53 protein-coding genes and 2 tRNA genes (2 of these 55 cut by a window edge) are annotated in these 56,946 nt (G+C 70.3%); 35 read left to right on the top strand and 20 right to left on the bottom strand.

Translation table 11 applies throughout. The annotated features are described in order from the left end of the window. Positions 1-1,222, bottom strand: the 5' portion of a protein-coding gene (locus KY5_RS15270) for an SGNH/GDSL hydrolase family protein (RefSeq protein ID WP_098242769.1). 101 nt of this gene lie to the left of the window's left edge; the window shows 1,222 of its 1,323 coding nt (coding positions 1-1,222); it begins with the start codon at positions 1,220-1,222; its stop codon lies beyond the left edge, outside the window. Between the two features lie 216 nt (positions 1,223-1,438). Here KY5_RS15270 and KY5_RS15265 point away from each other — a divergent pair, with 216 nt between their 5' ends. The 4 genes from KY5_RS15265 (at position 1,439) to KY5_RS15250 (ending at position 6,118) form a co-directional block, all read left to right on the top strand. Then, complete coding sequence (locus KY5_RS15265; RefSeq protein ID WP_324962278.1) at positions 1,439-2,884, top strand: DUF445 domain-containing protein; 1,446 nt, start codon at positions 1,439-1,441, stop codon at positions 2,882-2,884. 123 nt (positions 2,885-3,007) lie between these two features. After that, a complete protein-coding gene (locus KY5_RS15260) occupies positions 3,008-4,489 on the top strand; it encodes an MFS transporter (protein ID WP_098242768.1) in 1,482 nt (493 codons plus the stop codon). 22 nt (positions 4,490-4,511) lie between these two features. Further along, the gene (locus KY5_RS15255; RefSeq protein ID WP_098242767.1) at positions 4,512-5,534 is read left to right on the top strand and encodes a GlxA family transcriptional regulator; all 1,023 of its coding nucleotides are present in this window, start codon (positions 4,512-4,514) and stop codon (positions 5,532-5,534) included. Between the two features lie 161 nt (positions 5,535-5,695). After that, a complete protein-coding gene (locus KY5_RS15250) occupies positions 5,696-6,118 on the top strand; it encodes a hypothetical protein (RefSeq protein WP_098247269.1) in 423 nt (140 codons plus the stop codon). A gap of 36 nt (positions 6,119-6,154) precedes the next feature. On the opposite strand, the gene KY5_RS15245 is transcribed toward KY5_RS15250, so the two are convergent. Then, a complete protein-coding gene (locus KY5_RS15245) occupies positions 6,155-6,457 on the bottom strand; it encodes a hypothetical protein (RefSeq protein WP_098242766.1) in 303 nt (100 codons plus the stop codon). A gap of 102 nt (positions 6,458-6,559) precedes the next feature. Then, positions 6,560-9,703, bottom strand: a complete 3,144-nt coding sequence (locus tag KY5_RS15240) for a DUF3427 domain-containing protein (RefSeq protein ID WP_199843089.1) — start codon at positions 9,701-9,703, stop codon at positions 6,560-6,562. 102 nt (positions 9,704-9,805) lie between these two features. On the opposite strand from KY5_RS15240, the gene KY5_RS15235 reads away from it, so the two are divergent. Then, positions 9,806-10,768, top strand: a complete 963-nt coding sequence (locus tag KY5_RS15235) for a hypothetical protein (protein ID WP_159072529.1) — start codon at positions 9,806-9,808, stop codon at positions 10,766-10,768. 33 nt (positions 10,769-10,801) lie between these two features. Here KY5_RS15235 and KY5_RS15230 read toward each other — a convergent pair whose 3' ends face one another. After that, positions 10,802-11,854, bottom strand: a complete 1,053-nt coding sequence (locus KY5_RS15230; protein WP_098242764.1) for an SEC-C domain-containing protein — start codon at positions 11,852-11,854, stop codon at positions 10,802-10,804. A gap of 158 nt (positions 11,855-12,012) precedes the next feature. Here KY5_RS15230 and KY5_RS15225 point away from each other — a divergent pair, with 158 nt between their 5' ends. The 9 genes from KY5_RS15225 to KY5_RS15185 all read left to right on the top strand — a co-directional run bounded on the left by KY5_RS15225 (position 12,013) and on the right by KY5_RS15185 (position 20,407). Continuing rightward, positions 12,013-12,846, top strand: coding sequence for a class E sortase (locus tag KY5_RS15225; protein WP_234362736.1), 834 nt, complete (start codon positions 12,013-12,015; stop codon positions 12,844-12,846). Between the two features lie 23 nt (positions 12,847-12,869). Next, positions 12,870-13,103, top strand: coding sequence for a DUF3311 domain-containing protein (locus tag KY5_RS15220; protein ID WP_234362735.1), 234 nt, complete (start codon positions 12,870-12,872; stop codon positions 13,101-13,103). Continuing rightward, positions 13,100-14,626 carry a sodium:solute symporter family protein gene (locus tag KY5_RS15215; protein WP_098242762.1) on the top strand — a complete coding sequence of 509 codons (1,527 nt, stop codon included), beginning with the start codon at positions 13,100-13,102 and terminating at the stop codon, positions 14,624-14,626. Before KY5_RS15220 ends, KY5_RS15215 begins: the two co-directional genes overlap by 4 nt. Positions 14,627-14,745: 119 nt before the next feature. Continuing rightward, entirely contained in the window at positions 14,746-15,066 is a 321-nt protein-coding gene (locus KY5_RS15210) for a DUF6412 domain-containing protein (protein ID WP_098242761.1), read from the top strand. 152 nt (positions 15,067-15,218) lie between these two features. Further along, positions 15,219-15,986 carry a YidC/Oxa1 family membrane protein insertase gene (locus tag KY5_RS15205; RefSeq protein WP_098242760.1) on the top strand — a complete coding sequence of 256 codons (768 nt, stop codon included), beginning with the start codon at positions 15,219-15,221 and terminating at the stop codon, positions 15,984-15,986. 113 nt (positions 15,987-16,099) lie between these two features. Further along, the gene (locus tag KY5_RS15200; protein WP_098242759.1) at positions 16,100-16,957 is read left to right on the top strand and encodes a fumarylacetoacetate hydrolase family protein; all 858 of its coding nucleotides are present in this window, start codon (positions 16,100-16,102) and stop codon (positions 16,955-16,957) included. A gap of 84 nt (positions 16,958-17,041) precedes the next feature. Continuing rightward, positions 17,042-17,608 (top strand): hypothetical protein, encoded by a 567-nt coding sequence (locus KY5_RS15195; protein ID WP_098242758.1) that lies wholly within the window; start codon positions 17,042-17,044, stop codon positions 17,606-17,608. A 242-nt stretch (positions 17,609-17,850) separates the two neighbouring features. Further along, positions 17,851-18,606 carry a trypsin-like peptidase domain-containing protein gene (locus KY5_RS15190; RefSeq protein ID WP_098242757.1) on the top strand — a complete coding sequence of 252 codons (756 nt, stop codon included), beginning with the start codon at positions 17,851-17,853 and terminating at the stop codon, positions 18,604-18,606. Positions 18,607-18,655: 49 nt separating this feature from the next. Next, positions 18,656-20,407, top strand: coding sequence for a hypothetical protein (locus KY5_RS15185; RefSeq protein WP_098242756.1), 1,752 nt, complete (start codon positions 18,656-18,658; stop codon positions 20,405-20,407). Here the strand turns inward: KY5_RS15185 and KY5_RS15180 are convergent. The 4 genes from KY5_RS15180 to KY5_RS15165 all read right to left on the bottom strand — a co-directional run bounded on the left by KY5_RS15180 (position 20,379) and on the right by KY5_RS15165 (position 23,427). Continuing rightward, complete coding sequence (locus KY5_RS15180; protein WP_159072528.1) at positions 20,379-20,789, bottom strand: nucleotide triphosphate diphosphatase NUDT15; 411 nt, start codon at positions 20,787-20,789, stop codon at positions 20,379-20,381. The two genes, KY5_RS15185 and KY5_RS15180, sit on opposite strands and share 29 nt — an antisense overlap. 10 nt (positions 20,790-20,799) lie before the next feature. Beyond that, complete coding sequence (locus KY5_RS15175; protein ID WP_098242754.1) at positions 20,800-21,702, bottom strand: radical SAM protein; 903 nt, start codon at positions 21,700-21,702, stop codon at positions 20,800-20,802. Between the two features lie 136 nt (positions 21,703-21,838). After that, positions 21,839-22,324 carry a heme-degrading domain-containing protein gene (locus KY5_RS15170; RefSeq protein WP_098242753.1) on the bottom strand — a complete coding sequence of 162 codons (486 nt, stop codon included), beginning with the start codon at positions 22,322-22,324 and terminating at the stop codon, positions 21,839-21,841. Further along, positions 22,321-23,427 (bottom strand): Gfo/Idh/MocA family oxidoreductase, encoded by a 1,107-nt coding sequence (locus KY5_RS15165; RefSeq protein WP_098242752.1) that lies wholly within the window; start codon positions 23,425-23,427, stop codon positions 22,321-22,323. The genes KY5_RS15170 and KY5_RS15165 overlap by 4 nt, the downstream gene beginning before the upstream one ends. A 56-nt stretch (positions 23,428-23,483) precedes the next feature. Between KY5_RS15165 and KY5_RS15160 the strand changes: the two genes are divergently transcribed. From KY5_RS15160 to KY5_RS15100, 13 genes are all read left to right on the top strand, one after another. Next, on the top strand, positions 23,484-24,602 hold the full coding sequence (locus tag KY5_RS15160) for an ROK family transcriptional regulator (protein WP_098242751.1): 1,119 nt from the start codon (positions 23,484-23,486) through the stop codon (positions 24,600-24,602). Positions 24,603-24,768: 166 nt separating this feature from the next. Further along, the gene (locus KY5_RS15155; protein ID WP_098242750.1) at positions 24,769-25,554 is read left to right on the top strand and encodes a hypothetical protein; all 786 of its coding nucleotides are present in this window, start codon (positions 24,769-24,771) and stop codon (positions 25,552-25,554) included. Between the two features lie 125 nt (positions 25,555-25,679). Continuing rightward, positions 25,680-26,504 carry a GntR family transcriptional regulator gene (locus KY5_RS15150; RefSeq protein ID WP_098247266.1) on the top strand — a complete coding sequence of 275 codons (825 nt, stop codon included), beginning with the start codon at positions 25,680-25,682 and terminating at the stop codon, positions 26,502-26,504. A gap of 158 nt (positions 26,505-26,662) precedes the next feature. Continuing rightward, on the top strand, positions 26,663-27,787 hold the full coding sequence (locus KY5_RS15145; RefSeq protein WP_098242749.1) for a TIGR03364 family FAD-dependent oxidoreductase: 1,125 nt from the start codon (positions 26,663-26,665) through the stop codon (positions 27,785-27,787). Between the two features lie 5 nt (positions 27,788-27,792). Beyond that, entirely contained in the window at positions 27,793-28,485 is a 693-nt protein-coding gene (locus KY5_RS15140) for a phosphonatase-like hydrolase (RefSeq protein ID WP_418952781.1), read from the top strand. Then, positions 28,485-29,537: an ABC transporter ATP-binding protein gene (locus tag KY5_RS15135; protein WP_098242747.1), complete on the top strand. Its 1,053-nt coding sequence runs from the start codon at positions 28,485-28,487 to the stop codon at positions 29,535-29,537. The genes KY5_RS15140 and KY5_RS15135 overlap by 1 nt, the downstream gene beginning before the upstream one ends. Positions 29,538-29,601: 64 nt before the next feature. Further along, a complete protein-coding gene (locus tag KY5_RS15130; protein WP_418952780.1) occupies positions 29,602-30,459 on the top strand; it encodes a 2-aminoethylphosphonate ABC transporter permease subunit in 858 nt (285 codons plus the stop codon). Further along, positions 30,446-31,243: an ABC transporter permease gene (locus KY5_RS15125; protein WP_098242745.1), complete on the top strand. Its 798-nt coding sequence runs from the start codon at positions 30,446-30,448 to the stop codon at positions 31,241-31,243. The genes KY5_RS15130 and KY5_RS15125 overlap by 14 nt, the downstream gene beginning before the upstream one ends. A gap of 41 nt (positions 31,244-31,284) precedes the next feature. Continuing rightward, positions 31,285-32,364, top strand: a complete 1,080-nt coding sequence (locus tag KY5_RS15120) for a 2-aminoethylphosphonate ABC transporter substrate-binding protein (protein WP_098242744.1) — start codon at positions 31,285-31,287, stop codon at positions 32,362-32,364. A 158-nt stretch (positions 32,365-32,522) separates the two neighbouring features. Further along, positions 32,523-34,016, top strand: coding sequence for an alkaline phosphatase family protein (locus tag KY5_RS15115; RefSeq protein ID WP_234362734.1), 1,494 nt, complete (start codon positions 32,523-32,525; stop codon positions 34,014-34,016). A gap of 71 nt (positions 34,017-34,087) precedes the next feature. Next, a complete protein-coding gene (locus KY5_RS15110; RefSeq protein ID WP_098242743.1) occupies positions 34,088-34,867 on the top strand; it encodes an HAD-IIA family hydrolase in 780 nt (259 codons plus the stop codon). 145 nt (positions 34,868-35,012) lie between these two features. After that, the gene (locus KY5_RS15105; protein ID WP_098242742.1) at positions 35,013-35,561 is read left to right on the top strand and encodes a hypothetical protein; all 549 of its coding nucleotides are present in this window, start codon (positions 35,013-35,015) and stop codon (positions 35,559-35,561) included. Between the two features lie 16 nt (positions 35,562-35,577). Beyond that, positions 35,578-36,246 (top strand): class F sortase, encoded by a 669-nt coding sequence (locus tag KY5_RS15100; protein ID WP_098242741.1) that lies wholly within the window; start codon positions 35,578-35,580, stop codon positions 36,244-36,246. A gap of 264 nt (positions 36,247-36,510) precedes the next feature. On the opposite strand, the gene KY5_RS15095 is transcribed toward KY5_RS15100, so the two are convergent. Beyond that, entirely contained in the window at positions 36,511-37,269 is a 759-nt protein-coding gene (locus KY5_RS15095; protein WP_098242740.1) for a GAF and ANTAR domain-containing protein, read from the bottom strand. Positions 37,270-37,426: 157 nt separating this feature from the next. On the opposite strand from KY5_RS15095, the gene KY5_RS15090 reads away from it, so the two are divergent. Continuing rightward, positions 37,427-38,458, top strand: a complete 1,032-nt coding sequence (locus tag KY5_RS15090; RefSeq protein ID WP_098242739.1) for a glycoside hydrolase family 6 protein — start codon at positions 37,427-37,429, stop codon at positions 38,456-38,458. Positions 38,459-38,600: 142 nt separating this feature from the next. On the opposite strand, the gene KY5_RS15085 is transcribed toward KY5_RS15090, so the two are convergent. From KY5_RS15085 to KY5_RS15070, 4 genes are all read right to left on the bottom strand, one after another. Further along, a complete protein-coding gene (locus KY5_RS15085; RefSeq protein ID WP_098242738.1) occupies positions 38,601-40,538 on the bottom strand; it encodes a kelch motif-containing protein in 1,938 nt (645 codons plus the stop codon). After that, positions 40,535-42,535 carry a glycosyltransferase family 2 protein gene (locus KY5_RS15080; protein WP_098242737.1) on the bottom strand — a complete coding sequence of 667 codons (2,001 nt, stop codon included), beginning with the start codon at positions 42,533-42,535 and terminating at the stop codon, positions 40,535-40,537. Before KY5_RS15080 ends, KY5_RS15085 begins: the two co-directional genes overlap by 4 nt. Positions 42,536-42,834: 299 nt before the next feature. Then, on the bottom strand, positions 42,835-43,548 hold the full coding sequence (locus KY5_RS15075; protein WP_098242736.1) for a FadR/GntR family transcriptional regulator: 714 nt from the start codon (positions 43,546-43,548) through the stop codon (positions 42,835-42,837). An 89-nt stretch (positions 43,549-43,637) separates the two neighbouring features. After that, positions 43,638-43,711: transfer RNA gene (locus KY5_RS15070), tRNA-Lys, on the bottom strand. Positions 43,712-43,908: 197 nt separating this feature from the next. Here KY5_RS15070 and KY5_RS15065 point away from each other — a divergent pair. From KY5_RS15065 to KY5_RS15035, 7 genes are all read left to right on the top strand, one after another. Further along, positions 43,909-45,255: a peptidoglycan-binding protein gene (locus KY5_RS15065; protein WP_199843087.1), complete on the top strand. Its 1,347-nt coding sequence runs from the start codon at positions 43,909-43,911 to the stop codon at positions 45,253-45,255. A 149-nt stretch (positions 45,256-45,404) separates the two neighbouring features. After that, positions 45,405-46,571: an SPFH domain-containing protein gene (locus tag KY5_RS15060; protein WP_098242735.1), complete on the top strand. Its 1,167-nt coding sequence runs from the start codon at positions 45,405-45,407 to the stop codon at positions 46,569-46,571. Positions 46,572-46,762: 191 nt separating this feature from the next. Continuing rightward, complete coding sequence (locus KY5_RS15055) at positions 46,763-47,365, top strand: lytic polysaccharide monooxygenase auxiliary activity family 9 protein (protein WP_098242734.1); 603 nt, start codon at positions 46,763-46,765, stop codon at positions 47,363-47,365. Between the two features lie 124 nt (positions 47,366-47,489). Then, on the top strand, positions 47,490-49,160 hold the full coding sequence (locus KY5_RS15050) for an AMP-binding protein (RefSeq protein ID WP_098242733.1): 1,671 nt from the start codon (positions 47,490-47,492) through the stop codon (positions 49,158-49,160). Between the two features lie 419 nt (positions 49,161-49,579). Next, the gene (locus KY5_RS15045; RefSeq protein ID WP_098242732.1) at positions 49,580-50,884 is read left to right on the top strand and encodes a sensor histidine kinase; all 1,305 of its coding nucleotides are present in this window, start codon (positions 49,580-49,582) and stop codon (positions 50,882-50,884) included. After that, entirely contained in the window at positions 50,863-51,522 is a 660-nt protein-coding gene (locus KY5_RS15040) for a LuxR C-terminal-related transcriptional regulator (protein WP_098242731.1), read from the top strand. Before KY5_RS15045 ends, KY5_RS15040 begins: the two co-directional genes overlap by 22 nt. Before the next feature lie 14 nt (positions 51,523-51,536). After that, positions 51,537-51,863: a hypothetical protein gene (locus tag KY5_RS15035; protein ID WP_234362733.1), complete on the top strand. Its 327-nt coding sequence runs from the start codon at positions 51,537-51,539 to the stop codon at positions 51,861-51,863. Positions 51,864-51,872: 9 nt separating this feature from the next. Here KY5_RS15035 and KY5_RS15030 read toward each other — a convergent pair whose 3' ends face one another. The 7 genes from KY5_RS15030 to ehuD form a co-directional block, all read right to left on the bottom strand. Further along, entirely contained in the window at positions 51,873-52,517 is a 645-nt protein-coding gene (locus KY5_RS15030) for a response regulator transcription factor (RefSeq protein WP_098242730.1), read from the bottom strand. Further along, the gene (locus KY5_RS15025; RefSeq protein WP_098242729.1) at positions 52,508-53,665 is read right to left on the bottom strand and encodes a sensor histidine kinase; all 1,158 of its coding nucleotides are present in this window, start codon (positions 53,663-53,665) and stop codon (positions 52,508-52,510) included. Before KY5_RS15025 ends, KY5_RS15030 begins: the two co-directional genes overlap by 10 nt. Positions 53,666-53,675: 10 nt before the next feature. Next, the gene (locus tag KY5_RS15020; RefSeq protein WP_098242728.1) at positions 53,676-54,356 is read right to left on the bottom strand and encodes a DedA family protein; all 681 of its coding nucleotides are present in this window, start codon (positions 54,354-54,356) and stop codon (positions 53,676-53,678) included. Positions 54,357-54,491: 135 nt separating this feature from the next. Beyond that, positions 54,492-54,565: transfer RNA gene (locus tag KY5_RS15015), tRNA-Lys, on the bottom strand. A 105-nt stretch (positions 54,566-54,670) separates the two neighbouring features. Further along, complete coding sequence (locus KY5_RS15010; protein ID WP_199843085.1) at positions 54,671-55,438, bottom strand: IclR family transcriptional regulator; 768 nt, start codon at positions 55,436-55,438, stop codon at positions 54,671-54,673. 146 nt (positions 55,439-55,584) lie between these two features. Then, positions 55,585-56,400 (bottom strand): ectoine/hydroxyectoine ABC transporter ATP-binding protein EhuA, encoded by an 816-nt coding sequence (gene ehuA, locus KY5_RS15005; RefSeq protein ID WP_098242726.1) that lies wholly within the window; start codon positions 56,398-56,400, stop codon positions 55,585-55,587. After that, positions 56,390-56,946: the 3' portion of an ectoine/hydroxyectoine ABC transporter permease subunit EhuD gene (ehuD, locus tag KY5_RS15000; protein ID WP_098242725.1), read on the bottom strand. 91 nt of this gene lie beyond the right edge of the window; the window shows 557 of its 648 coding nt (coding positions 92-648); its start codon lies off the right edge, out of view — the gene reads right to left on this strand; it ends in the stop codon at positions 56,390-56,392. The genes ehuA and ehuD overlap by 11 nt, the downstream gene beginning before the upstream one ends.

Genomic DNA, 56,946 nt, shown 5'->3' with positions numbered 1-56,946 from the left:
CGTACCGCGACTGAAGCTTGCGCGGGTCGTACCCGTCCCGCAACGCCTTGTCGAAGTCCACGTACTCGTCGAAGACCTGACCGTCCCGGATCTGCTGGTTCACCGCCTGCCGCACCGCTTCGAGCCGGGGCTCGTAGCCTCGGTGCCCGCCGAACGGCATGAGCGTCGCGCCGACGACCCGCAGCCCGCGCGTATGCGCCTGGCGGGTCAGCTCGCGCAGGCCGTCGACGATGCGGTCCGGGTTGTTCTGGTGCGGGTTGCGCAGGATGTCGTTGACGCCGAGGGCGATGACGACGGCCTTGACGCCGCTGCGGTCCAGGACGTCCCGGTCGAAGCGGGAGAGCCCGCTCGGGTTGATGGCGGGCCGCCCCAGACCGTCGGAGAGGATGCGGTTGCCGCTGATGCCCTGGTTCACGACGCCGTAGCGGGGCGCGCCCGCCTCGTCGCGCATGCGGTCGGCGAGGACGTCGGTCCAGCGGCGGTTGGCGCCCATCGTGGAGGAGATGCCGTCGGTGATGGAGTCGCCGAAGACGACGACGGTGCCGTCCGACTCGTTGCTCAGCACGTCCACCGCGGCGAGGTAGCGCCAGTACGGGCTCTGCTCGGTGTACGCCTCGCCGCCCTGGTCCTCGGTGCGGTCGCCCTCGGCGACGTAGCTGATCTGGCGCGCGTGCGGGTGGTAGGTGACCGGGCCCGACGGGGTCGGCGAGTACGTCGTGACGAGCAGGTCCGCGTCGTGCGGGACGCGCAGACGGGCCGCGTCGCTCAGTACCTGGCCGCCCGGCGGGATGACCACCGAGGTGTTGCCGTCGAAGGTGAGGCGGCGCAGCGTGCCGACCGCGGCGGCCGGGTTGTTCGCGGTCGACGCGATCGCGATGGAGGCGTGCGTGATGCTGAGCGGCGTGGTGCCGTACAGGTTCGACAGGGTGATGCGGGCGCTGTTGCCGCCGACGCTGGTGTGCACGACGTTGCGGATGGAGCGGCCCGCGAATCCCTTGCGCTCGGTGCCCGGTTCGTACCCCGCGGGGGATGCGGACCAGGAGCCGACCCAGGTGCCTGAGGAGGCGGGGGCGGCGGAGTTGCGGGGGGTGCGCGGACCCGCGCTGATGGTGTCCTGCGAGCCGTCGTCGGTGCCGGAGACACCGAGGTATATGGCGGCCGAAATCACCACGATGACCGCGAGGACCGCGGCGAGAAGGGCATAACCGTGTCGCTTGGTCATGCGGGCTCTTTCTCCTCGGGCAGGGGGAGCCCCGAGGCTCCGATGTGATCACCCCATGATGCGTCATGGGCCGTGAGGCGGCCGACACTGCCCCCCTCCGCCCAGTGAGACGCCGGGAACTTGTCGTCCGTTCCAGGAGTCGGTCATGTGGGGCGTACGACACACGACGTGGGCACAATGCGGATGAGGACTAGGCGAACGGGCCAGGTGGACTGAGTGGAACGCACGAACGCGGAGGAAGCGGCCGAACCCGGCAAGGGGGACGCGGGGCAGCATGCCCGCGAGGTTCGCTCTTCAAGCGGCGCCCCGTTCGGAGCAGGGGGTTCCACCGACGGCGCGGAGGGTCCCCCCAATGGGGCAAGGGGCGGCGGGCCCGCGGGGGGCCCGGTGACGCCCGGCGGTTTCACCTACAGCGCCGCCGACGAGGAGAAGCGGCGCGGGGTGCGCCGCATGAAGATCACGGCGACCGGCCTTCTCGTCTTCGTCGCCGTGGTCTACGTTCTGGCGAAGTGGGCGCAGAACTCCGGCGCGGGCGCCTGGGCGGGGTACGTGGCGGCGGCCGCCGAGGCGGGCATGGTCGGCGCGCTCGCCGACTGGTTCGCGGTGACGGCACTCTTCCGCCACCCGCTCGGCCTGCCCATCCCGCACACGGCGATCATCCCGAACAAGAAGGACCAGCTGGGCGCCTCCCTCGGTGAGTTCGTCGGCGAGAACTTCCTCTCCGCCGACGTCGTACGAGGCAGGCTGCACGCCGTCGGCATCGGCGGACGCCTCGGTGCCTGGCTGGCCGAGCCCGCGCACGCCGACCGCGTGACGGCCGAACTGGCCACGGCGCTGCGCGGCGCCCTCACCGTCCTGCGGGACTCCGACGTGCAGGCGGTGGTCGGCGAGGCCATCACGCGCCGCGCCGACGCCCAGGAGATCGCGCCCGGCATCGGCAAGATGCTGGAGAAGGTCGTCGCGGACGGCGGCCACAAGCGGGTGGTGGACCTGGTCTGCGTCCGCGCCCACGACTGGCTGGTCGAGCACGCCGACTCGGTGATGGACGCGGTGCAGGGCGGCGCCCCCGGCTGGACGCCCCGGTTCGTCGACAAGCGGGTCGGCGAGCGCGTCTACAAGGAACTGCTCCGCTTCGTCACCGAGATGCGGGACATGCCCGAGCACCCCGCGCGCGGCGCCGTGGACCGCTTCCTCTCCGACTTCGCGGGCGACCTCCAGTCCGACCCGGACACCCGCGAGCGCGTGGAGCGCCTGAAGCGGGAGGTCCTCGGACGGGGCGAGGTGCAGGACCTGATCGCCTCCGCCTGGTCGGCGGTCCGCCAGATGATCGTGGCCGCAGCCGAGGACGAGCGCAGCGAGCTGCGCCTGCGCGTGCGGGCCTCGCTGCTCTCGCTCGGCGCCAGGATGGCGACGGACGGCCGGTTGCAGCAGAAGGTCGACGGCTGGGTCGAGGGCGCGGCGGTCTACGTGGTCACCACGTACCGCGACGAGATCACCTCGCTCATCACGGACACCGTCGCGGGCTGGGACGCCGAGCACACCTCGAAGAAGATCGAGGCACACATCGGCCGTGACCTGCAGTTCATCCGGATCAACGGCACGGTGGTCGGCTCCCTGGCGGGGCTCGCGATCTATGCGGTGTCGCGGGCGCTGGGGGCGTGACGCCGCGCTGGGTTTGAGGGGCGTGCGGGGTGTGACGCCGCGCTGGGCTTGAGGGGGCGGCGCGCGGGGCGGGCGTAGTCCGGTCCCGGTGGGGGACTCGGCGGGGGACCCCCGGGAGGACCCATGCCAGCTGCCCCCGACGCCGAGGCCGCCCCGCGCGGCGGCACCGGTAGCACCGTCACCACCGCCGTGCCCGCCCGTCTGGACCGCCTGCCCTGGTCCCGCTGGCACTGGACGATCGTCATCGGCCTCGGCACGGTGTGGATCCTGGACGGCCTGGAAGTCACCGTCGTCGGGAACATCGCGGGCCGCCTCTCCGAGGACGGCAGCGGCCTGGCCATCACATCGGCGCAGGTCACCGGGCTCGCGGCGGCGCTGTACGTGGCGGGGGCGTGCTCCGGGGCGCTGTTCTTCGGCCGCCTCACCGACCTCTTCGGCCGCAAGAAGCTGTTCATGGTGACGCTCGTGGTCTATCTGGCGGCCACCGCGCTGACGGCCCTCTCCTTCCAGTCCTGGTGGTTCTTCGTCTTCCGCTTCCTCACGGGCTTCGGCATCGGCGGCGAGTACGCGGCGATCAACTCGGCGATCGACGAACTGATCCCCGCCACCTACCGGGGGCGCGTCGACCTGATCATCAACGGCAGCTTCTGGCTCGGCGCGGTCGGCGGCTCGCTGCTCTCGATCGTCGCGCTCGACACGGACCTGTTCCCTGCCGACGTGGGCTGGCGGCTGACCTTCGCCCTCGGCGTCGTACTCGGCCTGGTCATCCTCCTCGTACGGCGCAACGTCCCGGAGAGCCCGCGCTGGCTGTTCATCCACGGCAGAGGGGAGGAGGCGGAGAGGCTGGTCGAGACGGCGGAGGCCGAGGTGCGCGCCGAACACGGCGGCGGTGAACTGCCCGCGCCGCAAGGCGAGATCACGATCCATCAGCGCACGTCGATCGGCTTCCTCACCATCGCCCGTACGGTCTTCACGGTCTATCCGCGCCGGGCCGTGCTCGGTCTCTCCCTCTTCATCGGACAGGCGTTCCTCTACAACGCGATCACCTTCGGCTTCGGCGCGATCCTCACGACGTTCTACGACGTCCCCGCGGCCGAGACGGGCTACTACTTCGCGGTGATAGCCGCCTGCAACTTCCTCGGCCCGCTCGCCCTCGGCAAGCTCTTCGACACGGTGGGCCGCCGAACCATGATCACCTCGACGTACGTCCTCTCGGGCCTGCTCCTGTTCGCCACGGCGGCGCTCTTCGACCGGGGCTCGCTGACCGCGGTGACCCTGACGGCGTGCTGGTCGGTGGTCCTGTTCGTGGCGTCGGCCGGCGCGAGCAGCGCGTACCTCACCGTCTCGGAGATCTTCCCGATGGAGACGCGCGCCATGGCCATCGCCTTCTTCTACGCGGTCGGCACGGCGGCCGGAGGCATCAGCGGCCCGCTGCTCTTCGCGGAACTCACGGACACCGGCAAGGTCGCGGACACGGTCCTCGCCTTCCAGGTCGGGGCGGGCCTGATGTGCGCGGCGGGCCTGGTGGCGGCGGTGTTCGCGGTGCGGGCGGAGCGGAAGTCGCTGGAGGAGGTGGCGAGGCCGTTGTCGGCGGCGTCGTCGTAGGCCCGTCTGCGAGGATTCGGCCATGAGTCCTGAAGGATCCGTGGCGCGGCACCGGGTGGCGGTGCTCGTCAGGGACGGTGTCCTGCCGATGGAGCTCGGCCTGGTCCACCAGCTGCTCGGCACGGCGCGATCGGCGTCCGGCGAGCTCCTCTACGACGTGCGCACGTGCGCGCCGCGCCCCGGCATGATCCGTACGGACGCGGACTTCCCGATCCACGCCGAGCACGGCCTCGACGTGGTGGCGGCGGCGGACACCGTGCTCGTCATCGCCTCGCACGAGAGCGACGAGGGGCTGACGCCCGGCGGCCTGGACGCGGATCTCGCGGCGGCCCTGCGGGGGGCCGCGGGGCGGGTGGCCGCCATCTGCACCGGCTCCTTCGTCCTCGCGGCAGCCGGTCTCCTGGACGGCCGCAGGGCGACGACGCACTGGATGTCGGCGGACCTCTTCGCACGGACGTTCCCCGCGGTGACGGTGGACGCGGACGTCCTGTACGTCGACGAGGGCGAGGTCCTCACCTCGGCGGGCGAGGCGGCGGGCATCGACCTGTGCCTGCATCTGATCCGCTCCGACCACGGCTCGGCGGTCGCGGCGGAGGTGGCCCGTCGCACCGTCGTACCCCCGCACAGGGAGGGCGGCCAGGCCCAGTACATCCAACGCCCGGTACCGGAACCGCGGCTGACGTCGACGAGCGAGGCCCGCGCCTGGGCGCTGCCCCGCCTGGCCGAACCACTGACCCTGGCCGACCTGGCGGCGGTCGAGTCGATGAGCGTCCGCACCTTCAGCCGCCGCTTCCGCGAGGAGACGGGCCTGACGCCGATGCAGTGGCTGACGCAGCGGCGACTGGAGAGGGCGCGGGAACTCCTGGAGGCCACGGACCACACGATCGACCGCGTCGCGACGGAGGCGGGCTTCGGCACGGGCGCGTCGCTGAGGCAGCACTTCGCGCTGGGGCTCGGGGTGTCGCCGGGGGCGTATCGGGCGACGTTCAGGGGGGCGGGGGTGGGGGCGGGTGCGGATGCACTAGGCGACGACGCGCACGTCTGATCACCCGAGCACCTGAGCGCTTGGCCGTCCGAGCACCCGAGCACTTGCCCGTCCGAGCACTTGAGCACTTGGCCGTCCGAGCACCTGAGCACTTAGCGGTCCGAGTGCCTGAGTACGCGTACTCTGTCGGGCCGCCCCGGCCGCGCGGCATGCTCGTACACATGAACACGTTGCTGACTTCCCTCCCGAAGAGCACGCCGCTGCCGAGGTACGCGACACGTCTGCTGGGCGCCGCGCTCGCGGCGACCGCCTACGTGGTGTGCATCCCGTGGGACCTGCGCAACCGAGCCGAGACACCGGGCGGGATCGACGAGACGTCGCCGGTGTCGGCGCTGGGCGTGACCTTCCTGGCCCTGTCCCTGCTGGCCCTGGCGGCCTACTTCGGCATCAGGGACCGCCTGGCCTGGACCCTCCTGGTGGTGGCGGCCCCACCGGCGGCCCTGCTCTACGCCTCCCTCTCCAGCCACCCCACCCAGGACGCGAACGCGTGGCCGGTGACGTGGGCGTTCTGCACGCTGGTGATAGGCGCGGGAACGCTGGTGTCGGCGACGGTGGCGCGGCGGTTCAGGCGCGAGGACGGCTGATCGCCCGCACGGCAGACGGGCGGGCTCTCCCCGGGGTCAGCCCCGCCGGTCGGCGAACAGGTAGGAGGCGACTCCGACCCCACCCGCGACACTGAACACGGCGGGCCAGGCACCGACCTTCTTGGCGAGCGGATGCGACCCGGCGAACCCGGCGACGTACGCGGCGCTGAGCGCGGCGGCGGTCTTCCCGCCGGCCTTCTCCCGCCACTGCCGCGCGGCGACGGTCCCGGCAGCGGCGAGAACGACGCCGCCGAGGGGCCGCTTCTTGGTGAAGCGGGCGGTGGCGTAGCCCCCGATGAGGCCGCTTGCGGCCACGGCCGCCGCCGGAATCTTCGCCATGATTGGTCCGCCTTTCGGGGGTACGTCCTTGATGGTCCTTGGGGTGAGGTTAACGCGGGGTGCTGGGCCCGCGGCCACCGGGATCAGGGCTTCGGTACGGCACTATGCGGGCGCGACCTTGGAGTACGTGAAGACATCAGCGGGGAGCTCGTGCTGGAGCTCCCACTCGATGGCCATCGGTTTGCTTCCCTTGTGCGTCCGGTACTTGGCAGGCCCCAAGAACATCCAGGGCTGTGACTTGCCGATGTCGGTGTCCTTGTAGCGACGCATGAACAGCAGGATGTGGCTGCCGCGTCCTGCGTGCTGCTGGTAGCGCAGTCCGGTGGGTGAGTGCTCAGATGTGGTGCTCTGTGACTCCCAGTGGAAGATCTTCGGGCTGAGCGCGTAATCCTTGTAGCGGACCGTCGGGGAGAAGTCCTTCTCGTTCTTCTCCAGCGTGATCAGTAGTGCGTCCGACTCGTGCTCCGACGCCCAGACCACCCCCTGAGCGAAAGCACCCGGCATTTGACCGCCAAGCTTCGCGATGCCGAGGGCTGCAAGCAGCTCGGATCGGTTGTAGGCGCTGTGGATCTTCAACGGCAGATCCGCGTGTGAGCCTTCTGGGCTGATCGGAAGGTGGTCGGCCGTGTCGATCACGTACTCGATGACCTGGCTGAGCTCGCTGCGGAACGCGCTTTGACGGCGCAAGGACTCCAGTCCGTCGCTGTAGCTGGAGAAGCCACCGGCCTTGTCCCACAAGTTGAAGAACAACATGCGTGCGTAGGACTGTTCACGAGGGCTCAACTCGGCATAGCGCGGGGCATCATCGGCGAGGAGCCGCAGGTACGACTCGGCACGCTCCGGATCGTCCACGTGCAGGAAGGCATGGACCCGCTTGAGTAGGTCTTCCTCGTTGGGCTGCGGCGCCTTGTCGAGGAGTCCAGCTCGCCGGAGCACCGTCGACCACGAGTTGCTGTTCTTGTACAGCTCCTTGATCTCGCGACGGCTCTCCTTCAAGTAATGCTTCAGCTGCGGTGCTGCGTAGTCCCGAGCCTCCTTGGCGAGAATCTGAATGTTCGCCTTGATTTGGGTGCGAATGTTCTCGACCACGAGATCCTTGGATTTTCCCTCCAGGATGATCTGGCAGCCGGAAGGTAGCTGGGGAAAGTCGTGTTCCGCGTGCTCAAGGAGGCGGTTGCGGGAGAGGTTAGTCAGGGCGCGGAACTGTTCCTCGAACCGAAACTCTTTGCGGTGCTGGCCGATGAAGTCGAGCACGGTGAGAACCGGTTTCGTCTCTGTGCGGCGTAGACCGCGTCCTAGCTGCTGAAGGAATACCGTGGCGCTATTAGTGGGGCGCAACAAGAGCAGCGTGTCGACATCGGGAATATCCAGTCCTTCATTGAACAGATCCACCGAGAAGATCACTTGGATTTCGCCCCTGCGGAGCTGGTCCAGTGCTGCCTTACGCTCGTCGGTGCGCGACTCGCTGTCGAGGGCGACAGCTTGGAAGCCTGCCTCGCGGAAGGTCTGCGCCATGAAGTGGGCGTGCTTCCTGTTGACGCAGAAGCCGAGGGCACGCATGGATGACGGGTCGGAAACCTTGTCTCGTACCTGCTTGATGACGATGCGGGCACGGGCGTGATCGCCGGTGTAGAGGTTTCCGAGCTGGTTCACATCGTAGGTGCCAGAGGACCAGTTGAGCTGGGTGAGGTCGGTTCCGTCCGGTACCCCGAAGTAGTGGAAGGGGCACAAGAGGTCATTCTCTAGCGCTTCCCACAAGCGCATCTCTGCGGCAATGCGGCCGTCGAAGTAGAGATCCTGCACATTGCGCCCGTCCGCCCTCTCGGGCGTCGCCGTGAGGCCGAGCAACTGTCTGGGAGCAAAGTGTTTGATGATTCGTGCGTACGTGTCTGCCGCCGCGTGGTGGAACTCATCGATCACGATGACGTCGAAGTGCTCAGGAGTGAACTTCTCTAGGAGGTTGGCTTTGAGTGACTGGACACTAGCGAAGAGGTGCGTGCAGTCTCTGGGGCGTTCACCGTTGAAGAGGAGTTCACCGAAGGAGGCGTCGTCCAGTACCTCGCGATAGGTGCGCAGCGACTGTCGCAGGATCTCCTGGCGGTGCGCGACGAACAGGAGGCGTGGGAGCTTTCCGTCCCACTTCTTGCGCAGATTGCGGTAGTCGAGGGCGGCCATGACGGTCTTGCCGGTTCCGGTCGCGGCGACCAGGAGGTTCTCGTGCCTTCCTCTCAACTCGCGCTCAATTTGCAGGCGTTCGAGCATGTCTTGCTGGTGTGGATAGGGGCGCACTTCGAGGCCGGACAAGTTGATCTGCATGTCCTCGCCGCGGCCGCCTCCGCCCGCCTGGCGCAGGGCGTTGTCGAGTCGTGCGCCGTCCCGGTCCGGGACGTAGATTTCGAAGGCGATGTCGTTCCAGTACGCGTCGAACGTCGCCTCAAACTTGTTCAGCACGGCAGGAGTGGCGACCGCCGACAGGCGTACATTCCACTCCAGCCCGTCGAGTAGAGCTGCTTTGGACAGGTTTGAGCTGCCCACATACGCAGTGTCAAAGCCGGTGTTGCGTCGAAAGAGCCAGGCTTTGGCGTGCAGGCGCGTTGAGCGGATCTCGTAGTTGACCTTCACCTCGGCGCCGAAGTCCCGCACAAGGCGATCGAGTGCAGTGCGGTCGGTGGCGCCGATGTACGTCGTCGTGATCACGCGGATCGGAACACCACGCTCGGCTGCGGCGCGCAGGGAGTCTTCGAGGACGCGGATGCCGTACCACTTCACGAAGGCGCAGAGAAGGTCAATGCGATCAGCGGTCGCTAGCTCGGCCCGAAGCTCCGCCCCGAGGCTGGGGTCTTCCGGAGAGTTGGTGATGAGTGCCGTCTCGGAGAGTGGGGTCAGTGGACGGATGCTGTAGACGCCTGCGGCTTCTCGCTCGGCGAGGGCGAGGAGTTGACGCGGGCCATCGGTGATGAGGCCCGTCGCCGATGAGGCGTCGACGTCGGGTGCGACCGAATCCAAGGTCTCCATGAGCTGGTTGGCCGCGGCAACCCGCTTGGCGTGCGGAAGTTGGCCGAGTCGGCGCTCGATGGCCGTACCGAGATGGCGAGCGAGCACATGGGGTGAGGACTCTTCGCTGACCTCGGCGTCAATTGCCTTCCACCCTGCTGCTTCAAGGCGATCTAGCTCGCTTCGAAGGCCGAGGGTGACGACCTTCTCGTACACCCCTGCTGGCTGCTCGCTGTGTTGCGGATCGGCCACGGCGACTCCTCTGGTATCGGGCGGGAAGCGATGCGATCAGCTCCCGCTCGTCTGGCGCGAGGGGATCGATCGGTTGTCAGTAGCGACTTGTATCGTCCGAACATGACCGAATGGACGATCAATCCTGGCGATGTTGTGAGTCGTGCTGACCTTAAGGAGAAGTACGGCGGAGGCATTCAGGGAGGAATCATCTCCTCTGTGGACAATGAGCACGTCCGTCTGTTCTCTGATGACCGCAAGGCGGCAGAGAACGGCTATCGAGACGGCTGGCTGGCGGAGGAGGACGAGCGCGGAGCGATCTTCGAGTACACCGGCCAGGGGCTGACGGGGAACCAGACTCTCAGTGGGAACAATGGCACTGTGGCCAACCATATTGTCAGGAAGAAGCGGCTGCACGTCTTTACGGCAATCGGCAAGAAGAAGGGGAGCGGCGCTGTCTTGCAGCGCTACATAGGAGAGTTCACCCTCGACGAGGTTGAGCCGTTCACCTTCCGTAGGGCTAAAGACGTGAAAGGTGATATGCGGGAAGTCGTCGTTTTTCGACTGCGACCGCTAGGCCCTCACGAGCAGCGTGCGGGCGACCAGATACGCCCGTCGCCCGAGACGAGTGTGGACCGGTTCGTAGCTTCGCAGACTGAGAGTTCCCTCGCGGCGACTGAGAAGCACGAAAAGGCGAACGGTGAACGCGCCGCCTCGCCGGCTGGGGTCTCGGTTCGACGTGAATCTGACCTGCGTACGGCCTACGAGGCGTTCCTGATCGCCCAGAACCACAAAGTTTTTCGGCATCGTATACGGATCAAGGGATATTCGTCGACCTTCTGGACGGATCTCTACGACAGCACTGACAACATCCTGTATGAGGCAAAGGGGTCAGCGTCGCGTAATTCCATAAGGGAAGCGATCGGTCAGCTATTTGACTACCGTCGGCACATAGAAGAGCGTGACGCGAAACTTGCCGTCTTGCTCCCTGAAGCCCCTAGCAGTGACCTCAGGGATCTTCTCGCTGCTGTAGGTATCTCGCTGGCCTATCGAGACGAGGGACGTTTCGTTTGTGAACTCTCGTAGGCATCGGGACGAGCCCGTCGCGCGCGGTCCACGCTAACTAGTGACTGTTGCAGCGCCATGGCATTCCGAATAGGTCTGCCCCGACCCACACCAACACCCCGCCCCCGCCTCCGGCGGCCACCCCACAGCCCGCCCCCGCGCCGCCAGCGTCGTCGCGTACTGCGGGAGCAGCGACGAGTCCTCCGGCGACGCGCCCTCCGACGCGGCGAACGCCTCGTACGAGGGGACCGTGCCCGTGACCACGCCCAGGTTCGGGGTTCCTGAGGACGCGAGTTCTCGGAGGGAGGACTCTATGGTCGCCAAGTGCGCCTCGTGGGACGGGTATTCGGAGGTGAGGGACGGGTACGCCGTCAGGAGTTCCGTGAGTTCCGTTGCGGGCCAGTGGAGGATTGCCACCGGGAACGGGCGGGAGAGGGCCTCTCGGTAGGAGCCCAACTCCGCCTGGATGCGGGAGATTTCCGCGCGGAGTTCCGCGGGGTTCTCCGAGCCGAGGGACCAGATGCGCTTCGGATCGTGGAGTTCGTCCAGGGAGACCGTGGCGCGGGTCGTGTGGACGTGGTCCGCCAGCGTGTCCCACGCGTCGTGGTCCGCGCCCATGAGGCGGCGTACGCGGTGGCGGCCGAAGAGGAGGGGGTGCGTCGCGTAGGGGGGTTCCGGGGAGTTCTCGGGGAGCAGCAGCGTCACCGCCTCCGTGAACGTGTCGTGCGCCTGTTCCAGCTCGTCGTGGGACTCCAGGGACTCCGCCACGATCACCCAGGGCGCCGGGTCGCGCGGCGCCGACGTGCGGATGCCGTCGATGATCGCCCTGGCCTCCGCCTCGTGCCCGTACTCCCACAGGTTCGACGCCTTCAGGGCGCGGATGAGGAAGGGGGAGGACGGAGGGTGCGGGGCGGACGGGGACAGCAGGCTGTCGTAGAGCGTCGTCGCGCGGTCGCGGGCGCCGGCCAGTTCGAGATGGGCCGCGGCCTGGAGGAGGAGCTGCTCGGCGTCCTCCGGGTACAGACCGGCCGTGCGTTCCAGGCGCGCGGCTTCAGCGATGTGGTCGACGTCGACGTGGTCGGCAGCAGCAGGCTTGTCGGGGCGCATACGGGACACCGTACTGCCGAGCGCCTGTTTGGAGCAGTGCCGGAGCAGTGCCGCAGCAGTGCCCGGGTAGCGAGCGGTTGGGCTTTGGTCCTTGTCCGGCCATGGATTGTTTCGGGGGCAGCGCCTATCGTGCGGGCCTCTTCGGGGAGGGAGGCGTCGTGCGGGAACGGGTTCCTGTGGTGGTGCAGCACCGGACGCGTCGCGCGCGGCGCGGGCCCGCCGCCCGTCTCCTCTGGAACGGCGCCGAAGTCGCCGTCACCCTCGGCCTCGTGCTCCTCCTGCTCGTCGCCCACCAGCTGTGGTGGACCAACCGCCAGGCCCGCGCCGCCGCCGAGAGGAAGGTCCACGCTCTTGAGGAGGAGTGGGGGAGCGAGAGGGCGAGAGGGAGGGAGGGGGAGAGGGGGGCTGCCGGTGATGCGTCGACTGGGGGCAGGGTCGGTGCCGAGGATGCCGGTGCCGAGGATGCCGATGCCGGCGCCGATGTCACCGGTCAGCGCGACTCCTCCACCCGCCCCAACCCACCCGCCCCCAAGCCTCAATGGGACCAGGCCTACGCCGTCCTCCGCATTCCCCGCATCGGCATCCGCGTCCCCGTCGCCGAAGGCATCAGCAAGAGCGCTGTTCTCAACAAGGGGTACGTCGGGCATTACCCCCGTACCGCCCAGCCCGGTCAAGCCGGGAACTTCGCGGTCGCGGGGCACCGCAATACCCATGGGGAGCCGTTCCGGTACATCAATCGGCTGCGGAAGGGGGACGAGCTGACCGTCGAGACGAAGAGCGCCCGCTATACGTACGTCGTCGACAAGGCGCTCGCGCGGACCTCGGCCCGCGACGGCGGGGTCATTCGGAGCGTGCCGCGCAGTGAGGTGCGGAAAGGGCACGGGTACGCCGAGCCGGGGTTCTACATCACGCTCACCACCTGCACTCCCGAGTACACCTCGAAATACCGGCTCGTGGTGTGGGGAAAGCTCCGTTCCATGCGGCCCCGGTAGCCCTGCCGATAGGGTCGTCGTTCGTGATCGCCCGACGTCCGCACCTGCTGTGGCTCCTCGTTCCCTTCGTGCTCTATATCGGCGCGCTGCCCTTCGTGAACCGGTTGCGGCCCGTCGTCTTCGGGCTGCCGTTCCTCTTCTTCTGGCTGCTCGGTGCCACCGTGCTGACGCCGTTCTCCGTCTGGCTCGCCCGTCGCGGTGACCGGAAACAGTCCATGAGGAAGGGACATGAAGAAGGGGCAGGTGGCCGGGCATGAGTGACGGCGCCGTCGCCACCAGCATCTTCGCCGTCTTCATGGTCGGCACCGTCGCCCTCGGCCTCGCCGCGGTGCGCGGGCGCGGGCGGCAGGGCGGGCTCACCGAGTGGTCGGTGGGCGGGCGCAGTCTGGGGGCCGTCTTCATCTGGGTGCTGATGGCGGGGGAGGGGTACACGAGTTTCAGTTATCTGGGGGCCGCGGGCTGGGGGTACAACTACGGGGCGCCCGTTCTGTACGTCGTCGCCTACATGTCCTGCGGATACGCCGTCGGATACGTGGTCGGCCCGATGCTCTGGAACTACGCCCGCACGCACGGCCTCGTCAGCATCAGCGACATGGTCGCCCACCGTTTCGCCAGGCCCTGGCTCGGCGCGGGCGTCGCGATTCTCGTGACCGTCTTCCTGCTTCCGTACATTCAGCTGCAGATCACCGGCATGGGCGTCGTCGTGTCCACCATCAGTTATGGCGCGATCAGCCTCAACTGGGCCTATTTCATCGGATTCGCGGTCACCACCGGGTTCGTGGTGGTGAGCGGCCTGCGGGGGAGCGCCTGGGTCTCCGTCCTGAAAGACGTACTCGTCATCGGGACGCTGGCCTTTCTCGCCCTCTACGTACCTCTTCACTATTTCGAGGGGTACGGGGATTTCCTCGACCGGATCGTGCGCGAGAAGAGCGACTGGCTCACGCTGCCGGGGAGCGGCGAAAGTCCTTACGGGGAGGCGTGGTTCGCCACCACCTCCTTCCTCAACGCCCTCACCGTCGTCATCTTCCCGACCACCGTCGCCGGGTACCTCGGCGCGCGCAGCGCGGACGGCCTGCGGCGCAACGCCATCTGGCTGCCCGCCTACAACGTGCTGCTCTTCGTCCCCATGCTGCTCGGCATGGCGGCGGTGTTCGTCGTGCCGGGGCTCACCGGCGCCGAGTCCAACCTCGCGCTCTTCAAGCTGGTGGTGGACTCGCTGCCCGCGTGGGCCGTCGGCGTCATCGGGGTCGCGGCCGCGCTCTCTTCCATCGTGCCCATGGCCGTGTTCATGCTGGTCATCGGCACGATGTGGGGCAGCAGCGTGCTCTCGCTGCTGCCCCGGTGGCGCGGGCAGCGGCGGCAGAAGATCGCCTCGCAGGCGGTGGTCGTCGTCGCGGGGGCGCTCGCCCTCGTGCTCACCTACGCGGCGCCCAACACCCTCGTACGGCTCTCCCTGATCTCGTACGAGGGGATGGCGCAGCTCGTGCCGATGCTGCTGCTCGGTCTCGTCTGGCGGCGGCTGACGCTCGCGGGGGCGCTGAGCGGGCTCGTGGTGGGGGTCGCGATCGTGTGCGCGCTCGTCTTCAGCGAGCACGATCCGGTCTTCGGGGTGAACGCGGGGATCATCGCGCTCGCCGCGAACCTCGCCGTCGCGCTCGCGGTGACGTACGCCGGTCCGGCCGGTGTCCCGGACGAGCGGCCCGACCACGAGGTCCTCGCCAGTGATCCCCTGGGCCCTGAGCCGGGCACCGAGCCCGGCGCGGAGGCCCTGGTGCGGTGAGCTCCGCTCACCGTGAGGCGGGTCACCTCCCGGATCTCCTCCCGCGCGCACGTCCGGTATAACCTGCAGTACGACGTCAGTACGACAACGCTGAGCGCGCGAGGAGAGGAGGACCGACCATGCGAGACGTGATCCGGAACGGGAAAGCGGCCGTGCGTCCGGCCCTGCTGCTCCTCTTCCTGCTCGTCGAGGTCGTCCTCGTCGACACCGGCAGCCTCACCGCCGCCGTCGCCCTCGCCGCGACCGCCGCGGCCGGCTCCGCGCTCGCCGTCTGCTCGGTGATCGCCGCGCGCTGCGCGCCCGCCGTGCCCCGCACCAAGGTGCGCACGGCCATCCGCGACCGGGAACGGCGCACCGCCTTCCTGCCCCAGCGCGATCCCGACGCCGCGGGCCGTCCACGGCCCCGAGCACCCGGCCGTGCCCTCCTGACGGCCGCGTAGGGGCAGGCGCACGGCGGGGAGAGCGGGACGCTCGCAACCGCCACCCCGCACCACCACTACCGCACGCACCACCGCCCCTCGTGGGTCGTCACGCCGACGCGACTTCTTCCGCTTCGCCTCCCGGCACGACGAAACCCTCGGAGGGCTTCTCCATGTCCGCTTTCATGTCCGTGTTCGCCAGTCTGGTCGAGCACCTCGCCGACGCGCTCGACCCGCTCTTCCACGCCTCGGCGACCGCCGCCGCGATCGTCCTGTTCACCGCCTGCGTACGCCTCCTCGTCCACCCCCTGTCGCGGGCGTCGGCCCGCGGTCAGAAGGCGCGCGCCAAGCTCTCCCCGCAGATCGCGGAGCTGCGCAAGAAGCACTCCAAGAACCCGGAGAAGCTGCAGAAGGCGGTCATGGAACTGCACAGGAAGGAGAAGGTCTCGCCGCTCTCCGGGTGCCTGCCGAGCCTCTTCCAGCTGCCCGCCTTCTTCCTGCTCTACCACCTCTTCTCCAACTCCAGCATCGGCGGCGAGGCGAACACGCTGCTCGACCACACGCTCTTCGCGGCGCCGCTCGGCGGGCGCTGGGCGGACGCGCTCTCCGACGGCGGGGTCTTCGGGGCGCAGGGGCTCGTCTACCTCGCGCTGTTCGCGATCGTCGCGGCCGTCGCCACGTTCAACTTCCGGCGCACCAAGCGGCAGATGGCCGCCAACCCGCAGCCGGGGACCGGGGCCGGGGACCAGCCGATGCCGGGCATGGCCGCGATGACCAAGGTCATGCCGCTGATGTCGTTCATGACTCTGTTCACGGTGGCCGTGGTCCCGCTGGCCGCGGCGCTGTACGTGGTGACCAGCACGACCTGGAGCGCGGTCGAGCGGGCCGTGCTGTACCGCGACATGCCCGCGGGCGCGGGGGCGCTGGCTACCGCCGCGTAACAGTCCAGTACGTGAACGAGGTCTTGCGGAGCGGACGGGGACCTTGGACGATCGACCAAACCTCCGATGGCCGCAACCCATCGGCCGGGCTACCGAAGGAATGGAGTCTGACCATGAAGCTGCTGCGAGTCGGTACGGCAGGCGCGGAGCGTCCGGCGCTGCTCGACGCCGAGGGGGCCCTGCGGGACCTGTCGGGGGTGGTCGCCGACATCGACGGCGCGGTGCTCGCCGACGCGGAGGCCCTCGGCCGGATCAGGGCCGCCGCGGAAGCCGGTGACCTGCCCGTACTCCCGGCCGACGGGCTGCGTGTGGGGCCGCCGGTCGGGCGCGTGGGCAAGGTCGTCTGCATCGGCCTCAACTACCACGACCACGCGGCGGAGACGGGCGCGGAGCCGCCCGCCGAGCCCGTCGTCTTCTTCAAGGCGGCGGACACGGTGGTCGGCCCCGACGACACCGTCCTGGTGCCGCGCCGCTCGGTGAAGACGGACTGGGAGGTCGAGCTCGCCGTGGTCATCGGACGTACGGCGCGCTACCTGGAGTCGCACGAGGAGGCGCTCGCGCACGTCGCCGGGTACGCGGTGGCGCACGACGTGTCCGAGCGCGAGTTCCAGATCGAGCGCGGGGGCACCTGGGACAAGGGCAAGAACTGCGAGACGTTCAACCCGCTGGGCCCCTGGCTGGTCACCGCGGACGAGGTGCCCGACCCGCAGGCGCTGGCCCTCAGGCTCTGGGTCAACGGCGAGCTGAAGCAGGACGGCAGCACCGCCGACCAGATCTTCCCGGTCGCCGAAGTGGTGCGCTACGTCAGCCAGTTCATGACGCTGTACCCGGGCGACGTCATCAACACCGGTACGCCCGCGGGCGTGGCGATGGGCCAGCCCGAGCCGAAGCCCTATCTGCGCGCCGGTGACGTCGTGGAGCTGGAGATCGAGGGACTCGGGCGTCAGCGGCAGGAGCTGAAGGACGCGTAACCGCCTCCGCCGTGGCGGCAGTTGACTCCCGTGCGCCGGGAGCGAGGGCTGCCGCCCGGCGGGCTGCCGGTGCATGATGGCGCCGTGGGACTGACTGCGGTCGAAGCCGCGCTCACCGGCACGGCGCTGGGATCCCTCGCCACGTTCTCCAGTGCCTGGTACATCCAGCGCGCCACGAGCAGGCGCGAGCACGAGAGCCGCGTCTGGGAGCGCCGCCGTGGCGTCTACGACGAGGCCGTGATCGTGATGCACCGGATCGGGCACCTGCGCGACGAGGTCGAGGAGAGCGGCAGGTTCCCCGAGCGGGAGCCCGGTGATCCCGACCCCCTGGGCGACATGCCCGCGCTGGTGGCCCGCATGGACATCTACGGGACCGATGAACTCCTGGAGGCCTGTGAGCGGGTGTCCGAGGCGCTGGATGGCTGGAACACGGCCTGGGGCGCCTGGCGCACCCAGCGGGAGACCAACCCCCGGCGCAGCGCGTCCGACCCGAGGTGGGTGCGGTTCCTGGACTGCGTGCGGGTGTCACGTGAGGCGGAGAGCCGCGTCATCGGGCTGCTGAGGGCCGACGTGCACGTCGAACCGCCCCCCGGGTGGTGGAAGGTGCGGGAGCGGCACGCCTGGCGCAGGAGACGCGGGATCGGGAACTGACCGGGGCCGCGGCAGTGAAAGCGCGGGCTCTTCCGGTTGATCGCGGAGTGGTGCGGGCGACTGTGATTCACGGGGCGGAAAAGGCCCAACGTGCCGTAACGGCAACGGTATTCGGCCTTTCTTCCGGCATATTCCCCAAGAAGCGCGCACAGCGCGGCGCCGAGGAAACCGTTCCTGGCTACCATGGCGTCTTCCGGGCGAAAGCGGGGGTTCGCTCAGGGGGTCGGTACGGGGGGTGACCCGTGGTTTATGACGAGTACTTCATAGAAATCTACCGGGACGACTGCCGGCTGGGGTCCGGCGTGCGGCTCACCCGGGATTTCGCCCTCACCGCCGCGCACTGCCTGGAGGCGAACGAACTCGAGGGCAGGTCGGCGGTGCGGCTCTGTCTGCCGGACGGCAAGCAGGCCATGGGCGAGGTGCAGGAGTACGACGACCTCTCCGACCTCGCGCTGCTGAGGCTCATCTTCCACAAGGACGAGGACGTCCAGCTCCCCGGAGTGTGCTTCGACGAGGCGCGCGAGGGCGAGCTGTGGCAGGCGACCCATCAACTGCCGGACACCGGGAACGACTTGAGGGGCAGCGTCGCCGAAGTCGCCAGCCCGTACCGGAGCACGAAGGACGGGGCCCGGGTCTGCGCGTTGCGCCTCGACTGCTACCGGGTACCAGATGATTACGGCAGGTTCGCCGGGAGTCCCGTGGAACGCGGGGACCCCTATCGGCCGCCCGTCGTCCTCGGGCTCATCGTCAAACTGCGGCCAGGAGCGGGCCCCGACCCGAAGACGGTCTACGCGGGCACCGTGCGGGAGGCCGTCCGACGGTTCGGGCGCTTCCGCATCGAGGACCTGGGCAGGGACCCCTACCCCCTGTCCGTGAGCCCTTACCGCCTGGAGCCCATCGAATCGGTGGACGACATGCGGAGCAGGGCCGCGGCGAGAGACGCCCTCGACCGGGCGGGCTACTCGTCCGTGGTGAGACTGCCGTGGAAGCGCCGCTGATACCGCGCCCGACCGGCAGCGGGCCGGCGGCACCCCAGGAGGAACAACCATGACCACGACCGAATACCTGGATCACGCCATCGCGGTCGCCGAGGAGATGCTCCTCGCGCCGTCCGCACCACGCAGGAGCGACAGGGACCGCCTCGCGGACTACGTGAAGTACGTCGGCAGGCCGGAGCCGGCCGCCGAGTCCCAGCAGGGCTTCGCCGAGCAACTCACCCACCTCGCCAAGCTGCTCGGCGCTCTCGGCATGAAGACGCTCTCCTTGAACGTGGCGGGCATGACGCTGCGGCACATGGAGATATCGGAGGCGGACCGCGAGGTGTACGGGGCCTCCGTCTGGAACGAACTGGGCGCGCTGTTCGCCGAACACGGCGAGCTGGAACGGTCGAGGCTCATCCTGTGCTGTGCCCTGAGCAGGGCCAAGTGGGGCAGCGACGTACCCGAACGGGGCAGGATACTGGCCAACTTGGGCGCCGTGAGCCTGCGCATGGGGCACATCGCGGACGCCGAGGTCTGGGCGGGCAAGGCGCTGCGGGAGCTGGACACGTACGGGGGCGACGAGGACCGCGAGGCGCGGATGACCGCGGACTGGGTGCTCCTCGAAGTCGCAAGGGAGCGTGCGGACATCACCCAACTCGACTCCGCCATGGAGCAGTTCGACCAGTCGTCCGACGACGTCATCCGCCTCAAGGGCGGCGACCACCCCACGGCGATCGCCGCGCGGCGCGCGCTGGCCACGGCGAAGTACGAGAAGGCCGCCGCGAGTCACGACGTGGAGCGCAGCGAGCACCAGCTGGGCGAGATGGAGATCGTCAAGCTGAACGCGTCGGCCCTCCTCGGGGCGCGCCACCGCGAGACCATCGTGTCCCAGGCGGCCCTGGCGGTGGCCGAGTTCGACGCGGCGAGCGGCGGCTCCGGCAGTCTGCTGCGCAGGCAGCGTGCCGTGTGCCTGCTGGAGACCGCCGAGGAGATGGCGGTGGACGTGCTCGGCCGCGGCCATGCCCAGACGCTGGCGATCAGGGAGGCGCTCGCGCATTTACGGGAAGCGACCGTGCAGCCGGACGATCTGCCGTACCTCATCGATCGCACCTATACGCCCCAGCAGAACGACCTCCGCAATGAGGCGAAGCGGCAGGCGATCGACGCGGAGCTGAATGTCATCCGACTCATCGCGCACGCGGGAGCCTCGTATTTCCTCGACGACCTGGACATCTTCTACTGGCAGATCAGGAAGGCGCTGCAACGCGGTGTCCTTTTCCACGTGATCCTCAGCAGTCCCTGGAACAATCTCGCGATCTTCATGCACCACGGCACGGAATCGGACCGGGCCTGCGAGAACATCGTGGACCGGGTGAAGGCGAGCGACTATTACCGCAAGACCTATGTGCCGGTGATCCGTTCCTATCTCGCGCTGCGCAAGGAGTTCCCCGGGCAGGTGGAGCTGAAGCTGACCCCCACCGATCTCTCCGGGTCGACGCTGATCACCTCGGAGGTCAGCTTCTTCGAGCCGTACATCACCACGAACCCCCAGCACCGCACGCGCAGGGGCCTGATGGTCTTCGAGCACCGGTTCCGCAAGGACAGCAAGTACTACGCGGACAGCCAGGCGGCGTTCCTCGCACAGTGGGAACTGACCAGTACCTGGGAGCAGTTCGGGGTGCAGGAGGAGCGCCACAAGGGACGGCTGCGGGCGCTGCTCGCGACGCAGTCCGACGACCGGCTGAGCAAGAACGACGACGACGCCGAGGACGACGAGCGCGGCGGGGGCTTCACGGGTGGTGCAGGGCGCCGGTCCTGACGCTCGCCAGGACGCCGACCGAGCCGACGAAGAGCTCCTCGGGCAGCGCGTCCATGGGCCAGAACTCCCAGCGCAGACACCGCTCGGGCTCGCGTACGCGGATGTCTCCGGTGTAGTCGACGACCTCGACGCCGACCTGCATGTGGTGGTTGGCCGCCGGGTCGGGATCCGTGACGCAGGCGACCCGCAGGTCCAGGGCGCGGACGCCGGTCTCCTCGTCGAGTTCCCTGCGCGCGGCGTCCACGAGCGTCTCGCCCACCTCCAGATGGCCGCCGGGCAGCCCCCAGGTGCCCGCGCCGAAGCAGTTGGCCCGCAGGCCGAGCAGGACGTCACCGCCGAGGCGGACGATCGCCTGGACCCCTACGCGTACGTGTGCTGTCATCGGGCGCTCCTCATGCATCCGGGTACGTACCGTCGAAGTTCTCGGCATTGCGCGCCGGGGTGATCAGCTCGGCGGGACGCAGCGTTCCTCGTGCCAGCCTCTCGAAGAGATTCCCGGTCCTGCGCTCCCCACCCTCGTCGACCACGACGACCTCGCAGTCCGGGTCGACGAAGAAGTAGCTGCCGGTGCGGGTGGAGTTGCGGTACACGCGCAGGGGCACGCCGCGCCGGTCGGCCGCCTCCTGGCAGCGGGCCACCACGTCCTCGAACTCGTCGTCCCCGATGGAGAGCCAGTCCCTGTTGTCCGCGCCGTAGTTGGTCTCGGACATCTGGTAGACCTTCCACACGTGGGGGAGCGATCCGTCGTCCTCGATCAGGTCGAGGACGTCAGGGGCGCCCTTGGTGTTGAGGCGGGTGACGACCGTGCCCAGCTTGACGCGGACGTGCTGGTGGTTCTTGCGGACCTCCCTGAGGAGACCGAGCACCTTGTCGCGGTGCGGCGCGACACCGGTGCGCATGAGCTTGTGCTCCGCCCCGTCCTTGGACTCCAGCGGCAGGGCGATCCAGGAGAGCCCCGGCAGCACGCGCTCCATGGCGCGCAGCGGGGCGAGGCCGTTGGTGCTGAGGACCACGCGGGGGCGTCGGCCGTCCGGCAGGGGAGCGCTCAACTCCCGTACGAGATCCGGGAGGTAGGGCAGCAGGGTCGGTTCGCCGCCGGAGATCACGACGCCCCGGACGCCGCCGTCCCGCAGGACGGAGGCGACGCGCAGTGCCGTTTCCTCGTCCATGGAGGGAACGTCGTGGCGGGGGCCGAAACAGAAGGGGCAGTCGAGGTTGCAACGGCCGATGGGGCGCAGGTCCACGAAGGCGGGCAGACGCACGGGGGGCAGTTCGACGGACGCGGGCAGGCGCATGCGGGTGACCTTATGGGGTCCCTGGGGCGACGCATGGCCGGAACGCGCTCATCAGGCTGAAAGAGCCTTGTTCTGACCGTCGGGAGCGCGAGTGTATGCGTAGATGGCACGGCCTACGCCGTGAACCGCTCAGGGTCTACGCCGTGAACCGCTCCAACGCCTCGACCACCAGCGCGTGATCCCGCACCTGGGGCAGCCCCGACACCACCACCGTGCCGATCACCCCCGCGCCCTCGACCGCGAGGGGGAACGCGCCGCCGTGGGCCGCGTACACGTCGGGGTCCAGGCGCGACGACTCCTCGAACGTCGTGCCCTTGGCGCGGAAGCGGCAGCCGACGAGGTATGAGGAGCATCCGTAGCGCTCGACGACGCGGCGCTTGCGGTCGATCCAGGCGTCGTTGTCGGGCGTCGACCCCGGCAGCGCCGCGTGGAACAGCTGCTGGCCGCCGCGCCGGATGTCGATGGCGACGGGGGCCCCGCGCTCGCGGGCCAGCTCGACGAGGAGCGTGCCGAGCCGCCAGGCGTCGTCGTACGTGAAGCGGGGCAGGACCAGGCGGCGCTCCTGCTCCTCCAGCTCGGCGACGGTGGGCGTGGGCGTGGGCGTGGCGGGGGGCGTCGTCACAGCGTCACCGTCACACCGTCGCGCGCCGAGCGGCGTGCCGCCTCGATGACGTCGAGGGCCGCTGCCGCCTCGTGCGCGGTGACCGGGTTCTCGCCGGTGCCGCGCAGGGCGTCGGCGATCGCCGCGTAGTAGGCGGGGTAGTCGCCGGGCAGCGTGGGAGTGGGGCGACCGCCGCCGGTCAGCGGGGACTCCCCGGAGCCGACCCGGCCCCACAGCGACTCGGGCTCCACGCCCCAGGGGGTGTCGGACGCGGGCCGCTTGCCGTCGCGCAGGGCGGCTTCCTGGGGGTCCAGGCCGTACTTCACGTAGCCCGCCTGCGAGCCGAGCGCGCGGAAGCGCGGGCCGAGCTGGGCGGTGGTGGCGCTGACGTACAGGTGCGAGCGGACGCCACTGGCGTGCGTGAGCGCGATGAACGTGTCGTCGTCGGCCTCGGCGCCGGGGCGGCGCACATCGGTCTCCGCGTACACCCGGGCCGCCGGGCCGAACAGCACGAGCGCCTGGTCGACGACGTGGCTGCCCAGGTCGTAGAGGAGACCGCCGATCTCCTCCGGGTTCCCCGACTCGCGCCAGCCGCCCTTGGGGCGCGGGCGCCACCGCTCGAAGCGGGACTCGAAGCGCCATACGTCGCCGAGCTCGCCGTCGGCGATCAGGCGGCGCAGCGTACGGAAGTCGTTGTCCCAGCGGCGGTTCTGGAAGACGGACAGGAGCAGGCCGCGCTCGTCGGCGAGGGCGGCGAGCTCGCGGGCCTCGGCGGCGGTGCCCGCGATCGGCTTGTCCACGACGACCGGCAGGCCCGCCTTGAGGGCGGCGGTGGCCAGCGGCACATGGGTCTTGTTCGGGGACGCGATGACGATCAGGTCGAGCTCGTCGGCCCGCTCCCACAGCTCGTCGGCCGACGCGGCGGCGCGCAGCTCGTCGCCGAACTCGGCGCGGGCCTGCTCCTGCCGCTCCGGGTTCGACGTCACGACGGTGTCGAGGACGAGCCCGTCGGTGGCGGCGATCAGCGGGGCGTGGAAGACGGACCCCGCGAGGCCGTACCCGACGAGGCCGACGCGTAGGGGGGTGCCGTCGTGGAGAGGGGTGCCAGAGCCTGTACCAGTCATGCACTCCACTTAAGCAACGGTGTTGCCAAAGTGCAAGCGGAGGGGACAATGGCCCCGTGAAGTCGTACGTGAACAGGGCCAACACCGGAGCGAACCTGCCCGCGCTGCGCGGCCACAACGCCGCGCTCGTGCTCGATCTGCTGCGCGCGGCGGGCGAGGGCGGCATCAGCCGTCTGGAGCTCGCCGAGCGCACCGGGCTCACCCCGCAGGCGGTCAGCAAGATCACCGCCCGGCTGCGCGCCGAGGGGCTCGCCGCCGACGCGGGCCGCCGCGCCTCGACGGGCGGCAAGCCGCGCACGGTGCTCCGGCTCGTCCCCGACGCGGGGCACGCCGTCGGCCTGCACCTGGACCGCGACGAGCTGACCGCCGTCCTGGTCGACCTGACCGGCGCGGTGGTCGCCGAGCGCCGCGCCCCGCTCGCCTTCGGCGCGGGCGCGGACGCCGTCGTGGCCGTGGCGGCGCGGGAGGTGCGGGCGCTGCTCGCCGGGCACGGCCCGGTGTCCGGCGTGGGCGTGGCCCTGCCGGGCCCGCTCGACCACGCCGCAGGGTTGCTGCACCGCGTGACCGGCTTCCCCGCGTGGGACGGCTTCCCGCTCGGGGACGCGCTCGCGGAGCGGCTCGCGCTGCCCGTCGTGGTGGACAAGGACACCAACGCCGCCGCCCTCGGCCTCGCGCTCGCGGGTGCCGCCGAGTCCTTCGCGTACCTGCACCTGGGCACCGGGCTCGGCGCCGGGCTCGTGCTCGGCGGCGCCCTGTACCGGGGCGAGCGCACGGGGGCAGGCGAATTCGGCCACCAGGTGCTCCAGTTGGACGGGCCCGCGTGCGAGTGCGGGGACCGGGGCTGCGTCGAGGCGCTGTGCCTCGCGGCCGTCGCCAGGGGCGCGCTCGACGAGGCCGCGCGCGTGCTCGGCACGGCGGCGGGGAACCTCGTCGGGCTGCTCGACATCGACCGCGTCCTGCTCGGCGGACGGACCGTCTTCGCCGCCGAGGACCTTTTCGTACGGGGTGTGGGCGCGGTCGTCGACGAGCGGGTGCGGCGCGGTGGCGGGGGTGCGCGGGTGCCCGTCGCGCTGGCTCCCGGTGGGGAGCGCGGGGTCGCGGAGGGGGCGGCCCAGCTGGTGCTCGCGCCGGTCTTCGGGCGGGCGGACGTGGCGTTTCCCGCTCATCGGGAGTGAGGTCGTAGGGAGTGAGGTCATAGGGAGTGAGGGAAATCCGCTGATCGGGGGGACTTGGGCGGCTGATCGGGCCCATCGGGTGGTGGCGCGCCGATGAGGTCGCGCGCGCGTGGCAGGGTCGCGGGCCACGACCGTCCTTCCGCGTCCCGTTCAGCAAAGGTCCGCCATGCGCTTCCGCAGTTCTCTCGCCTCCGGCGTCGCCGCCGCGGCCGTCGCCCTCGCGCCCGTCGCGGTGGGGACGCCAGCCGTGGCGGAGGCGCCAGCCGCGGCGGGCTCCGGTGTCGCGCCGCGGGGGTCCGGCTGCGCGGGCGAGGACAGCGCCGACTTCCCCGTCGACACGCGCATCCACGAGGGCCCCGCCGCCTACCGCGCGGGCGGCGGCCACCGGAACTGGACGATCGACCTCACCAACACCACGGGTGACTCCTGCGGCGACGTCCACCCGATCCTCGTCCTCGTCGACGGGAAGCGGACGCTGCGGGCGCGGCAGATCCGGCTGGAGTTCCACGACGGGACGCGCTGGCGGCCCGTGGCGTTCGAGAAGACCGACCAGGACGAGAAGATCGGCGTCTTCGGCGGGGGCTCCGAGGGCTCCGAGGGCTCCGAGGGGTCGGCGGGCTCCGACGACTTCGCGGGCTTCACGATCGCCCCCGGCAAGACCCTCACCGTCAAGACCCGGCTCGCCTTCACCCCCGACGCGCGGCCCGACCACGTCGTCGCGTCCGCCGCGCTCGTCCAGCGCAAGGACGACGACGGCGACTGGATCGGCGAGTCCAACGACTACCCGTTCGACATCGTGACCGGCGGCGCCCGCCTGCCGTCGGCCACCAGCGAACTCGCGCGGACGGGTCCCGCCGCGCTGCGCGGGCTCGGGGCCACCGCCGCCGCACTCCTCCTCGTCGGCGGCGCCCTCGTGGTGGGATCCCGGCGCATCGGGACCGCCGGGCGCTGAACGGGCCGGTGTCCGACCAGGCCGGTGTCCGATCGCGCAGGGGCCCGATCACACTGGGGCCCGATCACACCGCCCGGCACCCGCCGTTCACCTTCCAGTTCACGAAGGTCTGCGAACATCCCCGGGTGGACAACCCGAACACCGCGCAGCCGCCCGCCCACCTGCTCGACCAGGCTCCCGGCGCCCCCGTGCGCTCCGGCATCCCCGAGCACGGGCGCATCCCGAAGTACTACGCGGTGAAGGCCAGGATCGCCGCCCTCATCGAGGAGTTGGGGGACGGCAGGACGCTGCCCACCGAGCGGGATCTCGCCGTGCGGTACGAGGTGGCGCGCGAGACCGTCCGCCAGGCGCTGCGCGAACTGCTCCTGGAGGGACGGCTCCGCAGGCAGGGCAGGGGCACCGTCGTCGCGGGTCCCAAGCTGGAACAGCCGCTGTCGCTCGCGAGTTACACCGAAGGCGTACGGCGACAGGGGCGGACGCCCGGCCGTAACCTCATCTCCCTCGACCGCTTCCCGTGCCCGCCCGTGCTCGCCGCGGAGATCGGCGCCGCCGTGGGCGAACCCGTCTGGCACATGGAGCGCGTGCTGCTCGCCGACGACGAGCGGGTCGGCCTGGAGAGCACCTACGTCGCGGTGGCCAGGGTGCCCGGTCTCGACGGCGACTTCGAGCCGGACTCGTCCTTCTACGCCTATCTGCGCGACGAACTCGGCATCGCCTTCGGGGACGCCGACGAGCGGATCGAGACGGTGCTCGCCACCCCGCGCGAGGCGCTGCTCGTCGGGACGCCGCCCGCGCTGCCGATGCTGCTGATCCACCGGCTCTCCCGGGACACGTCGGGGCGCCCTCTGGAGCGGGTGCGGACCCTCTACCGGGGCGACCGGTTCTCCTTCACCACGCATCTCGGCCACACCGCGGGAGCCGCAGACACAGGAGCCGCTGACAACGCCTGAACACGCCCTCCACGGACGGCGATCGGCGGCGATCGGCAGTGATCGACCCTGGAAGATAACGAGAACGTAACGGGTCTAGGCCAAGCTTGGGTGGCCGTTCACCGTCCCGTTGCCCGTCGGCCCCGCGCGGTCCACCCGACCCCAGGAGCGTTGCCGCCGTGAGAGTCATCGTCGTAGGAGCCGGCGTGGTGGGAACCATGCACGCCTGGCACGCAGTGGAACGCGGCCACGAGGTCGTACAGATCGAGCGCGAGAGCGAGGCCCGCGGGGCGTCGCTTCGCAACTTCGGACAGATATGGGTGAGCGGCCGCGCGGGCGGCGAGGAGCTCGACACCGCGCTGCGCGCCAGGGAGCTCTGGGAGGGCATCGGCGAACGCGTGCCCGGCCTCGGCTTCCGGGCCATCGGCTCGCTGACCCTGGTGCGGAACGAGCGCGAGCGCGCCGTCGCCGAGGCGGCGCTCGCCCGCCCGGACGCGGCGGCCCGGGGCTACAAGCTGCTCACCGCCGACGAGGCGCGCGACGTCAACCCCGCCCTGCGCGGCGAGTTCAGCGCCGCCCTGTGGTGCGAGCGGGACGCGGCCGTGGAGCCGCGCACCGCCCAACTGCGGCTGCGCGAGGCCCTGTTGAAGTCTCCGCGCTACACCTTCCTGCCGGGCCGCGAGGTCCGCGAGGTCGTCGGCACGGGCAGCGTCCGCGACGACCACGGCGACGTGCACACCGGCGACGCCGTCGTGCTCGCCACCGGTGCCTGGCTCGGCGGCCTCGTCCGCGACCTCGCGGGCCCCGACCTGCCGGTGCGCCGCGTGCGCCTCCAGATGATGCAGACCGAACCGCTCGGCGAGGCGCTCACCACCTCCGTCGCCGACGCCGACAGCTTCCGCTACTACCCGGCGTACAAGTCCGACGCGCTCGACGCGCTCAACGCGGGACAGGCCCAGACGCCGACCGCCGCCGCGCACAAGATGCAGCTGCTCATGGTCCAGCGCGCGGACGGCGGCCTGACCATCGGTGACACCCACGAGTACGAGCACCCCTTCGCCTTCGACACCCTCGAAGACCCCTACGAGCACCTCACCGAGGTCGTCGAGGGCTTCCTCGGCCGCCCGCTGCCGAAGATCAGGCGGCGCTGGGCCGGGGTGTACGCGCAGTGCGTCGACACCAGCAGGGTCGTGCACCGGCAGGAGCTGCGCCCCGGCGTGTGGCTGGTCACCGGGCCCGGCGGGCGCGGCATGACCTGCTCGCCCGCCATCGCCGAGAAGACCGCGGACCAACTGGGATGGTGAACGAATTGAGCACGCACCGCACGGGCCTCGTCGTACTGGACATGGCGGGCACCACCGTCGCCGACGGCGGACTCGTCGAGCAGGCCTTCGCCGCCGCCGCGCGCGAGCTCGGCGTCGAGCCGGACTCCGCCGACCACGCGGCGAAGCTGGAGTACGTCCGCGCCACGATGGGCGAGTCCAAGATCTCCGTCTTCCGGCACCTCTTCGGCGACGAGGCGCTCGCCCAGAAGGCGAACATCGCCTTCGAGAAGGCGTACGGGACGCTCGTCGACGGCGGCCGCATCGCCCCGATCCCCGGGGCGCGCGAGACCATCGAGGAGCTCCAGGAGGAGGGCAGGACCGTCGTCCTGACCACCGGGTTCGCCCGGGTCACCCAGGACGCCATCCTCGACGCGCTCGGCTGGCGCGACCTCGTCGGGCTCACCCTGTGCCCCGCCGACGCGGGCGGCCGCGGACGGCCCTACCCGGACATGGTGCTCGCCGCGTTCCTGCGCACCGGGGCGGTCGACGGGGTCCAGGACGTCGCGGTCGCGGGCGACACGGCGTACGACATGCTCAGCGGCGTACGGTCCGGGGCCTCGGTCGTCGCCGGGGTGCTGACCGGCGCCCACGGCGACGCGGCGCTCCGCGAGGCCGGTGCCACCCACGTCCTCGGCTCCGTCGCCGAACTGCCCGCGATACTCAGGGGAGTCGGCTGATGGGCAGCGGCATCCGCTTCGACCGGGTCTCCGTCGCCTACGACGGGAACACGGTCCTCGACTCCCTCGACCTGACCGTCGAACCCGGCGAGGTCATGGCCCTCCTCGGGCCCTCCGGATCCGGCAAGACCACCGCGCTGCGGGCCGTCGCGGGCTTCGTGCGGCCCGCGTCGGGGCGGGTGTTCATCGGCGACCGCGACGTCACGGGCCTGCCGCCGCACCAGCGCGGCATCGGCATGGTCGTCCAGCAGTACGCGCTCTTCCCGCACATGCGCGTCGCGGACAACGTCGCCTTCGGCATGAAGGCGCAGAAGGTGGCGAAGGGCGAGATCCCCGGACGGGTCGCCGAAGCCCTGGAGATGACGGGGATGGCGGCGTACGCGCGGCGCTTCCCGCGCGAGCTGTCCGGCGGGCAGCAGCAGCGGGTCGCGATCGCGCGGGCGCTCGCCATCCGGCCCGGGGTGCTGCTGCTCGACGAGCCGCTGTCCGCGCTCGACGCGCAGTTGCGGTCCGGGATGCTGGCCGAACTAGCCCGGCTGCACCGGGAGTTGCCGGACGTCTCCATCCTGTACGTCACCCATGACCAGGTCGAGGCGCTCACCCTGGCCGACCGGATCGCGGTCATGGACCGGGCGCGGCTGCGGGACTGCGGTACGCCGCAGGAGCTCTACCGCGCGCCTCGGACCGAGTTCACCGCCTCCTTCGTGGGCAACGCGAATCTCCTTCCGGTGACGGTGGGGTCGGGAGGTGTCTCCCTCGGCGGGACCGAGCTCAAGGTCGACACGGGTGGGGTGGCCGCCGGGGTGACGGCCACGTTGTGCGTGCGGCCGCATCTGGTGGGGCTCGGCGACGGGCCCAACCCCCTCCGGGGAGAGGTGACCGAGGTCCAATGGCGGGGCGCCACGCATCGGTTGTACGTGGATGTCGCGGGGGAGCGGGTGAAGGCGGATGTCCGTGAGCTCCGGACACCACCTGCCATCGGGGACTCTGTGACCTTGCACTTCGCACCTGATGACGCGGTGCTCTTGTCCGGCGGGGTGACCGATGGGTAGTCCGACTGAGCGCCTCGGTATGCAGGACTCGGCGACGGGGGCTATCGGTGGGTCGGGATCCGCCGTGCGGAACAATTGCCCACAGCAGGAGCGGGCCACCCGCAAGGTGCCTGCCTTCGTGTGGGCCCTGCCCCCCATCACCCTGCTCGCGCTCTTCTTCCTCTACCCCCTCGCCCTCGTCGTCCAGCAGTCCGTGCAACCCGACACCGGAGGGACCTCCCTCCAGCCGTACTCCGACGTGTTCGCCTCCGAGGCGTTCCGGGAGGCGCTCGGGACCACCGTGTGGCTCGCCGTGGGGTCGACCGTGGGATGCCTCGTCCTGGGGTTCGCCCTCGCGCTCGTCATCGCCTTCGTGCCGTTTCCCGGCGGCAAGGCCGTCTCCCGGTTCATCGACGTCTTCCTCTCCTTCCCTTCCTTCCTGATCACCCTCGCCCTGCTGTTCGTCTACGGGACGAAGGGCATGGCCAACGGGGTATGGACGGACGCCACGGGCGCCGCCGAGGGGCCCTTCCAGTTCCTCACCACGCCGTGGGGCGTGCTGCTCGCCGAGATCACGTACTTCACGCCGTTCGTGATGCGGCCACTGCTCGCCGCGTTCTCGCAGATCGACACCGCGCAGCTGGAGGTCGCCTCCAGCCTGGGCGCCAGGCCGTGGCGGATCGTGCGCCGGGTGATCCTGCCCGAGGCGCTGCCCGCGCTCGCCGCGGGCGGCAGCCTCGTCCTCGTCATGTGTCTGAACGAGTTCGGGATCGTGCTGTTCACGGGGGCCAAGGGCGTCACGACCCTGCCGATGCTCGTCTACAGCAAGGCGATCCTGGAGTCCGACTATCCGGCGGCCTGTGTCGTCGCCGTCGTCAACATCGCGATTTCCGTGGGCCTGTACGGCCTGTACCGGGTGGTGAGCCGTCGTGTTGGTGCATAGCCGCAAGGGGAAGTGGGCCACCTGGGCGCTCTTCTTCGTCCTCTTCCTGCCGCTCTTCGCGCTGCCGCTCCTGGTGATCCTCGCGGCGTCGTTCTCGCAGCACTGGTCGGGGGCCTTCCCCTCCGGGTTCACCACCGAGCACTACGCGTCGGCGACCCGGGGGGAGTCGCTCCAGGCGCTCACCACCAGCCTGGTCACGGCCCTCGGCGCCAGCCTGCTCGCGCTGACCGTCGGTTCGTGGGCCGCGCTGGCCGCCGCATCCCTGAAGAAGGGCGGCAAGCGCCTGCTCGACGCGCTGTTCGTGCTGCCCGTCGCCGTGCCGTCCGTCGTCGTGGGCCTCGCGGTCCTCGTCGCGTTCAGCAAGCCGCCGATGATCCTCAACGGCACGAGTTCGATCGTGATCCTCGCGCACACCATTCTTGTCACGGCGTTCGCCTACCAGTCGGTTTCGGCTGCCATCGTGCGTCTCGACCCGGCGTACGAACAGGCCGCCGCATCGCTCGGTGCCCGGCCCTCGTACGTCCTGTGGAAGGTGAAGCTGCCGCTCCTGCTGCCGTCGTTGACCGCGGCCGCCGGGCTCTGCTTCGCGCTCTCCATGGGCGAGTTGAGCGCCACGATGATGCTCTACCCGCCGGACTGGATGCCGCTCCCCGTGCGGATCTACGCGGCCACCGACCGAGGCTCCCTCTTCACCGGTGCCGCCGTCGCCGTGGTCCTGATGGCGGCGACGCTGATGGTGCTCTTCGCCGTCTCCCGCGTCCGCACCCGCGCCTCCTATCGCTGAACTCACCCCGTCCCACGGTTCTTCAAGGAGTACGAAACGTCATGTCCCGCCTTACCCGAACCCGACACATCCGGCCGATCGCCGCCGTCACCGGCAGCCTCGTCCTCGCCGGATCCCTCAGCGCGTGCGGCGGCAGCTCCGCCGCGTCCGACGAGAAGACCGTCACCGTCTACAGCGCCGACGGCCTCAAGGGCGAGAACGGCGACGGCTGGTACGACCAGGTCTTCAAGGACTTCACGAAGAAGACCGGCATCAAGGTGAACTACGTCGAGGGCGGCTCCGGCGAGATGGTGCAGCGCGCCGTCCGCGAGAAGTCCAACACGCAGGCCGACGTCATCATCACGCTGCCGCCCTTCATCCAGCAGGCCGACGAGAAGGGCCTGCTCCAGGCGTACAAGCCCAAGGGGTCCGAGCAGGTCGACGGCGCCGACAAGGACGCCGACGGCAAGTGGACGTCCGTCGTGAACAACTACTTCGGCTTCATCTACAACAAGAAGGAGCTGGCGGGCGGCAAGGCGCCCAAGACGTGGGAGGACCTCACCGAGGGCTCGTTCAAGGACAAGGTGCAGTACTCCACGCCCGGCGTCGCGGGCGACGGCACCGCCGTACTCATCAAGGCGATGCACGACTTCGGCGGCAAGAAGCCCGCCATGGACTACCTGAAGAAGCTCCAGACCAACAACGTCGGCCCGTCCGCCTCCACCGGCAAGCTCGCGCCCAAGGTCGACAAGGGCGAACTGCTCGCGGCCAACGGCGACGTCCAGATGAACTACGCGCAGTCCAAGGACATGCCGAACCTCGGCATCTGGTTCCCCGCCAAGGAAGGCGGCAAGCCGACCACCTTCGCCCTGCCCTACGCGGCCGGGCTCGTCACCAAGGCCCCGCACGACGCCAACGCCAAGAAGTTCCTCGACTACCTGCTCGGGCGGACGGCGCAGCGGCAGGTCAGCGAGATCGGCGGCGGCTTCGCGGCCCGCAAGGACGTCAAGGCCACCGACGCCAACGCGGTCGCCCTCGACAAGATCGTGGACGGCGTCGAGGTCTTCGAGCCCGACTGGGCGGACATCTCCGAGAACCTCAAGACGTACGTCGAGGACTGGAAGTCGGCGACGGGTAGCTGAGAGTTCACCGGGGATCCGAGAGTTCACCGTCGTGCCTCTGGCCCCGGGGGACCCGGTAGCGAAAAGATAACGGGTATGGACCCAACGCCCCTGGAATCCCAGGGGCGTTGGCGTGCGCCCGCCCCCCACTTCGATCACTTCGCCTCCCGGAGGACCACGTGTCGTCAGGCATCACCCGCCGCTCGCTGCTCGTCTCCACCGCGGCCGCCGCCCTCGCCGCAGGGCCCCTCACCGCCGTCGCCAGGGCCGCGGCCAAGACCCCCAAGGTCCTGGTCATCGGCCTGGACGGCGCGCTGCTGAGCAGAGTCGAGGACGCCGATACGCCCACCCTCAAGGGCCTGATGAGCGCGGGCCTGACCGCGCCCAGCGCGCTCTACGCCCAGCCGCTCGCGCCCACCTCGTCGGGCCCCGGCTGGTCGACGCTGATCACCGGCGTCTGGCCCGACAAGCACAAGGTCGTGAACAACGAGTTCACCGGCCACCAGCTCGCGAAGTACCCGGACTTCATGACCCGCGTCGAGGCGGCGAAGCCGGGCCTTAGGACCTACGCGGTGGCGTCCTGGGCGCCGATCACCGACATCATCTTCTCCGCGAAGGTCGACACGCGGGTCTCCACCCCGGCCGCCGAGTACGACGTGGGCACCACGTCCCGCGCCGTCGCCGAGGTCAAGAACGGCAACCCCGACGCGGTCTTCGTCCAGCTCGACAACGTCGACCACGCGGGCCACGCGAGCGGCGCGGCGAGCCAGGCGTACCTCGACGCGCTGCACGGCGTCGACACCCAGGTCGGCCAGATCCTCTCGGCGGTCAAGTCCCGTGCCACGTACGGCAACGAGGACTGGCTCATCATGATCACCGCGGACCACGGGCACACCGACGCGGGCGGCCACGGCGGCTCCACCTGGGCCGAGCGCCAGACCTTCATGATCGCCACGGGCGGCACGGTCACGGCGGGATCCGTCCGCCACGACGTCCGCATGCCCGACATCGCGGCCAGCGCGCTCACCCACCTCGGCATCGCCATCGACCCGGCCTGGGGCCTCGACGGCCGCCCGATCCAGCAGCCGACGCCCGACGACTTCGACGCCCTGCGCACCAGGCTGACGGGCCCGGTCGACGAGAGCGGCATCGGCTCCGGCGTCATCGGCTTCACCCACACACCGCCGAGCGGCTGGAGCGTCGACAACACCAGGATGGGCACCGGCGGCGTCACCGAGTGGCGCGGCTGGTCCTTCACGACGGACGAGTTCTGGACCAAGGCCGAACGCGACCAGCGGCGCGAGAACAACATCCGCGCCCGGGGCGTGTTCGCGGTGGCCGACGGCGACGAGTGGAGCGACAAGGCCGTGACCGGCACCTTCGACTCGACGCTCGTCAGCCCCTCGTACGACGTGACCGGCGGCCGCAAGGCCACGCTCACGTACACGACGTACTACCGCCAGGAGGCCCCGCAGAAGGGCGAGGTCCTCGTCTCGTACGACGGCGGGACCCCCCTCGCTGTGAAGACGTACACGACGGACACGGCGTCCGTCGTGGAGAACATCGCACTCCAGGTCCCCGCGGGCGCCCGGAAGGCTCAGGTCCGGTTCCGCTACACCGGGGGCAACAACTGGTACTGGACGATCGACGGGGTCAAGATCACCGCTTCCTGATTAGGCTGTGGGCGTCGGCACAGCGCTGTCCCGGCGCCCCAGACAACCCGTACACCGCAGGAGTGCACCCCATGGCAGAGCGCAAGCCCATCGAATCGTGGCTCACCGACATGGACGGCGTGCTCATCCACGAGGGGGTGCCGATTCCCGGTGCCGACGCCTTCATCAAGAAGTTGCGCGACTCCGGGAAGCCCTTCCTGGTCCTGACGAACAACTCCATCTACACCGCGCGCGACCTCCAGGCCCGGCTGACCCGGATGGGTCTTGAGGTGCCCGTCGAGAACATCTGGACGTCCGCGCTCGCCACCGCGAAGTTCCTGGACGACCAGCGTCCCGGCGGCACGGCGTACGTCATCGGCGAGGCGGGGCTGACCACGGCGCTGCACGACATCGGGTACGTCCTGACCGACCACGACCCCGACTACGTGGTGCTCGGCGAGACCCGGACGTACTCCTTCGAGGCCATGACGAAGGCCGTCCGGCTGATCAACGGCGGGGCGCGGTTCATCTGCACCAACCCGGACGAGACCGGTCCCTCCACGGAGGGGCCGCTGCCCGCCACCGGCGCCGTCGCGGCGCTGATCACCAAGGCGACCGGCAAGAACCCGTACTTCGCGGGCAAGCCGAATCCGCTGATGATGCGGACGGGGCTGAACGCGATCGGGGCGCATTCGGAGACGAGCGCGATGATCGGGGACCGCATGGACACGGATGTCCTTGCCGGACTGGAAGCGGGGATGGAGACGTTTCTGGTGCTCACCGGGCTCACCGCCCGGGGGGACGTCGATCGGCACCCCTTCCGGCCCTCTAACATCGTGGACTCCATCGCTGATCTTGTGGATCGGATTTGAGCGCCGCTTCGCGGCGATACCTTTCCCACCCGCCCGCCCGAATCTCCGCGCCCTAGCGTGTCTGTAGGGGACCGAACAGCCATACGGGTGCGTCAGGGATGCGGGGCGCGTCACCGCGCGTGAATCTCGGAGCAGGAGGTTCACGATGCGTATATGTCCCCTTGCCCTGCGTGGTGCCGCGGCGGCCGTCGCCCTGACGGCCGCCCTGCCCCTCACCGTGGCCCAGGCCCACGACCACGACTCCGTACGGGCCACCGTCACCCCGTCCAGTGCCGCGCCCGGCGCCACCGTGGAGGTGAGCGCCTCGGGCTGTGACGGCACGACCGGGTCCGCCTCGTCCGGTGCCTTCGACGGGGAGGTCAGGCTGACCGGGCGGGACGGCGACACGTTCTCGCTCAACGGCAGCGGCCGGATCAAGCACGGCGTCTCCGGTACCTACGACGTCACCGTCACCTGCGACGGCCACCCCCACCAGGGCGCGGGCACCGTCCAGGTCATCCAGCACAACCCGGTCCCGGTCTCCCCGGTGCGCGCCGGGGGCGGCGGCACCGCCGAGCTGGCGTCCGCGACCGCGACGCAGAGCGCCGAAGAGGCGGGGCCCGGTACCCGGCACGCGGTGATCGGCCTGGTCCTCGCGGGGGTCGCGGCGGTCGCCGTGGCGTTCCGCAGCGTCCGCCGACGCCGCTCCGAGTGACGGGCGGGGCGCACCCGTGTCCGGCGGTGAACGCGCGTCGGGGACCAGCCGCCTGCTGACCGGCGTGGCCTGGGCGGTCCTCCTGGTCGGCCTCTGGCTGTGGGGCAGTGACATGGCGGACCGGCGAGGAGGGACCTCGGGGCCCGCGATCGGCGACGTCGCCGAGGTCGGACGCCCGCTCGGCGTCGAACTTCCGCCCGCCCACGAGCCGTTGGCGCCCGCCCGTCCCGAGCGCGTCGACGTGCCCGCCCTGAAGGTGCGGGCGCCGGTGGCGGCCCGGGGCCTGGACGCCGAAGGGGCGATCGACCCGCCGCCCTTCGGGCAGCCGGGCACGGTCGGCTGGTACGGCGGCGGCACCCGCCCCGGCGCCCCGGGCGCGGCCCTCCTCGTCGGGCACGTCGACACGGAGACCGAGCCCGCCGTCTTCTACGATCTGAGCGCGCTGCGCCCCGGCGAGAAGGTGGGGGTGAGCCGCGAGGACGGCACGGTCGCGGAGTTCACGGTGGAGGACGTGCGGGTCCTCACCCGCGACCGGTTCGACGCGAAGAAGGCGTACGGCCCGCACGAGGAGGGCCGGGCGGAGCTGCGCCTGATCACCTGCGGCGGCACGTTCGACAGGGCGACCCGTACGTACACGGCGAACGTGGTCGTCTCGGCGTACCTGACGGGAGTCGGCGGCCGGTAGCGACCACCTGCCCGATCGGCGGCCCGCTCCCCCCGGAGCCGCCGACCGGGCTGGTCCTCGACCGCGCGCGCACGAGCTGCGGGAGAAACCCGGCGCCGGCGCGGGAGGTTCGGGAACCATTCCGAAATGCGGAACGGTCGACAAGGCCGGGGGCTTGGGCCGTGGAACAGACTTTAGAACGAATGGGCGCGTGGGCCTAGAGGGCGAATAACGCCAAGTCGTGGAACGCTTTCCCTGCGTGATCATCGCAGGTGGGCGGCGCTCTCAGGAGAGTTCGGGTCTGCCCTGCCGGAACGCGCCGCCGTGGATCTCACCCTTGATCACTTGTGTCGCGACCACGTCGATGACCAGGCGTTCTCTGCGCGCGAAGCGTCGCAGCACGTCAAAAGCCTCGTCCATGCCGACGCCCCAGCGTTCGGCGAGTATGCCCTTGGCCTGTTCAATTCGAATGCGGCTGTCCAATGCGGTCTGGAGCTGATCCGAGAGCGTTCGGCACTCCGTGTGAGTGCGGTGGTTGCGCAATCCGATCGCCGCCGCCCGCGCGAGCGCGTGCGCGATGCGCAAGTCGCGCCGGGAATCGTCCACTTGAGGTGCGTGCGGTACGAAAACGTTGAGTACGCCCAACGTCGGACCCCCGTTGCGCAGCGGCACCGCGTACGTTCCCGCGATGCCGTGCCGGTCGGCCCGCTCGACGAAATCGGGCCAACGGGCCGCCGCGCTCCGCGCGTCGATCGGCACGGGCGGCACGGGCTCGCCGGTGCCGAAGCTCTCCAGGCACGGGCCGCCGAGATGCTGTACGGCCAACAGTTCGTGCACCACGTGCTGTTGACGGGTGCCGGAGATCAGATGGACGGCCTCGCCCTCGGCCGCGTACATCACGCCCGCGCCCCGGGCGCCGAGCAGCTCCACGCAGCGGTCGGCCAGCCACCTCAGATACGTCTCGGGGTCGAAGCCCTCGGTGAGCGTGTCGGCGCTCTCCACCAGGATGTCCGCAAGCCGCAGTTCACTGTCGCGGTCCCGCATGACCCTCCTCTCGCTGCTCCCCGCCCATGGCGCCTACCCGCGCGCGGCGGGCTGTAACAGCTCTCCTACAGGTCTTCACGCCGGGCGGACGGGCCTCGTGGGCAGGGAATACGTGTGCCAGGATTGAGATACGGACAGTGCACCCAAGGGGGAGTGGATGTACCGCAAAAGCACCGGCCGCGGGCACGGTTTCGCGGCCAGGGGCGTGAGGACCGGGGTGGCGCTCGCGGGGGCCGCTCTGCTCCTTTCCGCGTGTTCCTCCGGCGGTGACTCGGACGGCGACACGTCGAGCCCGCCGGTGAAGCAACAGCCCAAGGGCGAGGACCCCTACTGGGTCAACCCGGACGGGAACGCGGCCAAGCAGGTCGCCGCGTACGACAAGGACGGCAAGAAGGACGACGCCGGGCTGATCCGGAAGATCGCCGAGCAGCCGGTCGCCGAGTGGATCGTCCCGGAGACCGCGGAGGACCAGGCGCGCGGCTTCACCGAGGCCGCGGAGAAGGCCGACCGCGACGCGCTCCTGGTTCTCTACAACATCCCGCACCGCGACTGCGGCCAGTACTCGGGCGGCGGCGCGGCCGACGGCAACGCGTACCGCGCCTTCGTCGACCAGGTGGCCAAGGGCATCGAGGACCGCCACGCCACGGTGATCCTGGAGCCGGACGCGGTGCTCCACATGGTCGACAACTGCACGCCCGCGCAGTTCCACGAGGAGCGCTACGACCTCCTCAAGGGCGCCATCGGCAAGCTCAAGTCCCTGAAGAACACGAAGGTGTACCTGGACGCGGGCAACGCGGGCTGGCAGAACCCCGACGCGCTCTGGGAGCCCCTGAAGCGGTCCGGCGTCGAGCAGGCCGACGGCTTCTCGGTCAACGTCTCCAACTTCCAGACGACGCGCACGAGCACGGAGTTCGGCAAGAAGCTGTCGGCGAAGATCGGCAACAAGCCGTTCGTCATCGACACGGCGCGCAATGGGAACGGGCCGTACACCAAGGGCAAGGACCCTTGGTGCAATCCGCCGGGGCGGGCCTTGGGGGAGACGCCCACCACCAAGACGTCCGACCCGCTCGTCGACGCGTATCTGTGGGTCAAGCGGCCTGGTGAGTCTGACGGGACGTGTCGGGGCGGCCCCAAGGCGGGTCAGTGGTGGCCGGAGTACGCGTTGGACCTCGCGAAGGCATCCGGCTAGGAACGGCCCCGTCAGGGGCGCGGGGAACTGCGCGCTCAGCGCGCGAAAAGCCGCAGTCGCATCTGCCGGGATCCCGGCAGTCGCGACTGCGGCTTCTTCGTGGTTGCTCGCGCAGTTCCCCGCGCCCCTGACGGGGCGTTTCTTACGGCACCCGGACCCAGCGGGCCTTGCTGGGCGTGCCCTGGTCGTCCGTCACGAAGAGCATGTACCAGCCGGACTCGACCAGGCTGCGGTTCTTCGGGATGGTCACGGAGACCGAGCCGTCGGACTTCTTCAGGTCGAGCGCGATCGACGTCTGGTCGATGTCCGTGACGTGCGTCGAGGCACTCGGCTTGATGAGGCGGGCCGTCTTGATGGCCGACGAGTGCTTCGTCGGGAACGTCCCTGACGCGCCCCGCGCGATGGTCTTCGGGCCGGCGCCCAGCTCCGGCTGCGAGCCGTGGTAGAGGTACGGCGGCGTGTAGATCTCGATGCGCTGCTCGAAGACGCCCGGCTTGGTGTTGGCCTTGTCGGCGTAGAGCGAGTCGGAGCCGAAGAACATCACGCGGCCGTCGGGCAGCAGGATCGAGCCCGAGTGGTAGTTGCGGCCCACCTCCGGGTCGGCGACCCGCCGCATCTCACCGGTCTTCGCGTCGTAGATGCGCGCCTGGTGGATGTTGGAGTCGCCCCGGCCCCGGTAGTCCTCGGAGCCGCCGGAGATCAGCACGGTGTCGTCGGGCAGCGTGGAGATCTGCGGGTAGCGCGTGCCCTTCTCCAGCTCGGGGCCGTTCGCGAACATCGGCTTCTCGGCGAGGAGGTCGACGATGCGGGTCTTCTTGCTGGAGTCCTCGGACTCGCCGACGCCACCGCCGCCGACCACCATGTACTTCTGGTCCTGGGCGGGCGGCAGCTCGACCGTGCCCGAGGTCTCCAGGAGCTTGGGGTCGCCGAGGCCGGGGATGCCCTTCCACTTGTTGGTCTTCAGGTCCCAGATGCCGGGCTTGCGGCCGACGTCGTCGGGGCCGTAGCCCGCGTTCGAACCGGAGTAGAAGAGCTTGCCGTTGGCCATCTGGAAGATCGCCGGGTAGGTCGGGAACTGGCGGATCCCCTTGGTGTACGTCCACTTCTTGGTCTTCGGGTCGTACACCTCGTTCTTGCCGGGGACCAGCTGGCCGATCTCGTCGAGGCCCGAGGTGGAGAGGATCTTGCCGTCGGTGAGCGTGGTCAGCGTGGGGTACCAGCGCGCCTCGTTCATCGGGTCGACCTTGATGTACCGCTCGGCGACCGGGTCGAACTCGAAGGTGTCCTTGATCCCCTGGAAGTCCTTCTTGTCCAGGGCGAGCTTCTGCGCCATGCCGTACACGTTGCGGGTGTCGGCGCCCTTCAGGCCCTGGACGCGGTAGTTGTCCTGGGTGCCCGTCTCGTACTTGGTGCCGCTGCGCTGCGCCTCCACGTAGACCCGGCCGAGTCCGGGCTCGGTGCGCAGGAAGGCGCCGGTCTGCGGGTCGAAGACCTTCTTGGCCTTCTCGACGAGGATGTTGTCCTTGGAGACGAAGGTCTTGCCGTTCTTCTTGCCGGTGAACTTCGTGCCCGCGGGGATCGTCTTCGGCTCGTCCGGGTCCTCGTTGTGGACGATCATCAGGCCGCCGGCCTTGGTGATGTCGCCCTTCAGCTTCTCGTAGCGCTGGGTGCCGCCCGCGATCAGCAGGTTGCCGTTGCCCAACTGCGTGTGGCCGGTGCAGAACAGGTCGGTGGGCGTCGGGATCTTCTTGATGGTGTTCTTGACCGGGTCCCACAGGCGCGTGTCGAACTTCTTCTTGTCGAAGTTCTTCTGGTTGTTGCCGGAACCCGCGACGAGGAGGACCTTGCCGGTGTGCAGGAGGGCCGCGTGGATGGTGTTCTGGCGGTACTCCTCGGGGAAGTTGATGACCTCCCAGTGGCCGTTGTCGGCCTTGTACTCCGGCTTGTTGATCTTGTAGTCGTGGTACTTCTCGGAGCCGACGCGCCACAGCCACGGGCCGTTCATCCCGGCCAGCGCTATGACCACCGCCGCGCCTATCGCGATGCGGCGGGCGCGGCGGCGGCTGGAACGGTCTTTCATTTCTTACGTCCCCCAAGGGAAATCTGCATGGTCTGGTCGGGCGCCGCCCAACTGGGCTTCTGCTGCGGCGCGTGCGGGGCGCCGTGCGGCGCGTGCGGTCCCTGCTGGGCCTGCGGCAGGGGTGTCGTCGCCGTGGCATCGCGCTGCTGCGGGACCGACGTGTCCGGCCCGGACGGCGGCCCCGAAGTCCCGGGGTCCCGCGGGGACGTGGCCTTCTTCTTGTCCTGCCGCATGCCCCAGCGCCAGGCGAAGATCGGCGCGGCCGTGATCAGGAGGGCGAAGGTGGCCCAGGTGATCATCGCGGGGTGGGAGTGCCCGTACACGAAGGAGGCCGCCATCGAGCCCCCGAAGACCAGGATGAAGAACAGGTGGATCCGGAAGGTCCCGAACAGCGTGTCCGGGCTCGCCGAGTCGCCCTTGGGAGTCACCACGAACTTGCTCTTGCGGCGCAGCGCGGCGTCCAGGAGCGAGCGGGCGTAGATCGGCGCCGAGAGGGCCGACATCACCATGCCCGCCACACCGCCGGAGCCCTCGGGCTCGTGCGGCGACACGTTGTGCCTGCGGTTCCAGATGTAGAGGCCGATCTGCAGCGCCGAGGCGTTGCCGTAGAGCATCAGCCAGATGGTCGGGTCGATGTTCACGCCGGACGCGCCGAGGCCCAGGAACAGGGCGCAACTGAGCGCGGCCAGGATCCAGTTCATGGCGGACATCGGGTAGAAGATGACCATCATGGTGTAGTTGAAGAGGCGGCCGGGGGGCAGTGAGAAGGGCGCCTTCCAGAACTGCTTGAGGATCGTCTCGTACGTACCCCGCGACCAGCGCAGCTGCTGGGTGAAGAAGTCCGTCCAGGCGTTGGGGCCCTCGCCGACCGCGAGCACGTCCGGGGTGTAGACCGACTTCCACTTCTTGCCGGTGCCCGGGTTGGTGGCGCGGTGGATCTCGAAGCCCGTGGCCATGTCCTCGGTGATCGAGTCGTACAGACCGCCGATCTGCTTCAGGGCCTTGATGCGCACCGCGTTGGACGTGCCGACGAACATCGGGGCGCCGTACGCGTTGCCCGCGCGCTGGATCAGCGCGTGGAAGAGGAACTGCTGGGACTCGGCGGCCTTGGTGACGAAGTTGTCGTAGTTGCCGTAGACCTGCGGGCCGATGACGAAGCCCACGTTCTCGTCGCGGAAGAAGCCGAGCATCCGCTCCAGGTAGTTCGGCATCGGGACGTGGTCGGTGTCCACGGACGCGAAGTAGTCGTAGTCGTCGCCGTGCGCGTCGAGCCAGGCGTTGTAGTTGCCGTGCTTGGTCTTGGCGCGGTGCGGGCCCTTGGCCATGTTCCACTTCGCCACGCCCTTGCGGGAGAAGTGGTGCACGCCGAGCCGTCGGCAGACCTCCTTGACCTCAGGGTCGTCACCCTCGTCCAGGAGCCAGACGTGCATCAGACCGCGGTGACGGATCTTGACCGCGGCCTCCAGCGTCTTCGTCACCATCTCGATCGGCTCCTTGCCGGGCACGAACGAGGTGAGGAAGGCGACTCTGGTGCCGGTCTCGGGCACCACGGGGATCGGGTCGCGGGCCACGAGCGTCGCGTGCGCGTTGGAGAGCACGTTCATGCAGCGGAAGAACTCGATCAGACCGATCGAGACGAGCATGACGACATCGAGCACCGGCAGCCAGTCGTTGGCCACGTAGTCGCGCTCGGTCCAGTGCTCGGGCTGGAGCAGCCAGCCGAGCAGGACCAGGGAGAGCAGTGGGGCCGCGCCCAGCATCAGCGCGGCCCGTACCTTGTGCGGCTCCTGGGAGAGGAGCGAGCGGTACTTGACCTTGTACGGCTTGCTCGGGTCCGGCTGCGTCAGCGGCCCGGCGAGACGGCTGTAGTGCTCGTAGTCATAGCGCGGCAGGGTCTTCTGGATTCTGCGGAATCCGCCCGTCCTGTGCGACGGCACCCGTAGTTGGGTCGTCTCTGACGGGTCGTTCTGTCGGGCGCCCGTCGGCGTCGACGTCATGAGTCATCCCCCCGCACGCGGTCGCCCGCGTGTTCGTTGGTCCTTCCGTCCGTTCGGGTCCCCCTAGACCGTCGCGGACGCATCAGTGTCAGGCCGTCGTCTCCCTAGACATGGAACGACTACCTTCCGGTTGCATGATGCCCCCCTCGACATCGCTTCATGAACGGGGCCCCCGTCCCTGCCCCGCCGCGGTCGTCTCGGTCCCCCAACTGCCCCGTATCGCCCGCCTCATGAGAGCCAATGGCTCCGTGCCAGGGTTCTACGCCCTTAGCCATGATCGCAAGGGCGAAACAAGGTGTTTACCGGTCATACGAGCGATTTGGGGCGTCTGTTGGGGCGGGTGAGCTCAGGCGGGCGCGGATGTTGCCGAAGTGCTCGCGTATGGCCTGCTCAGCCCGGAGGGCGTCGCCCGAGCGCACGGCCTCCAGGATCTCGCGGTGCTGGCGGCAGGTGACCTTGGGATCCTGCGGTACGTCGACGAGATCTGTGCGGACCTTGTGAAAGGCGTCCCAGAACGCCTCGAGGACCTCGCCGAGCAGAACGTTCCCGAGGCCCCGGTAGAGGGTGGCGTGAAACGCGCGGTCGGTCTCGGCCCCCACGGCGCCCCGCGGGGAGGCGGCCTCGGCGTCCATCCGGTCCACCAAGGCGTCCAGTTCGGCCAGGTCGGCGTCCGGGATCCGGCCCGCGAGGCGCGCGATCAGGCCGGTCTCCACGGCCTCGCGCAGCTCCAGGAGCTGGAGCAGGCTGTCCTCGCCGCGGTAGTGGCCCGCGACCGTACGGAAGGCGAGCCCCTCGATCATCGGCGCCACCGACATCGGGCCGACATAGGTGCCGAAACCGTGCCTGATCTCCACGATCCCCATCGCCTGGAGCGCCTTGAGGGCCTCCCGCACGGAGTTCCGGCTGACGCCGAGGCGCTCCATCAGCTCGGGCTCGGTGGGCAGCGTGGCCCCGGAGGGCAGCCGCTGGTCGATGATCAGCCTCTTGATCCGCTCCTGGATGTCACGCGCCATGGCGCAACGGTAGCGGCACGGGCACCGCTTCCGGCCCGGTGCGGGAACGACGAAGGCCCTCCGCGTGAACGGAGGGCCTTCGCTGTCTGTGCGCCGCCAGGGACTCGAACCCCGGACCCGCTGATTAAGAGTCAGCTGCTCTAACCAACTGAGCTAGCGGCGCCTGATGACCTGGAGAACTCTACCGGATGTGCGGGGGTGCTCCCGACCACCCCCGGCGGGCCCGGCGGGCGGCCGAGGACCCCTGGCGTGGGCGAATGCATCATTCGGACCGTCAACATGCGGTATCTCCGGACAGTTGAGAAACTGACGGACGTGCAGATGCGCGGACATTCTTTCCTGGGGTGTGAGGGGAATCGCATGGAGGACGCTCCGGTATTCGAGGAATTCGACCCCGAGAGCGACTGTGACTGCCCCGGTTGTCTTCACTGGCGGCGTACGACGGCGCACGCTCTCCCGCTACGACTCGGCGGCCATCCGGCGGCGCACGGCGCACGCAGGGCCCTGGTGCTCGCGGCCGCTTCGTGCACGGTGCTCGGCGGCGGCCAGGCGCTGCCCGCCGTGGCGTCCACCGAGGTGGGAGGCCATGCCGTGGCCCCCGGGCGCCTTCCCGCCGATGACGGGCCCGGCATGCCGCAGGGGGCCGCGAGCCCGCTGCACGGCAGGCCGGGGGCCACGGCGACACCGGCGTCCGCGGGCGCGGCCCCGACGCTCGCCTATCGGTCGACGACCCGCTCGGCGATCATCAACCGGGCCAAGAAGTGGGTCGCGGCGCGGGTGCCGTACAGCATGGACGCGTACTGGTCCGACGGCTACCGGCAGGACTGCTCGGGCTTTGTCTCCATGGCGTGGAACCTGAGCGGAAACGAATGGACGGGCAGCCTCGACAAGTACGGGACCCGCATTTCGAAGGACCAGCTGCAACCCGGCGACATTCTGCTCTTCCACAATCCGTCGAACCCCACGAAGGGTTCGCACGTGACGATTTTCGGCGGCTGGACGGATTACACGCACACGCATTACCTCGCCTACGAACAGGCCCGCCCGCACGCCCGCAAGCAGGCCACTCCATACGGCTACTGGTCGTACGGGGACCGCTATGTGGCCTACCGCTTCAAGGGCGTGAAGGGCGGCACCCCTGGCGGCTCCGGTACATCGGCGACGCGCTACCCGGGCGCCGGGTCCTTCGGTCCCGGCGCGCACAACACGTACGTCACCCGGCTCGGCAAGGCCCTGGTCGCCCGGGGCGGCAAGCGCTACTACCGCTCGGGTCCTGGACCACGCTGGAGCGACGCCGACCGCAGGGCGACGCAGGCGTTCCAGCGGGCCCAGGGCTGGCGCGGCAAGGACGCGGACGGCCTGCCGGGCCCCACCACCTGGTCGTACCTGATGTCGGGCAAGGGCAAGGACATCGGGGCGGGGGCGGCGGGTCCCGGCGGTGGCGGCACGGGCGCCGGCGCGAAGGGCGTCCCCGCCTACCCCGGCAAGGGGGTGTTCCGCCCGGGCAGGACGCACCCGGCGATCGAGCGCCTCGGCGAGCAGCTGGTGAAGAAGGGCTTCGGCACCCACTACACGCGGGGCCCGGGCCCGAGCTGGGGCGAGAGCGACCGGCGCAACGTGGAGGCGTTCCAGCGGGCGCAGGGCTGGCGGGGCGCCGCGGCCGACGGCTTTCCGGGGCCCGAGACCTGGCGGCGGTTGTTCCGGTGAGGCGCGGCGACGGATGTGACGCGGCCGCGCGCGTGAGCCGGGCGCCCACGCGGTGCGGCGCGGCGGTGGACCCGGGCACGGACGTGACTCCGGAAGCGATGAGACCCAGGCACGAACGAGTCGGAGGCACGGATGAGTCGGAGGCACGGATGAGTGCGACGGCAGCTTCACAGCCGCAGTCCCCGGGGCCCGCGGGGGCGCCCGAACCGGGCACCGCCCGGCCGCCGCGGGTGATCCAGAGCGAGGCCACCACCGAGATCCCCGTCCACCTCCTCTTCCGCGACGATCCCGACGAGCCCGCCGCCGCGGTGCCGCTGCCGCCCGCCGTGGTGCGGCGCAGACAGGGCACGGGGGAGCAGCCGAGGACCGCGCGCCGCCCGGTCGTCGTCGAGCCGCCCGCGCGGGCCGTGCCGGACGTCGACCCGGCCCTCGTCGAGCGGCGCGCGCGGGTCCTGCCGGGCATCGCGGGGGTGCTCGGCGGCTGCGCGGGCGCCGCGGGGTGCGTGCTCTCGCTGTGGTGGGCGGGGACGCTGCCCGACGCCGCGGTCCAGGTGGCAGGGCTGCCCGGGTACGCCGGTGCCGGGCTCGGCGCCCAGCAGTGGGCCTCGCTCGCGGGATCGGGGACGCTCGCCCTGTTCGGGTTCGGCGGGCTCGCCAGGGGCCGGGTCGGCGGCGCCTGGGTGCTCAGCCTCTTCGGCCGCTACCGGGGGACCGTCCGGCGCACCGGCCTCCTGTGGGTGAACCCGCTGCTGCTGCGCCGCCGCGTGGACGTACGGCTGCGCCACTGGCGGAGCGAGCCGATGCCCGCCGTGGACCGCTCGGGGGTGGCGCTGCGGGTCGTCGTGCTCGTCGTGTGGCGGGTCAAGGACACCGCGCGGGCGACGCTGGCCGTCGCCGACCACCAGGAATACCTGCGCGAGTGCGTGGAGGCGGCCACCGCACGGGTGCTCTCGCGGCTGCCCGCCGACGCCTTCCACGACGACGCCCCCACCCTGCGCGACGCCGAGGCCGTCGGCGAGGCGCTGACGAAGGCGCTCGCCGCGGAGGCGGAGGCGGTCGGCGTGGAGATCTTCTCGGCGCAGCCGACCCGTATCGAGTACGCCCCCGAGGTGGCCGCCGCGATGCAGCGGCGCAGGGTCGCGGCCCTCGACGCACGGCACCGCGACACCGTGCTGACCTCGGTGGTCGACTCGGTCGAGGACACGGTGACGCGGCTGACCACGCGGGGCCTCGTCGAACTGGACGACTACGAGCGCAAGGCACTGGTGAAGGACCTGACGGTGGCGTTCTACACCGGCCATGGAGAACACCGCTGACACCACTGGCCCGGGTCGTGGGGAACGACGGGCCCGACGGTGAACTCGGGGAGACCTCGCGGGGGCGATGCGGACGGATCCTCTCCAGGATTGGTATGGACATGTTCAACTAACGGCAATAATCTGAGCTTGGTCTAGACCGCAGTGCGCGCACGTCCCACGGAACTCCCCACGTTCGGCAGGAGCGGCACATGCGAAACAAGAAGATGTACGCGGCCCTGGTCGGCCTCGGTACGGTCGGCGCGTTCGCGCTCTCCGCCGGTGGCGCCAGCAGCCACGGATACACGGACCTGCCGGCGAGTCGGCAGATCAACTGCGCCAAGGGCGTGGTGTCCGGCTGTGGTTCCATCCAGTACGAACCGCAGAGCGTCGAGGGGCTCAAGGGCTTCCCGGCGGCGGGCCCGGCCGACGGCAAGATCTGCTCGGCTGGCGTCGCGGGCTTCGACCAGCTCAACTCGCCCAAGACCCCGGGCGGCGGAGCGTGGCCGACGACGAAGGTGAGCGGTGGTCAGAACTACTCCTTCCGCTGGCAGTTCACCGCGCGGCACCGCACCACCGATTTCAAGTACTTCATCACCAAGCAGGGCTGGGACGACAGCAAGCCCGTGACCAGGGCGGCCCTGGAGAGCACGCCGTTCCTCACCGTGCCCTACAACAGCCAGCAGCCGCCCGCCACGCTCTCGCACAGTGGCGCCATCCCCGGCGGCCGCAGCGGGCACCACGTGATCGTCGCGGTCTGGACGGTCGCGGACACGGCGAACGCGTTCTACGCCTGCTCGGACGTCCAGTTCTGAACCGTCCCGACGTGAGGGTCTTCCCCGCACCCCACCGGTAGCCTCCGCGCACGCCGTGCCGATCGCACGGCGTGCGCGGCGCCGCCCTGCCAATATGACGCCCCGTCAATTATGGTGCGCGCCCATGGAGAGCACCGGGAACACGGCCGCGGCCACGGTCGCGGAACTCGTACGGGCGCGCTGGGGCGACCACCGCACCGGCCTGCGCTTCGCGACAGGGCGGCTGACGCACCACCAGGTGGCGGCGGGGGCGGCGGCGAGAGCGGCCCTGCTCGCCGACCTGCTGCCCCGACGCGGCGAACCCCACATCGGCGTCCTGCTCGACAACACCCCCGAATACCCCCTCTGGCTGAGCGCGGCGGCGCTCGCGGGCGCCGCGGTGGCGGGCATCAATCCCACGCGGCGCGGCGCCGAACTGGCCCGCGACATCCTGCACACCGACTGCGCGGTCCTGGTGACGGAACGGGCCCACCTCCCGCTCCTCGACGGCCTCGAACTCCCCTCCGTGCGCATCCTGGTGACCGACACGGACGCGTACGCGGAGCTGCTCGCGCCCTACGCGGGCGCGAAGCCGGAGATCGCGCGGACCGTGACGCCGCGCAGCCGCATGCTGCTCTACTTCACCTCGGGATCGACGGGCGCCCCCAAGGCGGCGATCTGCAGCCAGGGCAGGCTGGCGGCGGCGGGCGGCTCCCTGGTCGAGCACTTCGGCGTCCGCTCCACGGACACCCACTACATCTGCATGCCCATGTTCCACGGGAACGCGGTCATCGCGGACTGGGCGCCCGCGCTGGCCGCCGGGGCCGGGGTGGCGCTGCGCCGCCGCTTCTCGGCGTCCCAATTCCTGTCCGACGTCCGGGAGTTCAGGGCGACGTACTTCACCTACGTGGGCCGTGCGGTCCAGTACATCCTGGCCACTCCGGCCCGCGCCGACGACCGGGAGAACCCGCTGCGGGTCGGGTTCGGGACCGAGGCGGGGGCGGTGGACGCGGCACGTTTCGAGGAGCGTTTCGGGGTGCGTCTCGTCGAGGGCTACGGCTCCTCCGAGGGCGGCGCGGCGATCCGGCGCGCTGCGGACACGCCGCCGACGGCGATCGGCAGGGCGGCGCCGGGCGACGACCTCGCGGTGGTGGACCCACGGACCTGCCGGGAGTGCGATCCCGCGGAGTTCGCCTCCGACGGCAGACTGCTCAACGGATCCTCTGCCATAGGCGAGTTGGTGAACCGGGGAAGGAACCCCTTCGAGGGGTACTGGCGCAACGAGGAGGCGGAGGCGGAGCGGCTGCGGGGCGGCTGGTACTGGACCGGTGACCTCTTCTACCGGGACGCCGAGGGCCACCTCTACTTCGCCGGACGCACCGACGACCGGCTGCGGGTCGACAGCGAGAACCTCGCCGCGGCGGTCATCGAGAACATCCTCGCGCGGTACGAGGGGGCGGCTGCGGTGGCGGTGTACGCGGTGCCGGATCCGGTGGCGGGGGACCAGGTCATGGCGGCGCTCGCGCCACCGCCTTCCACTCCCTTCGACCCGCTCGCCTTCACCGAATTCCTGCTCTCCCAGCGGGACTTGGGGACGAAGATGGCTCCGAGATTCGTCCGGATCGTGGAGCGGATGCCGGTGACGGCGACGAACAAGGTGGCACGGGCCGCGCTCCGCGCGGAGGCGTTCCGCTGCGCCGACCCCGTGTGGTGGCGTGCCCCGGGGCAGGCGTCCTACCACCCCCTGACGGGGGCGGACGTGGCGTCGCTGCGGGCCCAGTACGAGTCCCAGGGCAGATCCGAGCTGCTCCCTTAGACCGGGGCGGGGCCCTGCCGGGTGGGTGGGGGAGGGGGGTGGCTTTTTCCCTGCGTTCGGTGCGGTGTCACACGGGGTTTCGCGCAGTTCCCCGCGCCCCTAAAAGCGGCACCACGGCCTCACCGTGCGGGGTGGGTGGGGGAGGTGGCGGCTTCTCCCTCATCCGCCGCAGTGCCTCACGTCCAGCGCGGTGGCACACGGGGTTTTGCGCAGTTCCCCGCGCCCCTAAAGCGGGCCGCAGTCGCCTGGACGGCCCGAGGGGACGTGGGGGTATGTGCGCACGGAGCACATCAGTGAACGAGGCAGGGAAGCAAGTCCGTTGGCAATGCTCTGGGACGGCGAGTACGCACATACCCCCGCGGCCCCGCCCCACAGCCGAACCCAAGGCGCACACCCGCCCCCGGCTCTAACGTGACCCCATGCCGACGACGACCACCACCAGCACCACCCGATGGCCCCGACCTCACCTCACCGCCCCCTGCCGCAGCATCGCCTACCTGGCCACCGGCGCCCTCCTCGGCCTCACCGTCCTCCTCATCGGCACCGTCCTCGTAACCCTCTCCGGCCTCCTCGTCATCGTTCTCGTTGGCATCCCCCTCCTCGCCGCCCTCACCCTCTCCGGCATCCCCCTCGCCGCCCTGGAACGCCGCCGCCTCCGCCTCCTCAAGCCCGCCGAAACCCCCGCGCCCACCCCCCACCGCACCCCGGAATCCCCGGGCGTCGCCGCCTGGTTCCGGCTGCGGCTGCGCGAGCAGGCCACCTGGCGCGAGCTCGCCTACACCGTGCTGCTCGCCCTCGTCCTGTGGCCGCTCGACCTCCTCGTCGTGGCCTGCGCCTTCGCCCTGCCCGCGCTGCTCATCGCCGCGCCGGCGCACCTCGCCGTCGCGGGGAGCGGAGGGATCAGGCCCGCCAAGCTGTGGCTGGTCGACGGTTACCCGGCGGCCACGGCCACCGCACTGCTCGGCCTGGTCCTCCTCCTCGTACTGCTGCTGCCGCTGGTCGCGTACGCCGCCGCGCGCGCCGCCTTCACCCGCCTCCTCCTCGCACCGCGCGAGTCCGAACTCGCCGACAGCCTCGCCGAGGTGACCCGGTCCAGGGCCCGCCTCGTGGACGCCTTCGAGGCGGAACGGCGCAGGATCGAGCGGGACTTGCACGACGGGGCCCAGCAGCGTCTGGTCGCCCTGACGATGTCGCTCGGGCTCGCGAGGCTGGACGCGGCGGGGATCCCCGAAGGGCCCGTCGCGCGGCGGCTTGCCGACGCCCTCGCCACGGCGCACGCCGAGGCGGACGGCGCGCTCACCGAGCTGCGCGAGCTGATCCGGGGCATCCACCCCCAAGTACTCGCGGACTACGGCCTCACCGCCGCCATCGAGGACGCGGCGGACCGCTCGACCGTCCCCGTGGACATCGAGTACGCGGAACTCCCGCGCCTGCCCGAACCCGTGGAGTCCGCGGGCTACTTCGCGGTCCGCGAGGCGCTCACCAACATCGACAGGCACAGCGGCGCGCGCGAGGCGAGGATCACGGCGGCCCACACCCGCGGAGCGCTCCGCATCGACGTACGCGACGACGGCCGCGGCGGCGCGGACCCCGGGCGCGGCACGGGCCTGACGGGACTCGCCGACCGCCTGGCCGTCCTCGATGGCAGACTGACGGTCACCAGCCCGCCCGGCGGGCCGACCGTCCTCTCCGTGGAGATCCCTTGCCAAGCCGAAGCCCGCTGAGAGTCGTCCTGGCCGAGGACAGCGTGCTGCTCCGCGAGGGACTCGTCGGCGTCCTCACCCGCTTCGGCCACGAGACGGTCGCCGCGGTCGGCGACGCGGACGCGCTGCGGGACGCGGTGTCGGCGTACGAGCCGGACGTCGTGGTCACCGACGTGCGCATGCCGCCGGGATTCCAGGACGAGGGGCTGCGCGCGGCGGTGGAGCTCAGGGCGGTCCGCCCGAGACTGCCGGTGCTCGTGCTCAGCCAGTACGTCCAACGGGCCTACGCCGCCGAGCTCCTGGACACCGGCGACGGCACCGGCGTCGGCTACCTCCTCAAGGACAGGGTCGGCCAGGTCGAGCAGTTCGTGGAGGCGTTGACGCGGGTCGCGCAGGGCGGCACGGTCGTCGACCCCGAAGTCGTACGGCAGTTGCTGCGCCGCCGCCGCGACCCGCTGGCCCAACTGACGCCGCGCGAGCGCGAGGTGCTCGCACTCGTCGCCGAGGGCAAGTCGAACGCTGCGATCGCCCACGACCTCGTGGTCAGCGAGGCGGCGGTCGGCAAGCACATCGGCAACATCCTCGGAAAGCTGGACCTGCCACCGGCGGACGGCACGCACCGCAGGGTCCTCGCGGTCCTTGCGTACCTGAGGGCGTGAGTACGATCCACGACATGAGCACGCCAGACCGGACAGAGTCCGCGACGCACCACACCCCGGAACCCGACCCCACGCCGCACGAGGGCCCCACCCCCGCGGCCAGAGCCCGCCGCGCCCGCATGGCCGCGGCCTCGCTCCTGATGGCCGCCGCCGCCGTGGTCCTCGCCCTGCGTCTGGCGAGCAGATCCTCCGTGCTCGTCGTCGGGGTCTACGGCCTGCTGCTCATCCTCTGCGGCCTGGTGATCGAGCTGAGCCGCCGCGGCCGCACCAGGCTCGGCACCTGGCTGCTCGCCGCGGGTCTCGTGGCGGCGCTGCTCATGGACGGGGTCGTCCTCTCCTAGTCGTCGGGACTAGGACTCCAGGTACCGCAGCACGGCCAGCACCCGGCGGCTGTAGCCGGTCGTCCGGTGCAGGCCCAGCTTGTCGAAGATCGCGTTGAGGTTCTTCTCGACCGCGCTCAGCGAGATGTGCAGCTTCTCCCCGATGGCCGCGTTGGTGTGCCCCTCGGCGAGCGCCTCCAGAACGGTGCGCTCGCGGGGAGTCAGGCGGGTCAGCGGGTCGCTGTGCGTGGTGCGGATGAGCAACTGCCGTACGACTTCGGGGTCGATGGCGGCGCCGCCCGCGTGCACCCGCTCCAGGGCGTCGAGGAACTCCTCGACCTGCGCGACCCGGTCCTTGAGGAGGTAGCCGACGCGCTCGGCGCTCGAAGTGAGCAGCTGCGCCGCGTAGTTGCGCTCCACGTACTGGGAGAGGACGACCACGCCGATCTCCGGGCGCAGCTCGCGGATGCGCACCGCGGCGCGCAGCCCTTCGTCGGTGTGGTCGGGCGGCATGCGGATGTCGGTGACCACGACGTCGGGGGCGTGCGCCTCGACCTCGCGCAGCAGCGCGTCGGCGTCGCCCACGGCGGCGAGGACCTCGTGGCCCTCCTCGGCGAGCAGCCGGACCAGGCCCTCACGCAGCAGGGTCGAGTCCTCGGCGAGGATTACGCGCACGGCAGCTCCGCGGTGATGGTGGTGGGTCCCCCGAGGGGGCTATCGACTCGCAGGGTGCCGTCGAGCGCGGCGACCCGGCTGTGCAGCCCGGTCAGACCGCTGCCCGCGGGGTCGGCGCCGCCCGCCCCGGTGTCGCGGACGACGACGGTGAGCGTGGTCCCGCTGCCGCGCACCGCCACGTGGACCTCGTCGGCGAGGGAGTGCTTGGCGGCGTTGGTGACGGTCTCGGACACGACGAAGTAGGCGGCCGTCTCGACGGCGGGCGGCAGCGGGTCCGGCACGTCGTACTCCATGCGCACGGGGAGCGCGGACCGCTCGGAGACCCCGCCGAGCGCCTCGCGCAGCCCCAGGCTGTCGAGCGCGGTGGGGTAGACGCGCCAGGCCACCTCGCGCAGCTCGGTGAGGACTTCCTGGGCTTCCTTGTGCGCCTGCTCCAGGAGCGCGTCGGCCCGCTCGGGCGTACGGCCGCGGCGGGCCCTGCCGAGCAGCATGGCGAGCGCGACGAGCCGCTGCTGGACGCCGTCGTGCAGATCACGCTCGACGCGGCGCCGCTCCACGTCGACGGCCTGGACCACCGCGGCCCTGCTGGTGGCGAGCTCGTCGATGCGCCGCTGGAGCAGCTCGCGCTCGGAGGGCCCGAAGCACTCGCTGGCGAGCCGGGCGTCCTGGTCGGTCAGCGCGCGCAGCCCCTGCACGGCGAGGAAGAGCAGGGTGCCGCCGAGTACGACCTGGCTGAGCACGTCGACCCAGGTCATCGAGGCCCGGGTGGTGAGCGACACCGCGAAGATCCCGGCGAGGACCGCGCCGAAGTCGACCAGACCGACCACGACGGCGCAGAGCAGTCCCGAGTACGTACGGGCCGCGAGGTAGCGCAGGATCTGCTGGTCGGAGGCGCGGTGCTCGGGGAACGTGTCGTGGAAGAAGAGGGACCTGCGCCACCGCTCGACGCCGGTCAGCCTGCGCGCGCCCGACGCGAGGAGCGCGTGGGCGCGGCCGCGGGTGCGCGGCCAGAGCAGGAAGGCGCCGAGGGCGGCACCGGCGACGACGAAATAGCCGAGCCCGAGCAGGGCGGTGAGACAGCCGATGAGCACGCCGGCGACTCTGAGCAGGAACGGGGCGGCCACGGGCTCCTTCACGCCGTCCGACATTAGCCGACCCCTAGTCGACGCGGCGGTGCCGGGGCGTCGAGGTGGCCCGGGGCCGCTTCCTGGACCGGACGCGCACCGCCACATAGGCGGCGAGGGCCACGACGACCAGGACGAGGACCGCCTTGGAGAGCAGCCCGACGTAGGTCTCGACCGCGTGCCACTGGTCGCCGAGCCAGTATCCGGCCAGGACGAGGACGGAGTTCCAGACCAGGCTGCCGAGCGTGGTGAGGGCGAGGAAGACCGGCAGGCGCATGCGCTCCACCCCGGCGGGGACGGAGATCAGGCTCCGGAAGATCGGCACCATCCGGCCGAGCAGGACGGCCTTGGTGCCGTGCTTGGCGAACCACGCCTCGGTGCGTTCCAGGTCGGAGGTCTTGACCAGCGGCAGCTTCGCCCACAGGGCGTGCATGCGCTCGCGTCCGAAGAGCACGCCGATCCAGTAGAGGGCGGCCGCGCCGACGACCGAGCCGAGCGTGGTCCAGAACAGCGCGGAGCCGAGGCTGATCACGCCCTGCCCGGCGGCGAAGCCGGTCAGCGGCAGGATCACCTCGCTGGGCAGGGGCGGGAAGAGGTTCTCCAGGGCGATGGCGAGACCGGCGCCGGGGCCGCCCAGTGTGTCCACGAGGTCGGCTGCCCAGCCCGCGATGCCGCCCGCGGGCTCCTGGGGGAGGGCGAGAGTCATGAGGTCCATAGGAGTAACGCTAGAAATTGCAGGTCAGCGACGGTATGGGGGTTGCCGTCGACTCGGGGTGCGGTTTTCCGCACCCCCGGTGAACGCGACGTACGCGAAAGGCCCCCCGTGTGAACGGAGGGCCTTTGCTGTCTGTGCGCCGCCAGGGACTCGAACCCCGGACCCGCTGATTAAGAGTCAGCTGCTCTAACCAACTGAGCTAGCGGCGCCTGCTGACAAGAAAATACTACCTGCTCCGAGGGGGTGCCTCGAACCACGGGCCCCGTAGGGGCGCGGGGAACTGCGCGCCCAGCCCCCACAAACCCGCAGCGAGCCTAGATGGCCAGGGACAGCAACACCGGCGCCGCCCCACGATTCAACGTATCCGCGGCTTCCCGAAGCCGATGCGCATGCTCAACCGGCAGGGAAAGCGCAAGGCACCCCACCGCGGCCCCCGCAGTGATCGGCACGGCCGCACACACCGTGCCCACCGCGTACTCCTGAAGATCGAGTACCGGCACCGTCGCGGGCTGCGCGGCCAGACGGTTGAGGAGGATCTTCTCGTTCGTGATCGTCCGCGACGTGAGCCGCGCCATCTTGTGCCGGGAGAGATGATCCCTGCGCCCGTCGACGTCGAGCTGCGTCAGCAGGCTCTTGCCGACCGCGCTGGCGTGGGCGGAGGACCGGAAGTCCACCCACTCGTTGACCGCGGGGGTGCGGGGGCCCGCGGCGAAGTCGGTGACCTTGACCTCGCCGTCCACGTAACGGCTGATGTAGACGGCCGCGCCGATCGAGTCGCGCAGGCCGTCGAGCGTGCGCTGCAGCTTCTCGCGCAGCGCCTGGTCGTGCTGGTGGGCGGAGCCGAGCCGGGCGAAGGACTCCCCGGTGACGTACGCGCCGGTGGCGCTGTCGGTGAGCTGCTCGACGTACCCCTCGCGGAGGAGCATGCGCAGCAGGGGTGCCAGCCTGGCGGGCGGCAGCCGGGTCTCACGGGCGAGGTCGGCGGTGGTCACTCCGGTGTTGTGCCTGGCGACGATCTCGAGCACCCGCAGGGCGCTCTGGACGGAGTGGTGCGGCGTGGTCGCCTCGTGCTGCAACGCCACGGCTTCCCCCTGCGTGGAACGGTTCCGGACAGCTGGGCTCCGTCCCACGATAGCCGCCAAGTGGCGCATGCGGAGCGTCTGTTGGGGAGATTGGTGGCGCGCCCGTGCCTGTCAGCAGGAACGCGCCACCCTGGCATATGCCTAGGTCACAGGACCGCGCTGAGGAACTCGCGGGTGCGCTCGTGCTCCGGCTCCGTGAAGATCTTCTCCGGCGAACCGGACTCGATGACCCGACCCGAGTCGAACATCAGGACCTGGTCCGAGATGTCGCGGGCGAAGCTCATCTCGTGGGTCACGCACAGCATCGTGATGTCCGTGGTGTGCGCGATGTCGCGGAGCACGTCGAGGACGCCCGCCACCAGCTCCGGGTCGAGCGCGGAGGTCACCTCGTCGAGGAGGAGCACCTGCGGGCGCATCGCCAGGGCCCGCGCGATGGCGACCCGCTGCTGCTGGCCGCCGGAGAGCTGGGTCGGGTACGCGTCGCAGCGGTCGCCGAGCCCGACCAGGTCGAGCAGCTCCCGGGCGCGCTGCTCGGCCTCGTCCTTGGGCAGGCCCAGCACGCTGACCGGCGCCTCCATGACGTTGCGCAGGACCTTCATGTTCGGGAAGAGGTTGAACTGCTGGAAGACCATCCCGATGTTCTTGCGGACCTCGCGGACGTGCTTCTCGCTCGCCGTGACGAGCTTGCCGTTCCGCTCCTCGTGGGTGAGGTAGTTGCCGCCCACCTTGATCGTGCCCTGCTCCGGCTTCACCAGCGTCATCAGGAGCCGCAGGATCGTGGTCTTGCCGGACCCGGAGGGGCCGATCAGCGTCACGTGCTTGCCGGAGGCGACCGAGAAGTCCAGCTCGTCGAGGACGACGTTCGAGCCGTAGCGCTTGACGACCTTGTCGAAGCGGATGAGCTCGCTGCCGTCGACGGCCGGGTTGGGGATTTCCTGGGAAGTGCTGCTGTCAGCGGACAAGGCGACGCTCCAAAACTCGCAGAAGAACAGAGGCCGGGTAGGCGATGACGATGAAGGCGACGCCGACCACGCTGATCGCCTCGTAGGTGAAGGTCGCCTGGCTGTAGCCCTGGGCCTGGCCCAGCATGTCGAGCGCGCCGATGGCGGCCATCTGAGGCGATTCCTTGAGCATGATGATCACGTAGTTGCCGAGCGCGGGGATCACCCTGCGCACCGCCTGGGGCAGGATCACGGCCGTCCAGGTGCGGCGCTTGGAGAGGCTGAGCGCGGTGGCCGCCTCCCACTGGCCCGCGGGGACGCCCTCGATCCCGGCCCGGTAGACCTCCGAGGTGTACGTCGAGTAGTGCAGTCCGAGGCCGACGATGCCCGTGGTGAGGGGCGACATCGAGGGGCCCCACTCGGGCACCACGTAGAAGAGGAAGAACAGCTGCACCAGGAGCGGGGTGCTGCGGATGAACTCGGTGACGACCGTGACGGGCCAGCGGATCCACTTCTTCTCGGAGCGCTGGGCGACGGCCCAGACCAGGCCGAGCGAGAAGGCGATCA

The sequence above is a fragment of the Streptomyces formicae genome, from assembly GCF_002556545.1.
GTDB lineage: Bacteria > Actinomycetota > Actinomycetes > Streptomycetales > Streptomycetaceae > Streptomyces > Streptomyces formicae_A.
The sequence above is the reverse complement of the archived record's forward strand: the minus strand, read 5'-3'. Positions and strand labels throughout refer to the sequence as shown.

Coding starts and splice junctions, on each gene's coding strand:
- KY5_RS15245 (WP_098242766.1), bottom strand. CDS start 6,457: ATGGCGAAGATTCCGGCGGCGGCCGTGGCCGCAAGCGGCCTCATCGGG.
- KY5_RS15090 (WP_098242739.1), top strand. CDS start 37,427: ATGTACCGCAAAAGCACCGGCCGCGGGCACGGTTTCGCGGCCAGGGGC.
- KY5_RS15095 (WP_098242740.1), bottom strand. CDS start 37,269: ATGCGGGACCGCGACAGTGAACTGCGGCTTGCGGACATCCTGGTGGAG.
- KY5_RS15215 (WP_098242762.1), top strand. CDS start 13,100: ATGAGTGACGGCGCCGTCGCCACCAGCATCTTCGCCGTCTTCATGGTC.
- KY5_RS15230 (WP_098242764.1), bottom strand. CDS start 11,854: ATGCGCCCCGACAAGCCTGCTGCTGCCGACCACGTCGACGTCGACCAC.
- KY5_RS15075 (WP_098242736.1), bottom strand. CDS start 43,548: ATGGCGCGTGACATCCAGGAGCGGATCAAGAGGCTGATCATCGACCAG.
- KY5_RS15060 (WP_098242735.1), top strand. CDS start 45,405: ATGAGTGCGACGGCAGCTTCACAGCCGCAGTCCCCGGGGCCCGCGGGG.
- KY5_RS15235 (WP_159072529.1), top strand. CDS start 9,806: ATGACCGAATGGACGATCAATCCTGGCGATGTTGTGAGTCGTGCTGAC.
- KY5_RS15200 (WP_098242759.1), top strand. CDS start 16,100: ATGAAGCTGCTGCGAGTCGGTACGGCAGGCGCGGAGCGTCCGGCGCTG.
- KY5_RS15260 (WP_098242768.1), top strand. CDS start 3,008: ATGCCAGCTGCCCCCGACGCCGAGGCCGCCCCGCGCGGCGGCACCGGT.
- KY5_RS15025 (WP_098242729.1), bottom strand. CDS start 53,665: ATGTCGGACGGCGTGAAGGAGCCCGTGGCCGCCCCGTTCCTGCTCAGA.
- KY5_RS15055 (WP_098242734.1), top strand. CDS start 46,763: ATGCGAAACAAGAAGATGTACGCGGCCCTGGTCGGCCTCGGTACGGTC.
- KY5_RS15180 (WP_159072528.1), bottom strand. CDS start 20,789: ATGACAGCACACGTACGCGTAGGGGTCCAGGCGATCGTCCGCCTCGGC.
- KY5_RS15255 (WP_098242767.1), top strand. CDS start 4,512: ATGAGTCCTGAAGGATCCGTGGCGCGGCACCGGGTGGCGGTGCTCGTC.
- KY5_RS15065 (WP_199843087.1), top strand. CDS start 43,909: ATGGAGGACGCTCCGGTATTCGAGGAATTCGACCCCGAGAGCGACTGT.
- KY5_RS15165 (WP_098242752.1), bottom strand. CDS start 23,427: ATGACTGGTACAGGCTCTGGCACCCCTCTCCACGACGGCACCCCCCTA.
- KY5_RS15110 (WP_098242743.1), top strand. CDS start 34,088: ATGGCAGAGCGCAAGCCCATCGAATCGTGGCTCACCGACATGGACGGC.
- KY5_RS15205 (WP_098242760.1), top strand. CDS start 15,219: ATGTCCGCTTTCATGTCCGTGTTCGCCAGTCTGGTCGAGCACCTCGCC.
- KY5_RS15045 (WP_098242732.1), top strand. CDS start 49,580: ATGCCGACGACGACCACCACCAGCACCACCCGATGGCCCCGACCTCAC.
- KY5_RS15080 (WP_098242737.1), bottom strand. CDS start 42,535: ATGACGTCGACGCCGACGGGCGCCCGACAGAACGACCCGTCAGAGACG.
- KY5_RS15175 (WP_098242754.1), bottom strand. CDS start 21,702: ATGCGCCTGCCCGCGTCCGTCGAACTGCCCCCCGTGCGTCTGCCCGCC.
- KY5_RS15050 (WP_098242733.1), top strand. CDS start 47,490: ATGGAGAGCACCGGGAACACGGCCGCGGCCACGGTCGCGGAACTCGTA.
- KY5_RS15155 (WP_098242750.1), top strand. CDS start 24,769: ATGCGCTTCCGCAGTTCTCTCGCCTCCGGCGTCGCCGCCGCGGCCGTC.
- KY5_RS15135 (WP_098242747.1), top strand. CDS start 28,485: ATGGGCAGCGGCATCCGCTTCGACCGGGTCTCCGTCGCCTACGACGGG.
- KY5_RS15085 (WP_098242738.1), bottom strand. CDS start 40,538: ATGAAAGACCGTTCCAGCCGCCGCCGCGCCCGCCGCATCGCGATAGGC.
- KY5_RS15210 (WP_098242761.1), top strand. CDS start 14,746: ATGCGAGACGTGATCCGGAACGGGAAAGCGGCCGTGCGTCCGGCCCTG.
- KY5_RS15035 (WP_234362733.1), top strand. CDS start 51,537: ATGAGCACGCCAGACCGGACAGAGTCCGCGACGCACCACACCCCGGAA.
- KY5_RS15105 (WP_098242742.1), top strand. CDS start 35,013: ATGCGTATATGTCCCCTTGCCCTGCGTGGTGCCGCGGCGGCCGTCGCC.
- KY5_RS15120 (WP_098242744.1), top strand. CDS start 31,285: ATGTCCCGCCTTACCCGAACCCGACACATCCGGCCGATCGCCGCCGTC.
- KY5_RS15185 (WP_098242756.1), top strand. CDS start 18,656: ATGACCACGACCGAATACCTGGATCACGCCATCGCGGTCGCCGAGGAG.
- KY5_RS15020 (WP_098242728.1), bottom strand. CDS start 54,356: ATGGACCTCATGACTCTCGCCCTCCCCCAGGAGCCCGCGGGCGGCATC.
- KY5_RS15250 (WP_098247269.1), top strand. CDS start 5,696: ATGAACACGTTGCTGACTTCCCTCCCGAAGAGCACGCCGCTGCCGAGG.